Origin of the sequence: Streptomyces sp. (assembly GCF_035645055.1) — a bacterium.
Taxonomy (GTDB): Bacteria; Actinomycetota; Actinomycetes; order Streptomycetales; family Streptomycetaceae; genus Streptomyces.
The window spans coordinates 1-55,841 of sequence record NZ_DASQNH010000044.1 but is presented as its reverse complement, the minus strand read 5'-3'; the positions used below and the strand labels follow the sequence as shown (position 1 = coordinate 55,841).

Sequence of the window (55,841 nt, the reverse complement as noted above, 5' to 3'; positions counted from 1 at the left end):
GTCGGCGACCGCCTTGGGCTGCTCGGCGATCTCCTTGAGCATGAAGTAGTCGTAGCCGCCCTTCTCGGCGGCCGAGGCGTCCCAGTCGACGTGGTAGGAGCGCACGTCGGCGGGGCGGCCGTCGAATCCGGTGACGGTCACGCCGTCCCGGCGCAGCTCGACCACCTGGTCCTGGCCGAGTTCGATCGCGTCGCGGGTGTGCGCGATGAACGCGGCGACGTCCGAGGCGAGGAAGGCCTCGTCCTCGCCGACGCCGACCACGAGCGGCGAGTTGCGGCGCGCGCCGACCACCACGTCCGGCTCGTCGGCGTGCACCGCGACCAGGGTGAACGCGCCCTCCAGACGCCGGCACACCAGCCGCATCGCCTCCGCGAGGTCCGCGCAGGAGGAGAACTCCTCGGCCAGCAGATGCGCCACGACCTCGGTGTCGGTCTCGGAGGTCAGCTCGTGACCGCGCTCGGTCAGCTCGGCGCGCAGGGCGGCGAAGTTCTCGATGATGCCGTTGTGGACGACGGCGACCCGGCCCGCGTTGTCCAGGTGCGGGTGGGCGTTGGCGTCGGTCGGGCCGCCGTGGGTGGCCCAGCGGGTGTGCCCGATGCCGGTGGCGCCGGCCGGCAGCGGCCGCTCCGACAGTTCCTTCTCCAGGTTGACCAGCTTCCCGGCCCGCTTGGCCGCGGCCAGCCCGCCGTCCGCGAGCACGGCGACGCCGGCCGAGTCGTAGCCCCGGTACTCCAGCCGCTTCAGCCCGGCCATCACGACATCGAGCGCCGACTGCGACCCCACGTATCCCACGATTCCGCACATGAGCGGCAGCCTACGGTCGTTCCGCGCTCCGAACCGGCCGCCGCGTGCCCGAAATCGGAAATTCCCACCGCGGTACGAAGGCCCGAACGGACCGTTCTCAGGCCTTCGCCCGGTACGCCCGCATCGCCAGGGGATAGAACACCAGCGCGATCCCCGCCGCCCAGACCAGCGACCACAGCACCGGCCCGGCCACCGGCCCGCCGAGCAGCAGCCCGCGGAACGCGTCGGACAGATGGGTCACCGGATTCACATCGCTCCATGCCTGGAGCCACCCCGGCATGGTGTCCACGACGACGAACGCGCTGCTGGTGAAGGTGATCGGGAAGATGAGCGTGAACGCGAACGCCTGCACCTTCTCCGCGTCCCCGGCGAGCATCCCGATCAGCACCGCGCTCCACGAGACGGCCGCGGCGAACACCACCAGCAGCACCACGCCGAGCAGGAACCCGCCGAACCCCCCGGTGATCCGGAAGCCGAGCAGCAGCCCGAGGCCGATCATCAGCAGCATCGCCCACACGTGCTTGGCGAGGTCCGCGGTGATCCGCCCGATCAGCGGCGCGGAGCGGGTGATCGGCAGACTGCGCAGCCGGTCGAAGACGCCCTTGGTGAGGTCGGTGTTGAGCGCCATCGCCGTGTACATCGTCATGAACAGGGTGTTCTGCACGATGATCCCGGGCAGCGCGTACTTCAGATACGCCTCGGGCGATCCGGCCATCTGGCCGCCCAGCACATAGGTGAAGAGGAACACGAACATGATCGGCGTGATGCTGTAGTCGACCAGTTCGAGCGGGTTGTGCTTCACGGCGACCAGGCTGCGCCACGCCATCGTGAAGGTCTGCCGCAGCCCGGCCAGTGGCGGTACCCGGCCCGAGGCGCTGATCGGGGCGGTGACGGTGCCGGCGGTCATGGCCGCATCACCGCCTTCCGGGGCTCGTTGTCGTCCTCCCGGACGGCCGCGCCGCCGTTGCCCTCGGGCGCCCCGTGCTCGGCGCGGTGACCGGTGAGGGCGAGGAAGACCTCGTCGAGCGAGGAGCGGCGCAGCGCCAGCTCCCCCACCGCGATGCCCTCCCGGTCCAGCGCACGCACCACGGCCGGCATCAGCTCGGGGTCCTTCACCGGGGCGGTGACCGTCTCGCCCTCGATCCGGGCCTGCCCGCCGGCCGCCCCCGCCACCAGCGCGTGCACCCGCCGAAGGTCCCGTCCCAGCACCGGCCGCAGTTGCAGCACCTGCCCGCCGACCTGCGACTTCAGCTGGTCGGGGGTGCCCTCGGCGATCACCCGGCCCTGGTCGATCACCACGATGTCGTCGGCGAGCACATCCGCCTCGTTCAGATACTGCGTGGTCAGCAGGGCCGTCGCCCCGTCCGCGACCAGAGCGCGCAGCATGTCCCACAGCTCGCCGCGGCTGTGCGGGTCGAGGCCGGTGGTCGGCTCGTCGAGGAAGAGGATGCTGGGCCGGCCGACGAGACTGGCCGCGAGGTCCAGGCGGCGGCGCATACCGCCCGAGAAGGTCTTCACGGCCCGCCCGGCCGCGTACGTGAGCCCGAAGCGCTCCAGAAGCTCGGCGGCCCGCGCCTTGGCCGCCCGCCGCGGCAACCCCAGCAGCCGGCCGATGAGCAGCAGGTTCTCCGCGCCGGTCAGGTTCTCGTCGACTGCGGCGTACTGCCCGGTCAACCCGACGAGGGCGCGCACCACCCCGGCCTCCCGGACCACGTCGTGCCCGGCCACCCGGGCCGTGCCGCCGTCCGGGCGCAGCAGCGTCGCGAAGATCCGCACCGCGGTGGTCTTCCCGGCGCCGTTGGGGCCCAGCAGTCCGAGCACCGAACCCTTGCGGGCCGCCAGATCGACACCGGCCAGCGCCTCCGTCTCCCTGAACCGCTTGACCAGGCCTTCCGCCTCTATCGCATACGTCATGGGTCACCCCTCGGGGTCGGTGGACCCGGCCGAGCCCACCTCTCCCACAACTGTGACGCACACCACTGACATTCCCCCGTTCAGCCGCGTTCCTCCCGCTTCGTCCGGTGTCCACGGCCGCGTGACGGATCCCACCCCGCCGCCCGTTCGTCCTCCCGTAACAATGGACTGTGATCTCTCCGGTCTCCCCGCTGCCCCGGAGCGCCCACCGGCCCCGCCCGGAGGCGACTCCCTACCTCGACCTCACCCGCGCCGAGTGGAGCGCGCTGCGCGACAAGACGCCGCTGCCGCTCACCGCCGAGGAGGTCGAGAAGCTGCGCGGCCTCGGCGACGTCATCGATCTCGACGAGGTGCGGGACATCTACCTCCCGCTGTCCCGGCTGCTCAACCTCTACGTCGGCGCCACCGACGGCCTGCGCGGCGCGCTGAACACCTTCCTGGGCGAGCAGGGCTCCCAGTCCGGCACCCCCTTCGTCATAGGGGTCGCCGGTTCGGTCGCCGTCGGCAAGTCCACGGTCGCCCGTCTGCTCCAGGCGCTGCTCTCCCGCTGGCCGGAGCACCCCCGCGTCGAACTGGTCACCACGGACGGCTTCCTGCTGCCCACCGAGGAACTCCAGGCCCGCGGACTGATGTCCCGCAAGGGCTTCCCCGAGTCCTACGACCGCCGCGCCCTGACCCGTTTCGTCGCCGACATCAAGGCCGGGAAGGACGAGGTCACCGCCCCCGTCTACTCCCACCTCATCTACGACATCGTGCCCGGCGAGCGCCTCGTCGTACGCCGCCCCGACATCCTGATCGTGGAGGGCCTGAACGTCCTCCAGCCCGCCCTGCCCGGCAAGGACGGCCGTACCCGGGTCGGCCTCGCCGACTACTTCGACTTCAGCGTGTACGTCGACGCCCGCGCCGAGGACATCGAGCGCTGGTACCTCAACCGGTTCCGCAAGCTGCGCGCGACCGCCTTCCAGAACCCCTCCTCCTACTTCCGCAAGTACACCCAGGTGTCGGAGGAGGAGGCCCTGGACTACGCCCGCACCATGTGGCGCACCATCAACAAGCCGAACCTGGTGGAGAACATCGCCCCCACCCGGGGCCGCGCCACCCTGGTCCTGCGCAAGGGCCCGGACCACACGGTGCAGCGCCTGAGCCTGCGCAAGCTGTAAGGGCCGTCAAGGGCGCCTGCTACAAAGGCGCCATGCTGCATCTCCGCCTGATCACCCCGGCCGAGAAGACCGACGGCGTGGTCCGCCTGATCGAGAACACGGTCGGCACCACCCACCTGGTCGTGATGCAGGGCGCCGCCCGCGACCCGGCCGGTGATGTCGTCATGTGCGACGTGGCCCGCGAGGCGGCGGACGAACTCATGGAGGATCTGCGGGCGTTCGACCTCGACGAGTGCGGCTCGATCGCGGCCGAGAACGTCGACCTCACCCTCTCCAGACGCGCCGAGGAAGCGGAGCGGGCGGCCCCCGGCGAGGGTGCCGACGCGGTCGTGTGGGACCAGCTCGCGGAGGCGACGCACGAGGAGTCGACCCTCTCCGTCACCTATCTCGCGTTCCTCACCCTGGCCACGATGATCGCGGCCTGCGGTGTGGTCCTCGACAACGCGGTCCTGATCGTCGGCGCGATGGCGGTGGGCCCGGAGTTCGGCCCGCTGGCCGGGTTCTGCACGGCCCTCGTGCAGCGGCGGCCCCGGCTGGCCGTGCGCTCCCTGACCGCCGTGCTGGCCGGCTTCGCCGTGGCCATGCTGGTGACGGTCGGCTTCAGCTACTTCATGGACGCCGTCGACCTGTTCACCGCCGAAGCCCTGGACGCCGACCGCCCCAACACCAACTTCATCTACCGCCCCGACTGGTTCTCCTTCGTCGTGGCGGTCCTGGCGGGCTGCGCCGGCACCCTCTCGCTGACCTCGGCGAAGTCCGGCGCCCTGGTCGGCGTCGCCATCTCGGTCACCACGGTCCCGGCCGCCGCCAACGCGGCGGTCGCCTTCAGCTACGACGCCTACCGCCAGGCCTGGGGCTCCACCGAACAGCTCCTGCTGAACCTGCTGGGCATCATCCTGGCCGGCACCCTGACCCTCCTGGCCCAGAAGGCTCTGTGGTCGAAGAAACCCCGCACATCGATCACACGGTGACGGAGAAGGGGCGCGGGGAACCGCGCGACGAGCCACGAACAGCCCGCGGCCCGCATCGCACAGCACCCCACGCCCCGAAGCCGGAGCCGGAGAACTACCCCAGCGCGGACTTCACGGCGTCGGCCAGCCGCCCCGCCACAGACCGAGCCTGCTCGATGTCCGCCGCTTCGACCATCACCCGAACCAGCGGCTCCGTCCCGGAGGGCCGCAGCAGCACCCGTCCGGTGGCCCCCAGCTCCTGCTCCGCCTCGGCGACGGCGGCGGCCAGGTCGGCCGAGGTCGAGACCCGGGACCTGTCCACGTCCGGCACATTGATCAGCACCTGCGGCAACCGCTCCATCACGGACGCCAGGTCCCGCAGCGAGCGCCCGCTCTGCGCGACCCGAGCGGCCAGCAGCAGCCCGGTCAGCGTGCCGTCACCGGTGGTCGCGTGGTCGAGGATGATCACGTGCCCGGACTGCTCGCCGCCGAGGGCGAAGTCGTGCTCCTTCATCTCCTCCAGGACGTACCGGTCACCGACCGCGGTCTGCACCAGCCGGATCCCCTCGCGCTCCAGGGCGAGCTTGAAGCCCAGGTTGGACATGACGGTGGCGACGACGGTGTCGGAGCGCAGCACCGACCGCTCCCGCATGGCCAGCGCCAGCACGGCCAGGATCTGATCGCCGTCGACCTCCGCACCGGTGTGGTCCACGGCCAGGCAGCGGTCCGCGTCCCCGTCGTGCGCGATGCCGAGGTCCGCGCCGTGCTCGACGACGGCGGCCTTGAGCAGCCCGAGGTGCGTCGACCCGCACCCGTCGTTGATGTTCAGCCCGTCCGGCTCGGCGCCGATGGTGATCACCTCGGCACCGGCCCGCGCGAAGGCGTCCGGGGAGACCCGGGCCGCCGCGCCGTGCGCCTCGTCGAGGACGATCTTCAGCCCGTCGAGCCGGTTCGGCAGCACGCTCAGCAGGTGCTCGACGTACTGGTCCGCGCCTTCGTCGTACGAGCGCACCCGGCCGACGCCGGCGCCGGTCGGCCGGTCCCACGGCGCGCCGGTGCGGTGCTCCGCGTAGACGGACTCGATGCGGTCCTCGATGTCGTCGGGGAGTTTGTGGCCGCCACGGGCGAAGAACTTGATCCCGTTGTCGGGCATGGCGTTGTGGCTGGCCGAGAGCATGACGCCCAGGTCGGCACCGAGCGCCCCGGTGAGATACGCCACCGCGGGGGTCGGCAGCACGCCGACGCGCAGCACGTCCACGCCCGCGCTGGCGAGGCCCGCGACCACGGCGGCCTCCAGGAACTCCCCGGACGCGCGCGGGTCACGCCCGACCACCGCGGTCGGCCGATGGCCCTCGAAGGTGCCCGCCTCGGCCAGCACGTGGGCCGCCGCGACGGACAGCCCGAGCGCCAGCTCGGCGGTCAGATCCGCGTTGGCGACACCGCGCACGCCGTCCGTGCCGAAGAGTCGTCCCACTTGTCCTCCTGAGGAAGCTTCTGTTCCGAAAGCCCCGCCGCTTGCGGCCCGGGCGGGGGTGCGAGGCGCGGCCTCCGTGAACCCGGGGCGGCACACACCGCGCCCGGTCATCCGATCACACAGGCCTTTGAGCGTCTTGTGCCGTTATACGCCTGTGGTTGTGATAAACGAACGCCCCGGCGGCACAGTGGCGTGCCGCCGGGGCGTTCGGAGTACGAGCAGGCAGCTGTGATTAGCGCTTGCTGTACTGCGGAGCCTTGCGGGCCTTCTTCAGACCGGCCTTCTTGCGCTCGACCGCACGGTCGTCGCGCTTGAGGAAGCCGGCCTTCTTCAGCGGGCCGCGGTTGTTGTCGACGTCGGCCTCGTTCAGCGCACGGGCGACACCGAGACGGAGCGCACCGGCCTGACCGGAGACACCGCCACCGGCGATACGGGCGATGACGTCGTAACGGCCCTCGAGCTCCAGCACCTTGAAGGGCTCGTTGACTTCCTGCTGGTGCACCTTGTTCGGGAAGTAGTCCTCGAGGGTGCGACCGTTGATCTTCCACTTGCCGGTGCCCGGAACGATCCGGACGCGGGCGATGGCGTTCTTGCGACGGCCCAGGCCGGCGGCCGGCTGCGGGTCGCCGAAGCGGGACGCGAGGGACTCGGAGGTGTACTCGCCCTCGACGGGCACCTCGGACTCGGTGGTGTAGCTGTCGATGTCGACGGTCTCGTCGAGCGGCTGCTCGGCAGTGGTCTCGGCCACGATTCTCCTCAGATTCTGTTCAGTCTTAGGGGGTGGCCGGACTTACTGCGCGACCTGGGTGATCTCGAACGGCTGCGGCTGCTGCGCGCCGTGCGGGTGCTGGTCACCCTTGTAGACCTTCAGCTTCGAGAGCATCTGACGGCCCAGCGTGTTCTTGGGGAGCATGCCCTTGACGGCCTTCTCGATGGCCTTCTCGGGGTTCTTCTCAAGCAGCTCGTCGTAGCGGACGGAGCGCAGACCACCCGGGTAGCCGGAGTGGCGGTACGCCATCTTCTGGGTCCGCTTGTTGCCGGAGAGGTGCACCTTGTCGGCGTTGATGATGATGACGAAGTCACCGGTGTCGACGTGGGGCGCGTAGATCGGCTTGTGCTTGCCACGCAGGATGGAGGCCGCGGTGGAGGCCAGACGACCCAGGACGACGTCCTGAGCGTCGATGACGTGCCACTGGCGCGTCACATCGCCGGGCTTGGGGCTGTACGTACGCACGGTTCGTAGCCTTCGCTTCGAGTGAATGGTCCTAGACAAGGTCACCGAAACGATCACGACAGCCTAGACCGCACCACGGTGACGCAAACCGCGTGCTGGTCGCTGGTCATCGGCCCGGTGGACCGGTGTAAGGGCCCGTCCCGTGAGAATGAGCAAGCCAATACACAACGAACATGCAGGATACCCGCGCCGACCCGGACGGGTCAAAACGCGGAACCACCGGGGTGAGAGCCCGGCATCCGCACCCTTTCAGAGTACGCGAGCCCCGCTGCCGGACTGTTCGCGTCGCGGGCCGACGAAGCGGCCCGGGCCCCGCGGCGGCTTGCGGCGGGCGCAGTGAACGCCGACGGTCGCGGCCAGGACGCAGAGCGTGAGGGCGTCCTTGAAGGCCCGGCGGCGGGGCGGCTCCAGATAGGGCAGGGCCAGCGACGGCAGCTGCGGGGCCAGGGCCAGCCAGAACCAGGGCCGCCGGGCCACCGACCCGGCGTACGGCAGCCCGGCGAGCAGCAGCGGCAGCACGACCAGCAGATAGTGGTCGTACGACGGCCGGGACACCAGGAACGCGGAGAGCATCAGGGCCGCCGCGGTCTCCGGCAGCCGCAGCGGGCCCGGGTCGGCCCGCCGCCACCGGCGGTGCGCGCACAGCACCCCGACCGCGGCCGCCGCCGCGGCGAGCAGCCCGGCCAGGGCCGGCGGCACCCCGAGGCGCGGCAGCACGGCGGCCGGGGAGGCCTCGTAGAGCCGTACGAAGCTGTCGTCGCCCCTCAGCAGGAACGGCAGGGTGCGGGTGAAGAAGGCCGCCGGGTCCGGCATCAGCAGGCCCGCCCCGGCCGAGGCCGCCGCCGGGACCAGGACGGTCGCGGCCAGCGCCCGCCACCGGCGGGCGAACAGGAACAGCAGCGCCATCGGCGCGAGCAGCGGTTTGAGGGCCACCGCCGCGCCGATCGCCACCCCCGCCGCGGTCCACCGCCCGCGCCCCGCGAGCAGCAGGGCCAGCGGCAGGGCGAGGGCCGCGGTGACCGTCCAGTTCGCCAGCTGCACCAGATGCGCGAACGGTGCGAACCCGGCCGCGAGCCCGGCCAGCCCCAGCGCGGCGAACCTGCTGCCCAGCGGCACCCGGTGCAGCCGCAGCGCGGCCGCCCAGGCCCCGGCCAGCAGGACGGTCACCGCCAGCGGCACCAGCAGCCGCAGCCACGACGGGGGCAGCAGGGCCTGTGGGGCCGCCGCGAGGACGGCGCTCGGCAGATAGAGGAAGTGCGGATCGTCGTACGGGGAGCCGCCGGCCAGCCAGGTGCGCGCCGCGCGGACGACGATCGCGTTGTCCATGCCGCCGTCCGGGCTGAGCCGCGCGACCCGCAGCGCCTGCGCGCCGAGCACGATCGCCGGAACGGCCCACAGATGCCAGGAGGCCGGTCGCACCAGCCACCCGGAAATATCGCCCTTCACAGGATTTTTGCCGGAATTCATGCACCGCACGCTAGGGGTTCCGGGGCCACCGGAGGCGGACCAGCGCGCCGTCCGGCCCGTCTAAGATGCGCCCCATGAGCTTTGGGCAGGGGGGACCCCAGTCTCGGTGGGATCCCTGGACACCTCAATCGCAGCAGCAGTCCTGGAACAGCGGCAGCGACCAGACCCCGGACTGGGCCGCGCTCGCGGAGGCCTCGGAGGCCCGCAACAAGCGGCGCCGGCTGCTGTTCGTCGGCGGCGGCGCGCTCGCCACCGTCGCCATCGGCACGGCCGTCGCCATGGCCGTCGTCTCGGCGAACGGTGACAACGGGCAGGCGAGCAACCAGACGTCCCAGCTGCCCGCCACCGCGGACATCCCCGGCACGTCCACCGCCGCGCCGCCGTCCTTCGCCCCGACCAGCGCCCCGCCGCCGCTGGATCCGAAGGACTTCATCTCCGGCAAGGACAAGGACACCGCGCCGCTCAGCCCGCAGATCCTCTTCCCGGGGACGCAGCTGACCATGGGCGACACGGTGTACAAGAAGGGCCCGACCGCCGACACCAAGAGCTGTGCGTCGGCCGCCCGGCAGACGCTCCCCAAGGTGCTCACCGCCAACGACTGCACCAGGATGCTGCGCGTCACCTACACCAAGGGCGGCATCGCGGTCACGGTCGGCGTGGCCGTCTTCGACACCGAGGCGCAGGCCACGAGGACGAAGAACCAGGCCGACGACAAGAGCATCGTGAAGTCCCTCGACGGGGGCGGCGTGACGCCGTTCTGCAACTCCGCCGTCTGCCGCACGACGACCAACTCCTTCGGCCGGTACGCCTACTTCACCATCGCCGGATTCACCGACGGCAGGGACGTCACCACGCAGGACACGGAGGTCTTCGCCACCGGCGACGACCTGGCGGAGTTCACCTTCCGTCAGATCCGCCGCCGCGGCGAGGCCCAGGCCTCCGCCGCCGCGGCCGAGGGATGAGACCCGCCGCGGATCCGTTCCCCCGCCGGGACGTGTGACGCGGTGCGGACGCGCGGACGGCTGGGCCCGCTCGGCGCCGGGGCCGGTCCGGCACTGCTGCTGCCGGCCGGCGCCCGGCTGCCCCGCCGTCATCGGCGGTCACGCCGTCTACTGGGACTACAGCCACATGTCGGGCAGCCATGCTCGCTCCCTCGCGCCCTTCCTGAAGCCGGCCTTCGAAAGGTCCTGGCCGGCTGAACCCGGTGCGGCCCCGCCCCGACGGCGAAGGGGGGACTCCGCGGAGTCCCCCCTTCAGCAGCACCCGCCGCCCGCCGCCACCCCCGGCAGCGACCGCTTGTTGCGCGCCTCCCTGCTCCGCGCCGCCAGCAGCTCGTCGGCCGGATAGCCGACCTCCTCCAGGGTCAGCCCGTGCGGCCGTACGACATGCACGGCCGAGTCCCGTACGCCCGCCGCCAGCACCTTGCCCGGCCAGTCCGGCGGCCGGTGCCCGTCGCCCACGAACAGCAGCGCCCCGATCAGCGAGCGCACCATGTTGTGGCAAAAAGCGTCGGCCCGCACGGTCGCGGTGATGATCCCGTCGTCGCCGCGGACCAGACTCAGCTCCTGGAGCGTACGGATCGTCGTCGCACCCTCCCGCCGCTTGCAGTACGCCGCGAAGTCGTGCTCCCCGAGCAGCCCCCGCGCCGCCTCGTTCATGGCGTCCACGTCGAGCGGCCAGTCGTGCCACAGGACGTGGTTGCGCAGCAGCGGATCCACGCCCCCCGGGTTGTCCGTCACCCGGTACGCATAGCGCCGCCACACCGCCGAGAACCGCGCGTTGAACCCGCTCGGCGCCTCGCGCAGCGCCCACACCCGCACATCCCGCGGCAGCCGCCCCGCGAGCCGCTTCAGCAGCTTCTCGTGGTGCTCGCGCCAGACCGCCTCGGGCAGGTCCACGTGCGCCACCTGTCCGCGCGCGTGCACCCCCGCGTCGGTCCGCCCGGCGACCGTCAGTTCAAAGGTCTCCCGGGACCGGGTCACCGTCCGCAGGGCGTCCTCGATCTCGCCCTGCACGGTCCGCCGTCCCCCGGCCTGCTTGGCCCAGCCGGAGAACTCGGTGCCGTCGTAGGACAGGTCAAGGCGCACCCGCACATATCCGGGCTGTACGTCGTCACTCACCCGTGAATCCTCTCAGGAACGCGCAGCGGGCCCGCCCCCGAGGGCGAGCCCGCTGGACGGCACCTGCTGCTGATCAGCTGCCGCGTGTGGGGTTCAGCACGATCGTCCCGGAGTCGTTCGCAGGATTGCCCTCGTTCGGCATCGTGTACGGGAAGAACGCCCGGCCGGTGGCGTTCTTGATCACCTCGTCGACGCGCAGACCGAAGGTGAACGTCCGGGAGTCGTCCTCCAGGATCGGCGTGCTGACGAAGCAGTGGTAGTCGCCCTCGGAGCCCTCCCAGCCGCGCTGGCAGTTCTCGGGAACCGTGGTGGCCGTCGTCCCCGGCGGCAGGTCCACCGCGAACGAGATCGGCTCTCCGCCGGACCGCAGCAGGGCCAGCCAGGCGGGGCCGTGGTTGGCGAAGCCGATGTCCACCGGCACCGTGTCGCCCTTGCGGGCCCGCAGCCGCTCCCCGGTCAGGTCCAGGTCGAAGGTGTTCTTCGTCGGAATGTCCAGCTCGGCCCAGCGCCCGTAGCCGGCCGGGTCGGCGTCCGGCAGGCGCACCAGCTCCAGCGCCGGCCCGGTGCCCGCCTGGTAGTCGCCCTCGGCCAGGAGCTCCCGCGCCTGCGCGGCGGGCACCGCGCTGAAGCTGTACGACATCGCGTCGTAGAGCGCGAACCCGGCCGTCCGCACCGGGAAGGGCGCGCTCAGCCCGTAGGCCGCGTCACCGGCGAACTCGCTGTCGAAGACACACAGCGCCTCGGACCGCCCGAGCAGGTCCTCCGGGTCCTGCGGGTCGTACCAGCAGTTGCCGAAGGTTCCGGGGAAGGACAGGCCGCGGGTGCCGGACACCCGCAGCACGACGCCGTCACCGCCCAGCCCGCCGACGTTGCGGAAGCCCAGCGGCGCCGGGAAGGTGTCACCGGCCCGGAAGCCCGCGGGCTCGGCCAGCTGCTTGTTCAGCAGCTCGGCGCCGCCGACCAGCACGTCCACCGTGTGCCCGGTGAAGGCGAGCCCCTCGCCCGCGGCCGTGACCTGAATGCTGCCGGTGTCGCCCGCGGCGCTTTCGCCGGTGACGTCGAGGCGGATACCGCCGAGCCGGTTGTAGTCCTGGCCCGCGTAGATCTCGGAGCCCGGGCAGGTGGCGACCAGCCCGTCCACGGAGCAGCCCCGCCACCCGCCGAGGCCGGAGAAGTCCACCGCGGCGACACCGGCCAGGGAGCTGGCGTCCACGGTGACCGTGTAGTCGCCGGTGTGGATCGGATAGGTCACACCGTTCTCGTCCGGCACCGGCTCCCCGGGCGCCCGGAGGCCCAGCTCGATCTGCGGCTCCGTCGACCCGTTCGGGTCCTGGTGCAGCGAGAGGTTCACGCTGTCGGGTCCGGTCACGGACACCGGCAGCGGTTCCTCCTGCGCCCGCGCGGGACTGCCGAGCGCCGTGCCGGCCAGCGCGGCCAGCGCGAAGACGGAGATGCTGCGCCGCACCGCGGCGAGAGAAGGCATGAGACCCCCCGTGATTCGGATGTCGAGCGCGCCGGTTCCGCCGACGCATATGCATGACCTTCGAACCCCCCGGAGGGTTGCCCCTGATCTTGCCCGCGCACGCCGACGGGCCCGCTCCCTGAGGGAACGGGCCCGTCAACACCCCACGGGGCGCGGGGAACTGCGCGACAAGCCACGACGAAGCCGCAGCCGCCGAGATCAGTCACCCGGCAGAACGCTTACGCGTCCTTCGACTCCTCGGCGGGAGCCTCGGCGGCCTCGGTCTCGTCGACCTTGGTCTCCTCGGCCTTGGCCTCCTCGGCCTCCTTGACCGCACGCTTGGTGGCGGCCTCGGCCTCACCGGTAGCCTGCTGCGCCACCGTCAGCGCCTCGACCAGCTCGATGACAGCCATGGGCGCGTTGTCGCCACGGCGGTTGCCGATCTTGGTGATACGGGTGTAGCCACCCGGACGGTTCTCGTAGCGCGGGCCGATCTCGGTGAAGAGCGTGTGGACGATGCTCTTGTCCGTGATGACCTGGAGCACCTGACGGCGGTTGTGAAGGTCACCCTTCTTCGCCTTGGTGATCAGACGCTCCGCGTACGGGCGAAGGCGGCGGGCCTTGGCCTCGGTCGTGGTGATCTTGCCGTGCTCGAAGAGGCTCTTCGCGAGGTTCGCGAGCAGCAGCTTCTCGTGCGCGGCGCTGCCGCCCAGACGGGCACCCTTGGTGGGCTTCGGCATGGTGTTTCTCCTAGGTGTCTGCCCCGGCCGTATCAGGTACCGGAGTCAGTATCCGAGCAGGCGGTTGCCTGTCGGAGATCCGGGAGCCCTTTCGGGCTCCCGGAGGGTCCGCGCCCCGAAAGGGGCGCGGGGGACTGCGCGACCAGCCACAGCGGACCGGCAGCCGAATCAGTACTGCTCGGTCTCCACGAAACCGGCGTCGGCGTCGTCATCGGCACCGAACGCGTCGGCCGCGGCGGTCGGGTCGAACCCGGGCGGGGAGTCCTTGAGGGCGAGACCCATGCCGGCCAGCTTGGCCTTGACCTCGTCGATGGACTTCGCACCGAAGTTGCGGATGTCGAGCAGGTCCGCCTCGGAACGGGCGACCAGCTCACCCACGGAGTGGATGCCCTCACGCTTGAGGCAGTTGTACGACCGAACGGTGAGCTCCAGCTCCTCGATCGGCAGCGCCAGATCGGCGGCGAGCGCGGCGTCCGTCGGGGACGGACCCATGTCGATGCCCTCGGCGTCGATGTTCAGCTCGCGGGCGAGACCGAACAGCTCGACCAGCGTCTTACCGGCGGAGGCCATGGCGTCACGCGGACGCATCGCCTGCTTGGTCTCGACGTCGACGATCAGCTTGTCGAAGTCGGTGCGCTGCTCGACACGCGTGGCCTCGACCTTGTACGTGACCTTGAGCACCGGCGAGTAGATGGAGTCGACCGGGATACGGCCGATCTCCTGGCCGACCTGCTTGTTCTGCACGGCGGAGACGTAACCGCGGCCACGCTCGACCGTCAGCTCCATCTCCAGCTTGCCCTTGCCGTTGAGCGTGGCGAGGACGAGGTCGGGGTTGTGCACCTCGACACCGGCCGGGGGCGCGATGTCGGCGGCGGTGACCAGACCCGGGCCCTGCTTGCGCAGGTACATCACGACCGGCTCGTCGTGCTCCGAGGAGACGACCAGCTGCTTGATGTTGAGGATCAGGTCGGTGACGTCCTCCTTGACGCCCGGCACGGTGGTGAACTCGTGCAGCACGCCGTCGATCCGGATCGAGGTGACGGCGGCACCCGGGATCGAGGACAGGAGGGTACGGCGGAGGGAGTTGCCGAGGGTGTAACCGAAGCCCGGCTCCAGCGGCTCGATCACGAACCGGGAGCGGAACTCGTCGACGACCTCTTCGGTCAACGAGGGACGCTGAGCGATCAGCATGTGTGGATCAGATCCTTCATTCGTGGACGCCCGCTATTTGACGCCCGACGGAAACCGCACCCGTGACAAGTGCGGGTACTGCAAGGGTACGGGCGGCACGGCCCCTTTACGGTGCCGTACCGCCCGAAACCACAGTCTGCTCGAAGCAGCCGAGCGTCAGACGCGGCGGCGCTTCGGCGGACGGCAGCCGTTGTGCGGGGTCGGGGTGACGTCCTGGATGGAGCCGACCTCGAGACCGGTCGCCTGAAGCGAACGGATGGCGGTCTCACGACCGGAACCCGGACCCTTCACGAACACGTCGACCTTGCGCATGCCGTGCTCCTGGGCGCGGCGGGCAGCCGACTCGGCGGCCATCTGCGCGGCGAACGGCGTGGACTTCCGGGAGCCCTTGAAGCCGACGTGGCCGGCGGAGGCCCAGGAGATCACGTTGCCGGACGGGTCCGTGATCGAGACGATCGTGTTGTTGAACGTGCTCTTGATGTGCGCGTGGCCGTGAGCGACGTTCTTCTTTTCCTTGCGGCGCACCTTCTTGGCAGCGCCCTGACGACCCTTGGGGGGCATGTCGTTCTCCTACGGGAGGTGGTCGGTCCTACGACAGCTGGCAAGACCGCTGCGTGGACTACTTCTTGCCCGGCTTCTTCTTGCCGGCGATGGCGCGACGCGGGCCCTTGCGGGTGCGGGCGTTGGTGCTGGTGCGCTGACCGCGGACGGGCAGGCCACGACGGTGGCGGAGACCCTGGTAGGTACCGATCTCGACCTTGCGGCGGATGTCGGCCTGGATCTCGCGACGGAGGTCACCCTCGGTCTTGATGTTGTTGTCGACGTACTCGCGGATCGCGACGAGCTGCTCTTCGGTGAGGTCGCGAACACGGGTGTTCGGGTCCACGCCGGTGGCAGCGAGCGTCTGCTGCGAGAGAGTCCGGCCGATGCCGAACACGTAGGTGAGGGCGATCTCCACGCGCTTTTCGCGCGGGATGTCAACACCGGAAACGCGTGCCATTCAATGGCTCCAGTTGATCTTCGGAGGTCTTCCGCAGAACCGACTCCCAGCCGCCGTACCAGGTACGAACTGGGTCCCCGGCCTCCGAACCGGGGGTGTCAAGCCCGAGGGCTCGGGTCCTGCGTATGAACATATTCAGCTCGCGTCGCGCGAAGTCTCTGCGATAGCGGTGCAGAGGGAAATGATCGTGCGGTCAGCCCTGGCGCTGCTTGTGGCGCGGGTTCTCGCAGATGATCATGACCCGGCCGTGACGGCGGATCACCCTGCACTTGTCGCAGATCTTCTTGACGCTCGGCTTGACCTTCATGGGATGTGAGGCTCTCCGGGTCAGTTGCCGGCGGACCCGCACCCGGAGCGGGCACGGGACGTGGGCAAGATCTACTTGTACCGGTAGACGATCCGGCCACGCGTCAGGTCGTACGGAGACAACTCCACCACGACCCGGTCGTCAGGGAGGATGCGGATGTAGTGCATACGCATCTTGCCGCTGATGTGAGCCAGGACCTGGTGGCCGTTCTGGAGCTCGACCTTGAACATGGCGTTCGGAAGAGACTCGACGACAGTGCCCTCGATCTCGATGGCACCTTGCTTCTTGGCCACGCTTCGCCCTTCGAATCGACTACCTTGATCGACTCAGTGTGAGCGCATGCAGACATGCGGGTACACAAGAGCCGACGAGTCAGTCTACGTCAGCGCACCCGGAAACACGAATCGAGGCAGTCTGCCCCGCGCCAGAGATCATTATGCGAGGTGATCCGGGGGCACTCACGTACGGCGGCCATCGTCAGGCCAGCGGGTCCGGGGCCGTCGTGATGCCGTACTCCGCCAGCTTCGCCCTGCCGCCGTCCGGGGCCGTCAGGACCAGCGGCCCCCGCTCGGTGAGGGCCACCGAGTGCTCCCAGTGGGAGGACCAGGTGCCGTCCGTCGTGATGACGGTCCAGTCGTCCTCCAGAACCTCCGTCTTCGGGGTGCCCAGGGAGACCATCGGCTCGATGGCCAGGCAGAAGCCGGGGACCAGCTTGGGGCCCTTGCCGCGGCGGCGGTCGACGTAGTTCAGCAGGTGCGGGTCCATGTGCATCTCCGAGCCGATGCCGTGGCCGCCGTAGTCCTCGATGATCCCGTACCGGCCGCCGCCCGGCTTCGGCTGGCGGCGGATGTACGTCTCGATGGCCCGCGAGATGTCGACGAGCCGGTTGCCCTGCTTCATGGCCGCGATACCGGCCCACATCGACTCCTCGGTCACCCGGGAGAGCTCGATCAGCTCCGGGGCGTGGCCGGAGCCCACGAAGGCCGTGTAGGCGGCGTCACCGTGCCAGCCGTCGACGATCGCGCCGCAGTCGATGGAGATGATGTCGCCGTCCTTGAGGACGACATCGTCCGAGGGGATGCCGTGGACGACGACGTCGTTCACGGACGTGCAGATGGTCGCCGGGAATCCGCCGTAGCCGAGGAAGTTCGACTTCGCCCCGTGCTCGGCGAGCACCTTGCGCGCCACCTGGTCCAGGTCCTTGGTGGAGGCGCCGGGCACCGCGGCCTCCCGGGTGGCCGCGTGGATGGCTGCGACGACCAGCCCCGCCGCACGCATCTTGGCGATCTGCTCGGGGGTCTTGATCTGCACCATGGGGCCCTGCGCTCTCCGTCACTCACGTCAACCGGTTACCTACACAACAGTACGGCCGTGACACCCCTCGGGGCGCCACGGCCGCTACCGCATCCGACGGCTACTGGCCGTCGCCCTCACGCTTCAGCGCCTCCAGGGCGCGCCCCGTGACCTCGTCCACCGCGCCCAGCGCGGAGATGGTGACGACCAGCCCCTGCGCCTTGTAGTAGTCGATGATCGGCTCGGTCTGCGTGTGGTAGACCTCGAGCCGCTTGCGGACGGTGTCCTCGGAGTCGTCGTCGCGCTGGTACAGCTCGCCGCCGCACACGTCGCAGACGCCCTCGGTCTTCGGCTTGCTGTACGTCACGTGGAACACGTGACTGCCGTCCTTGCGGCAGATCCGCCGGCCGGCGATCCGCTTGACGACCTCGTCCTCGGGTGCCTCCAGGTCGAGCACCGCGTCCAGCTGGATGCTCTCGGTGGTCAGCAGCTCGTCCAGCGCCTCGGCCTGCGAGACGTTGCGCGGGAAGCCGTCCAGGAGGAAGCCGTTCTCGGCGTCCGGCTGCTCCATGCGGTCCTTGGCCATCGCGATCGTGACCTCGTCCGGCACCAGATTGCCGGCGTCCATGTAGGACTTCGCGAGCTTGCCGAGCTCCGTCTGCCGGCTGATGTTGGCGCGGAACAGGTCGCCCGTGGAGATGTGCGGGATCGACAGCTTCTCGGCAAGGCGCGTGGCTTGCGTTCCCTTGCCAGCACCCGGCGGCCCGACGAGGACGATTCGCATCAGCGGAGGAACCCTTCGTAATTGCGCTGCTGGAGCTGGCTCTCAATCTGCTTCACGGTCTCGAGACCGACACCCACGATGATCAGGATGCTGGTCCCGCCGAACGGGAAGTTCTGGTTTGCCCCGAAACCGGCCAACGCCATTGTCGGCACGAGAGCGATCAGACCCAGATACAGCGAACCCGGCCAGGTGATCCGATTGAGCACGTAGGACAGGTACTCAGCGGTCGGTCGGCCAGCCCGGATGCCCGGGATGAAGCCACCATACTTCTTCATGTTGTCCGCGACTTCCTCGGGGTTGAACGAGATGGCCACGTAGAAGAACGCGAAGAAGACAATCAGGAAGAAGTAGATCGTGATGTGAACGGGCGCGGCGGTGTCCGCGAGATTGCCCTGGATCCAGCTCGCCCAGCCCGCCGTGGAGTTGGAGAACTGGACGATCAGCGCCGGGATGTAGAGCAGCGACGACGCGAAGATGACGGGGATCACACCGGCCTGGTTGACCTTCAGCGGGATGTAGGTCGACGTCCCGCCGTAGGACCGGCGGCCGATCATGCGCTTCGCGTACTGGACCGGGATCCGGCGCTGGGCCTGCTCGACGAAAACCACCAGGCCGACCATGAACAGGCCGACGAGGATCACGGTGCCGAATTCGATCCAGCCGTCGGCCAGGCTGCCCTGCTGCTTGATGGCCCACAGCGCGGACGGGAAGGTGGCGGCGATCGAGATGAACATCAGGATCGACATGCCGTTGCCGATGCCGCGGTCGGTGACCAGCTCGCCCAGCCACATGACGACGGCGGTGCCGGCGGTCATGGTGATGACCATGGTGACGGTCACGAAGATGGACTGGTCCGGAACGATCTCCGAGGCGACCGGGCAGCCGTTGAAGAGGGCGCCGCTGCGGGCGGTGGCCACCAGGCCGGTGCCCTGCAGGACGGCGAGCGCCACGGTCAGGTAACGGGTGTACTGCGTGATCTTCGCCGTGCCGGCCTGGCCCTCCTTCTTCAGGGCTTCCAGGCGCGGGATCACCACCGTCAGCAGCTGGAGGATGATGCTCGCGGTGATGTACGGCATGATGCCCAGCGCGAAGATCGTGATCTGCAGCAGTGCGCCGCCACTGAACATGTTGACCAGACCGAAGAGACCCTGGTTGCCCTTGGCCACGTCGATACAGGTCTGGACGTTCCGGTAGTCGACACCCGGGATCGGGATGTGCGTACCGATCCGGTACACCACGATGATGCCGAGCGTGAAGAGCAGCTTCTTGCGCAGGTCGGGCGTCTTGAACGCCCGGGCGAACGCGGTGAGCACGGTGCCTCCTGCGACCCCCGCGCATCTGCGTCAAGGGTGACGGTCTTGAGGTTTCGACGAATACGTAACGGTCAACTGCCGCTCAGAGTGCCCGAGGTACGGCACCCGGTGAAAGTTGGCAGTGCAGGCCACCTTACCGGCGAGACTGCCACCTAGGAACGACCAACCGGGGATACCCCATTTGTGGGGTATCCCCGGTCGGGATCGCTCAAGTCATCGAGACGCCTGAAGAAGTCAGACGAGCTCGGTGACGGTACCGCCGGCGGCGGTGATCTTCTCCTTGGCGGAGCCGGAGACGGCGTCGACCGTCACCTGCAGCGCCACGGAGATCTCGCCCTGGCCGAGCACCTTGACGAGGCTGTTCTTGCGAACGGCACCCTTGGCGACGAGACCCTCGACGGTGACCTCGCCACCCTCCGGGTACAGCGCGGCCAGCTTGTCGAGGTTCACGACCTGGTACTCGGTCTTGAACGGGTTCTTGAAGCCCTTCAGCTTCGGGAGACGCATGTGGAGCGGCATCTGGCCACCCTCGAAGCGCTCCGGAACCTGGTAGCGGGCCTTCGTGCCCTTGGTACCACGACCGGCCGTCTTACCCTTCGACGCCTCACCACGACCCACACGGGTCTTGGCGGTCTTGGCGCCCGGGGCGGGACGGAGGTTGTGGATCTTGAGCGGGTTGTTCTCCGCCATGATCAGTCGACCTCCTCGACCGTCACGAGGTGGCGGACGGTGTGCACCATGCCGCGGAACTCGGGGCGGTCCTCCTTGACGACCACGGTGTTGATCCCCTTGAGACCAAGCGACCGCAGGGTGTCACGGTGGTTCTGCTTGCTGCCGATGTAGGACTTGACCTGCGTGATCTTGAGCTGCGCCATGATTACGCACCCGCCCCGGCACGCGCACGCAGCAGAGCCGCGGGAGCGACGTCCTCGAGCGGCAGACCACGGCGGGCCGCGATCTCCTCGGGACGCTGCAGACCCTTCAGGGCCGCCACGGTCGCGTGCACGATGTTGATGGCGTTGTCGGAGCCGAGCGACTTCGACAGCACGTCGTGGATACCGGCGCACTCGAGCACCGCACGCACCGGACCACCGGCGATAACGCCGGTACCCGGGGACGCGGGCTTGAGCAGCACGACGCCGGCGGCCTTCTCACCCTGGATGGGGTGCGGGATGGTGCCCTGGATCCGGGGGACCTTGAAGAAGTGCTTCTTGGCCTCCTCAACACCCTTGGCGATGGCGGCCGGCACCTCCTTGGCCTTGCCGTATCCGACACCCACGGTGCCGTCACCGTCGCCCACCACGACCAGCGCGGTGAAGCTGAAGCGACGACCACCCTTCACAACCTTGGCGACGCGGTTGATCGCGACGACGCGCTCAACGTACGCGGTCTTCTCGGCGGCAGCAGCGCCGCCGTCACGGCCCTTCCGGTCCCGCCGCTCGCCGCCACCGGCACCGCTTCCGCGGCGCTGGGGTCCAGCCATTGGATTACCTCTCTCTTTCCGCTAGCTACAAGCGGCTCAGAACTTGAGCCCGGCCTCGCGGGCGGCGTCCGCCAGGGCGGCGATGCGCCCGGCGTACTGGTTGCCACCACGGTCGAACACGACGGCCTCGACACCGGCGGCCTTGGCACGCTCGGCGACCAGGGCGCCGACCTTCTTGGCCTGCGAGGACTTGTCCTCGGCACCGCGGATCGACGCGTCCAGCGAGGACGCCGACGCCAGGGTGTGGCCCTTCAGGTCGTCGATCACCTGCGCCACGATGTGGCGGTTGGAGCGAGTCACGACCAGGCGGGGGCGCTCGGCGGTACCCGAGATCCGCTTGCGGATCCGGATGTGACGGCGCTTGATCGCGGCGCGCTTGTAGGCGTCGCCCTTGAGGATCTTCTGCCCGTATGCCATGGCTTACTTACCCGCCTTTCCGACCTTGCGGCGGATGACTTCGCCCTCGTACTTGACGCCCTTGGCCTTGTACGGGTCGGGCTTGCGCAGCTTGCGGATGTTGGCCGCGACCTCGCCGACCTTCTGCTTGTCGATGCCCTCGACCGAGAAACGGGTCGGGGTCTCCACCTTGAAGGTGATGCCCTCGGGGGCCTCGACAACGATCGGGTGGCTGTAACCGAGCGCGAACTCGAGGTTCGAGCCCTTGGCGGTCACGCGGTAACCGACACCGCTGATCTCGAGCTTCTTGACATATCCCTGGGTCACACCGGTGATCATGTTCGCCACCAGCGTGCGGGACAGGCCGTGCAGGGCCTTGCTCTGCCGCTCGTCGTTCGGGCGCAGCACCTGAAGGGTGCCGTCCTCGCCCTTAGCGATGTCGATCGGCGCGGCAACGGTGTGGGTCAGCTCGCCCTTGGGGCCCTTGACCTTGACCGTACGGCCGTCGATGGTGACGTCCACGCCGGCGGGAACCGGGATGGGGAGCTTGCCGATGCGCGACATAGCTGTTTCCTCCGTTCCCTTCCGTTACCAGACGTAGGCGAGGACTTCCCCACCCACGCCCTTCTTCTGTGCCTGCTTGTCGGTCAGCAGACCGTGCGACGTGGAGATGATCGCCACGCCCAGGCCGCCCAGGACCTTCGGCAGGTTGGTGGACTTCGCGTAGACCCGGAGACCGGGCTTCGAGATCCGCTTGATGCCCGCGATGGAGCGCTCACGGTTCGGGCCGAACTTCAGCTCGAGGACGAGGTTCTTGCCGACCTCGGCGTCCTCGACCTTCCAGCCCGTGATGAAGCCCTCCTGCTGGAGGATCTCCGCGATGTGAGACTTGATCTTGGAGTGCGGCATCGACACCGAGTCGTGGTACGCCGAGTTCGCGTTCCGCAGACGCGTCAGCATGTCTGCGATCGGATCAGTCATGGTCATGAATTGGCCTGTGGCCTTTCTCGCCGGGGTTTCCTATATGCGCCATCCCTCTCCCCATACATGGACGGGACGGGTGCGGCGCGGGGACCTACGGCGTAGTAAGCAAATATCTGGCGGACAGCTGTCCGCGGGCGATCCTGGGCGGCAGAGCCCAACCCCACCAGCCTACGGCATGAGGGGTGCTGGGCCCTGCCGACCCAGTTGCTTACCGAGAGGTCCAGGAATCCCGAATTACCGGGATTACCAGGAGCTCTTGGTCACGCCCGGCAGCTCGCCGCGGTGAGCCATCTCACGGAGGCACACGCGGCAGAGGCCGAACTTGCGGTAGACGGAGTGCGGACGACCGCAGCGCTGGCAGCGGGTGTAGCCACGCACACCGAACTTGGGCTTGCGAGCAGCCTTCGCGATGAGAGCCTTCTTCGCCATCTCGCTCACGCCTCCTTGAACGGGAAGCCGAGGTGACGGAGGAGCGCGCGGCCCTCTTCGTCGTTGGTCGCCGTGGTGACCACGGTGATGTCCATACCCCGGACGCGGTCGATCTTGTCCTGGTCGATCTCGTGGAACATGACCTGCTCCGTGAGACCGAAGGTGTAGTTGCCACGGCCGTCGAACTGCTTGGGGGACAGGCCGCGGAAGTCGCGGATGCGCGGCAGCGCGAGCGACAGGGTGCGGTCCAGGAACTCCCACATGCGGTCGCCACGGAGCGTGACGTGGGCACCGATCGGCTGACCCTCGCGCAGCTTGAACTGCGCGATGGACTTGCGGGCCTTGGTGACGGCCGGCTTCTGACCGGTGATGGTGGTCAGGTCGCGGATCGCGCCCTCGATCAGCTTCGAGTCACGGGCGGCGTCGCCGACACCCATGTTGACCACGATCTTGACGAGGCCGGGAACCTGCATGACGTTCTCGTACTTGAACTCGTCACGCAGCTTGCCCGCGATCTCCTCGCGGTACTTCGTCTTCAGACGCGGAGTGGTGGTGGTAGCCATCAGATGTCCTCACCCGTCCGCTTGGCAACGCGGATCTTGTTGCCCTCTTCGTCGAAGCGGTAGCCGACACGCGTGACGACCTTCTTGCCGTCCTGCTCCACGACCAGCTGGACGTTGGAGACGTGGATCGGCGCCTCGGTGGTCACGATGCCGCCGGCCTGGGAGCCCTTGGCGGTCGGGCCGGCCTTCGTGTGCTTCTTGACCCGGTTGACACCCTCGACCAGGACGCGGTCCTCGCGGGGGAAGGCCGCGATGACCTTGCCCTGCTTGCCCTTGTCCTTACCGGTGATGACCTGGACCAGGTCGCCCTTCTTGATCTTCATGCTTACAGCACCTCCGGCGCGAGCGAGATGATCTTCATGAACTTCTTCTCGCGCAGCTCACGGCCCACCGGGCCGAAGATACGGGTGCCGCGAGGGTCGCCGTCGTTCTTCAGAATGACGGCGGCGTTCTCGTCGAAGCGGATGTACGAGCCGTCCGGACGGCGGCGCTCCTTGACGGTGCGAACGATGACCGCCTTGACGACGTCACCCTTCTTCACGTTGCCACCGGGGATCGCGTCCTTGACGGTGGCGACGATGACGTCACCGATGCCCGCGTAGCGGCGACCGGAGCCACCGAGCACACGGATGCAAAGGATCTCCTTCGCACCAGTGTTGTCGGCGACACGCAGTCGCGACTCCTGCTGGATCACGTCTATCTCCTGATCGTCTGCCGGTTCCCGGCAGGGGCCTCAGTACGAGGACCCCTGCCGAGCCTGGCGGAACTGACCTGCGGGATTACCCCCGCAGGAATTACTTGGCCTTCTCGAGGATCTCGACGACGCGCCAGCGCTTCGTCGCGGACAGCGGCCGGGTCTCCATGAGGAGGACGCGGTCGCCGACACCCGCGGCGTTCTGCTCGTCGTGCGCCTTGAGCTTGTTGGTACGGCGGATGACCTTGCCGTACAGCGCGTGCTTGACGCGGTCCTCGACGGCGACGACGACGGTCTTGTCCATCTTGTCGCTGACGACGTAACCCTCACGGGTCTTGCGGAAGCCGCGCGCCTCGGTGTTCTGCTCAGTCACGTTGTTCTCGCTCATGCGTTCTCCACCGTCTCGATGCCCAGCTCGCGCTCGCGCATCAGGGTGTAGATCCGCGCGATGTCCTTACGGACGGCCTTCAGCCGACCGTGGTTCTCGAGCTGACCCGTCGCCGCCTGGAAGCGGAGGTTGAACAGCTCTTCCTTGGCCTCGCGGAGCTTCGCAAGAAGCTCCTCGTTGCCCAGCTCGCGCAGCTCGGACGCCTTGGTACCGGCCGACATCACGCTTCACCTGCCTCGCGCTTGACGATCCGGCACTTCATCGGCAGCTTGTGGGCCGCACGGGTCAGCGCCTCACGGGCGATCTTCTCGTTGGGGTACGACAGCTCGAACATCACGCGTCCGGGCTTGACGTTGGCGACCCACCACTCCGGAGAACCCTTACCGGAACCCATGCGGGTCTCGGCCGGCTTCTTCGTCAGGGGGCGGTCCGGGTAAATGTTGATCCAGACCTTGCCGCCACGCTTGATGTGACGGGTCATGGCGATACGAGCCGCTTCGATCTGGCGGTTCGTGACGTACGCCGGGGTCAGCGCCTGGATGCCGTACTCGCCGAACGCAACCTGCGTCCCACCCTTGGACATACCGTTGCGCTTCGGGTGGTGCTGCTTGCGGTGCTTGACCCTACGGGGGATCAGCATGACGGTCAGGCCTCCGTTCCGGTGCTCTCAGCCGGAGCGGCGGCGGGAGCCTCGGCCTTGGGGGCCTCGGCGCCGGCAGCCTGCTGCGGCTTGCGACCGCGCCGCTCGCCACCGCGGCCACCACGGGCCGGGCGGTCGGAGCCGCCACCGCGAGCCGGGCGGTTACCCGCACGGGCGGCAGCGTTCTCGGCGCGGACCTCGGCGATGTTCTTGACGTCGCCCTTGTAGATCCAGACCTTCACGCCGATGCGGCCGAAGGTCGTCTTGGCCTCGAAGAAGCCGTAGTCCACGTTCGCACGGAGCGTGTGCAGGGGCACACGGCCCTCGCGGTAGAACTCCGAGCGGGACATCTCGGCGCCGCCGAGGCGGCCACCGCACTGGATCTTGATGCCCTTGGCGCCGGCCTTCATGGCGGACTGCATGCTCTTGCGCATGGCCCGACGGAAGGAGACGCGGGAGGACAGCTGCTCGGCGACGGCCTGGGCCACCAGCTGAGCGTCCGTCTCCGGGTTCTTGACCTCGAGGATGTTCAGCTGGACCTGCTTGCCGGTCAGCTTCTCCAGGTCACCGCGGATGCGGTCGGCCTCGGCGCCGCGGCGGCCGATGACGATGCCGGGACGCGCGGTGTGGATGTCGACGCGGACGCGGTCACGGGTGCGCTCGATCTCCACCTTGGAGATGCCGGCGCGCTCCATACCGGACGTCATCATCCGACGGATGGCGACGTCTTCCTTGACGTAGTCCTTGTACAGCTTGTCGGCGTACCAACGCGACTTGAAGTCGGTCGTGACACCGAGCCGGAACCCATGCGGGTTTACCTTCTGGCCCATTACCGGGTTCCTTCCTTGCTGGCGACGACCACGGTGATGTGGCTGGTCCGCTTGCGGATCCGGTAGGCACGGCCCTGGGCGCGCGGACGGAACCGCTTCAGGGTCGGGCCCTCGTCGACGTAGGCCTCAGCGATGTAGAGGCTGTCGACATCGGTGTGGTCGTAGTTGTGCGCGGCGTTGGCAATGGCGCTGTCGAGCACCTTGCCGACCGGCACGGAGGCAGCCTGCGGAGCGAATCGCAGGACCGCCTGAGCCTCCGTGGCGTCCATGCCACGGATCAGGTCCACCACGCGGCGGGCCTTCATGGGCGTGACGCGGATGTACCGCGCCTGGGCCCTGGCTTCCATGGTTGTCCCTTCAGTTACTTACGTGTCTGAATGCGATCCGCTACTAGCGGCGCTTCGACTTCCGGTCTTCCTTGACGTGACCCCGGAAGGTGCGCGTCGGCGAGAACTCGCCGAGCTTGTGGCCGACCATCGACTCGGTGACGAACACCGGGATGTGGGTCTTGCCGTTGTGCACCGCCAGCGTGTGGCCGAGCATGGCCGGCACGATCATGGAGCGCCGGGACCAGGTCTTGATGACGTTCTTGGTGCCGGCTTCGTTCTGGGCGTCCACCTTCTTCATCAGGTGGTCGTCGACGAAGGGCCCCTTCTTCAAGCTACGAGGCATCTCAACCCGTCCTTAGCGCTTCTTGTTCGTCTTGCGGCGGCGGACGATGTACTTGTTCGACGCCTTCTTGGGCGAACGAGTACGGCCTTCCTTCTTGCCCCACGGGGAAACCGGGTGGCGGCCACCGGAGGTACGACCCTCACCACCACCGTGCGGGTGGTCGACCGGGTTCATGACCACACCACGGACGGTCGGGCGAACGCCCAGCCAGCGCTTGCGGCCGGCCTTACCCCAGTTGATGTTGCTCTGCTCGGCGTTGCCGACCTCGCCGACGGTGGCGCGGCAGCGCACGTCGACCAGGCGGATCTCTCCGGACGGCATGCGGAGGTGGGCGTAGGCGCCCTCCTTCGCGAGCAGCTGCACGGAGGCACCGGCGGAACGGGCGAACTTGGCACCGCCACCGGGACGGAGCTCGATCGCGTGGATCGTGGTACCGACCGGGATGTTGCGGAGGGCCAGGTTGTTGCCCGGCTTGATGTCGGCCCCGGGACCGTTCTCGATGCGGTCGCCCTGCTGCAGGCCGCGCGGCGCGAGGATGTAGCGCTTCTCGCCGTCGGCGTAGTGCAGCAGCGCGATACGCGCCGTGCGGTTGGGGTCGTACTCGATGTGCGCGACCTTCGCCGGCACGCCGTCCTTGTCGTGACGACGGAAGTCGATCACGCGGTAGGCGCGCTTGTGGCCACCACCCTGGTGGCGGACGGTCACACGACCGGCGTTGTTACGGCCGCCCTTGCTGTGCAGCGGGCGGACCAGCGACTTCTCCGGCGTGGACCGCGTGACCTCGACGAAGTCGGCGACGCTGGCGCCACGACGGCCAGGAGTCGTCGGCTTGTACTTGCGGATACCCATTTCTCAGTCCTCGTCCGATATCGGACGATCCTGACCTCCGTTAGGAGGTCGGACCGCCGAAGATGTCGATACGGTCGCCCTCGGCGAGGGTCACGATCGCGCGCTTGGTGGCGGCACGCTGGCCGAAGCCCGTGCGGGTCCGCTTGCGCTTGCCCTGGCGGTTGATCGTGTTGACCCCGGTGACCTTGACCGAGAAGACCGACTGCACGGCCTCCTTGATCTGGGTCTTGTTGGCCCGCGGGTCGACGATGAACGTGTACTTGTTCTCGTCGAGGAGCGCGTAGCTCTTCTCGGACACGACCGGCTTGAGCAGGACGTCACGGGGGTCCGTGTACGCCTTGCTCGCCGGGGTGACGACGGTGTTCTTGCCCTCGGCGGCGTGGCGACGCGCCTTGGCGACGCGCGCGGCCTTGGCGGCCTTGGCGGCCTTGGAGGCAATGGCGGGGTGACGGATAGCCATCAGGCCTCGCTCCCTTCGGTGTCAGCAGCCTTCGGGCCGGACACGAAGGACTCGAAGGCGGCCTTGGTGAAGACCACGTCGTCGGAGACGAGAACGTCGTACGTGTTCAGCTGGCCCGGCTCCAGGATGTGGACCTGGGGCAGGTTGCGGGCGGACAGCCACGCGGCCTCGTCGGCCCGGTCGACGACCAGGAGCAGGTTCTTGCGCTCGCTGATCTTGCCGAACAGGCTCTTGGCGGCCTTCGTGGACGGGTTGTCGCCCTCGACCACGCCGGTGACGACGTGGATGCGGTTGTGACGCGCCCGGTCGGTGAGGGCGTGACGCAGAGCGGCAGCCTTCATCTTCTTGGGCGTGCGCTGCGAGTAGTCGCGCGGCACGGGACCGTGCACGACGCCACCACCGGCGAACTGCGGCGCGCGGGTCGAACCCTGACGGGCGCGACCGGTGCCCTTCTGGCGGTACGGCTTCTTGCCACCGCCGCGGACTTCGCCACGCGTCTTGGTCTTGTGGGTGCCCTGGCGGGCAGCGGCCAGCTGTGCGACGACGACCTGGTGGATCAGCGGGACGCTGACCTTCTCAACGCCGAAGATCTCCGCGGGGAGCTCGACGGTACCGGCCTTGTCGCCCGCCGGCGAAAGGATGTCAACAGTGCTCATCGGTTACCTCAGGCCCCCTTGGCCGCGGTGCGGACCAGGACGAGGCCGCCGTTCGGACCGGGAACCGCGCCCTTGATGAGCAGCAGACCCTTCTCCGCGTCAACGGCGTGGACGGTCAGGTTCTGGGTGGTGACCCGCTCGTTGCCCATGCGACCCGCCATGCGGAGGCCCTTGAACACGCGGCCCGGGGTGGCGCAACCGCCGATGGCGCCCGGGGAGCGGTGCTTGCGCTGGGTGCCGTGACCGGCGCCGAGGCCACCGAAGTTGTGGCGCTTCATGACACCGGCGAAGCCCTTGCCCTTGCTCTTGCCGGTGACGTCGACCTTCACGCCGGCCTCGAACACCTCGGCGGTGATCTCCTGGCCGAGGGTGTACTCGGAAGCGTCCGACGTGCGGATCTCCACGAGGTGACGACGCGGGGTGACGTCCGCCTTGGCGAAGTGACCCTTGAGGGGCTTGTTCACCTTGCGCGGGTCGATGTCGCCGAAGGCGATCTGGACGGACTCGTAGCCGTCGACGTCGTTCGTACGGACCTGGGTGACGACATTGGGCCCGGCCTTGACGACGGTGACCGGAACAACACGGTTGTTCTCGTCCCACACCTGCGTCATACCGAGCTTCTCGCCCAGGATGCCCTTGATCTGCTTAGCCATTCTCAGCCCACCAGCCTCAGAGCTTGATCTCGATGTCGACACCGGCCGGGAGGTCGAGTCGCATCAGAGAGTCAACGGTCTTGGGGGTCGGGTCGAGGATGTCGATCAGGCGCTTGTGCGTGCGCATCTCGAAGTGCTCGCGCGAGTCCTTGTACTTGTGCGGCGACTTGATGACGCAGTACACGTTCTTCTCAGTGGGCAGCGGCACCGGGCCCGCGACCGACGCACCAGTGCGCGTCACCGTCTCGACGATCTTCTTCGCCGAAGAGTCGATGACCTCGTGGTCGTAGGCCTTGAGCCGGATGCGGATCTTCTGTCCCGCCATGGCTACTTCGTAGTCCTGTCTCTCTTCCGCTCTGGAACCCGGTGTTCCAGGCACTTTCTCCGACCCACGCGGTCGGGCGTGTCGCGGTCCCGCTGACACAGATGTCCCTTGCTCGAACATCCCTGCGGGAATGCGCACGGCCCTACCGGAACCGCAAGCCGGGGACGAAAGGCCCACCGGGTGCCTGGCCGGTGCCGCACCGACGCTTCCCGGAAGATTCCCGTACGTCCGCCCCTGATCAGGGGCGACGAGTACTGTGGGACTCGCTTCCGGTCCTCCCGGCGGGAGGCGCGCAGCATCAACACTCGACCGAGCAACTCCGACAGTCTGCCATATGGCGCAGGCCGGACGCCAATCGAGCCGAGGAGAATACCCCGAGGGTGACGTAGGTCAAACACCTGGCGCCGCGGGGGTGATCATGCCCAAATGCGGTGAACGCCCCGCCGACGGCGGCTACCGGGACCGCGCGAGGGCCGTGCAGCGGCCGAGGATGTCGGCGACCAGGGCTCGGGTGTGGTCCGCCAGGTAGAAGTGGCCGCCGGGGAACGCGCGCGTGGTGAAGCCGGAGCGGGTCACGCTCCGCCAGGCCTGGACGGCCGCTTCGGGGACGTCCGCGTCCGCGGCTCCGTAGTAGGCGGCGACCGGGCACGGCAGCGGCACGATCCTGGGCTCGTACCCGCGCAGCAGCCGGTAGTCGGCCCGGATGGGCGGCAGGACCAGAGGCCGCAGCTCCGGATGGTCGAAGGCCTGCGCCTGGGTGCCGCCGAGGCCGCGCACCTCGGCCATCAGCGCCTCGTCGTCCTGGTCCGCGAGGACCCGGACGGGGTGGTCGCCGCCCGGCCCCTGGCGGGCGGAGACGCACAGCAGCGCCGGGAGCGCGCCCCGGGCCGCCAGGCGGACCGCGACCTCGTAGGCGACGGACGCGCCCATGCTGTGGCCGAAGAACACCACGGGCCGGTCGAAGAGCGGCGCGCACGCGGGGGTGATCTCTTCGGCGAGCTGCTCCATCGACTCGGCGAAGGGGTCCGCCAGCCGGTCCTCCCGGCCGGGGTAGCGCACCGCGAGCAGCTCCACGTCGCCGGGCAGCTCCCTCGCCCAGGGCGCGAAGCAGCTCGCCGCGCCTCCCGCGTGCGGGAAGCAGACGAGACGCAGCCTCGGCCGGGGGCAGGGCTTCAGGGTCCGCAGCCAGCGGCCGGTCACCTCGGGTGTCTCCTTCACGGGGTCCGCCCGGCGGGGCGGGAGGGGAACATGCGGCGTTCCGCGTCGGTCAGGATGTCGACGGATCCGATGCGGCGCGTGGGGTCGGCGACGACGGCGGCGAGGAAGCGGCCGAACCGTTCGGTCAGGGCCCTGGCGGTGTCCGCCTCGAACAGATCCGTGCGGTACTGCAACCGGCCGTCGATCCCGCCCGCCTCGGTCTCGGCCAGCTGGAACGTGAGGTCGAACTTCACCGACGGCAGGGCCACGGGCAGCGGCGTGGCCCGCACGCCCGGCAGCCGGAGGGTGGCGGCCGAGGTGTTGCGCAGCGAGAGCATCGTCTGGAACAGCGGGTGGTGGGCCGGGCTGCGCGCGGGGCGCGTCGCCTCGACCACCTGGTCGAATCCGACGTCCTGGTGGGCGTAGTCGGCGAGGTCGGCGTCCCGCACGGAGGCGAGCAGGTCGGCGAAGGCCGGGTTGCCCGAGGTGTCGGTGCGCAGCACCAGGCTGTTCACGAAGCACCCGACGGTGTCCTCGTAGGAGGGGTGCGTGCGCCCGGCCACCACGGTCCCGATCGGGACGTCGGTGCCCGCGCCGAGCCGGGAGAGCAGGGCCGCCAGCGCGGCGTGCAGCACCATGAACAGGCTCGCGCCGGCCCCGGCGGCGAGCTTGCGGGCGCCGGTGACGGTCGCGGCGTCCAGGGTGAAGCGGGCCTCGGCGCCCTCGGTGCTCGCGACGGCCGGGCGCGGCCGGTCCAGCGGCAGGTCGACGCAGTCGGGCAGGCCCGCCAGGCGGTCCCGCCAGTAGCGGGTCTGCGCGGTGAGGTCCCTCGCCCGCTCGCGGAGCGCGTACTCGCCGTACGGCGTCACCGGGGGCCAGTCGGGGGCCCGTCCCGCGCTGCGGGCGCCGTAGGCCGTGCTCAGGTCCCGGCCGAGCAGGCCGAGGGACCAGCCGTCCAGCGCGATGTGGTGGGCCACCACCAGCAGCACGCTGTCGTCGGGGCCGGTCTCGAACAGCACGGCCCGCACCGGCGGGCGTTCGGCCAGCTGCCAGCGGGTGGCCAGCTCGGCCCGGACGGCTTCGTCGAGCGCGGCCGGCTCGATCCGGCGCACGGCCAGGCCGGGTACCGCGTCGGTGACCCGCTGGCACGGCTCGCCGCCGGTCTCCGGATAGACGGTGCGCAGTGCCTCGTGCCGTGCCGCCGTGTCGGCGAGTGCCTGGCGGAGGACTTCGCGGTCGACGGGGCCGGTGAGCCGGACGGCCCACGGAACGGTGTAGCTCGGGCCTCCCAGCTGATCGAGGAACCACAGCCTGCGCTGGCCCGGGGAGAGGGGGATCGCGCCCCCCTGGGCGACGGCGCGGGCCGGGACCGCAGCGGCCGGGGCGGGCAGCGCGGCGGCCAGGGCGGACACCGTGGGGTGGTCGAACAGGGTGCGCAGCGACACGTCGGTGCCGAGTGCCGCGCGCAGCCGGGTGATCACCCGGGTCGCGGACAGCGAGTGCCCGCCGAGCGCGAAGAAGTCGTCGTCGGGTCCCACGTCGGGGACGCCGAGGACGTCCTCGAAGACCTGCCGTACGGCCGCCTCGCGTTCGTCCCGGGCGGCGCCTGGGCCGCCCGAGCCGCGGAGGTCGGGGGCGGGCAGCGCCGCCCGGTCGAGTTTGCCGTTGGGGTTGAGCGGCAGCGCGTCGAGGGACACGACGGCGGCGGGCACCAGGTGCCGGGGCAGCACGGCGGCGGCGTGGGCCCGGACCTCGGCGCCGGAGGCCGTGCCCGTCACATAGGCGACCAGCTGTTTGTGGCCCGCCGGGTCCTCCCGGGCCACGACGGCGGCGGCGGTGACGCCGGGGCAGCCGGCCAGCGCGGCCTCCACCTCGCCCGGCTCGACGCGGAAGCCCCGGATCTTCACCTGGTCGTCCAGGCGGCCCAGGTAGTCGAGGTCGCCGTCCGGGGTGCGGCGCACGAGGTCGCCGGTGCGGTACATGCGCTCGCCGGGCTGTCCGAAGGGGTCGGCGGGGAACCGCTGAGCGGTCAGCGCGGGCCGGCCCAGATAACCGTCGGCGATGCCCGCTCCGGCCAGGTACAGCTCCCCCTCGGCGCCCGGCGGGACCGGCCGCAGGGCGGCGTCGAGCACGTAGGCGCGGCGGCCTTCGAGCGGGCGGCCGATCAGGGGCCTGGTGCGGGGGTCGGCCGGGGAGCGCCAGGCCGTCGCGTAGACCGTCGCCTCCGTCGGTCCGTAGAGGTTGAGGATCTCGCATGCGGGCAGCCGCTCGCGCAGTTCGGCGACCAGGGAGGCCGGCAGGGCCTCGCCGGCGAGGACGACCGTCTCGGCGCCGAACGGCGTGGCGGTCTGCTGGAGCAGCCCGGCCAGGGCCGAGGGCACGCCGCTGAGGAGGCTGCCCTTCCAGGGGCGGTCCGCGAGCGCGAGCAGGTTCGGTACGAGTTCCACCGTGCCGCCCGCCGCGAGCGGGGCGAACAGCTCGAACACCGACACGTCGAAGTTGAGCGAGGTGGCCGCCAGGACGTGGCGCAGCCGGCGGGTGCCCAGCTCGGTGACGGCCCAGTGCACGAATTCCGCCATCGCGGCGGCCGGGACGACGACGCCCTTGGGCGTGCCGGTGGAGCCGGAGGTGTAGATGACGTAGGCGGGGGCCTGCGGGGGGACGGGGGTGGCCTCGGTGCCGGCCGGCGGCGGGCCGCCGGTGGAGGGGCGCGCGTCGGCCGCCGTCCCCGTCTCGTCCACGGTCAGTGTGGGCACCGGCGTGTCGAGCCGGGTGGTGCCGTCGGTCAGCAGCAGGACCGGTGCGGCGTCGCGCAGCATGAAGCGGACGCGGTCGCCGGGATAGGCGGGGTCCACGGGCAGGTAGGCGGCGCCGGTCTTCAGTACGGCGAGCAGGGCGACCGGCAGCCGGGTCGTGCGGGCCAGGCTGAGCGCCACGAGGGTGCCCGGCCGGGCGCCGCGGGCGCGCAGCCGGGCCGCGAGGCGCGTGGCCCGCTCGTCCAGCTCGCGGTAGGTCAGCCGGTCGTCGCCGCCGATCACGGCGACGGCGTCGGGTGTCTCCGCGGCGCGGGCGGCGATCATGGCCCGCACCTCGGGCGCCCGGCTCCGTCGCGGGGCCGGGCGGGCGATGGCCGCGCCGCCGGTGTCCAGGGGGGCGGTCCCGATCGGGGCGCCGTGGGCGAGGGCGGCGAGGAAGAGCGGGAAGCGCGCGCCGTGGCCGGCCAGGTCGGACGGCGAATACAGCGCGGGGTTGGCGTCGAGGTCGAGCCGGAGCCGGTCCCGGGCCGCCCGGTCGGTGACGCAGGAGAACGACAGGTCGAAGACGGGCCCGTGCGCGAGACCGTGGACGGTGGCCGGGTGTTCGCCGAAGCACAGGCCGCGGTGGAAGGGCAGGATGTTGACCAGGGGGCCGAAGACGGCGTCGCCGGTGCGCAGGTCGCGGCGCAGCCGCTCGAAGCGGTACCGCTGGCCGCGCAGCGCCCTCCACACACCGCGCGCGACCTCGGCCGTCAGCTCGGGCAGGGTGCGGGCGCCGTCCACCCTCACCCGCAGCGGCACGATGTTCGACGCCGTCCCGGCGAAGGCCTGCGCCGCCGCTCCGGCGCGGCCGGGGGCCGGCATGCCGAGCACCACCTCGGGCGCCCCGGTCATCCGGGAGAGGTAGGCCGCGACACCCGCGATCAGGGCCGGGGAGAAGTGGGCCGCGCTGTCACCGGCGGCCCGGACCAGGCCGTCGGCGGTGTCGGGGGCCAGTGTCAGCGAGTGCCGGTGGAAGGTGCCGGGCACGGGTGCCGGCCGGCCCGCGATCGTCGGCGGCGGCAGGGGCAGGCCGCGCAGGTGCTCCAGCCAGAAGGCCCGGTCGGCGTCCCGGGCCGGTGAGGCCGCGTAGGCGGCGTCCGCGTCGAGCATGGCCCGCTGGCCGGTGAACCGGGCCGGGGGGAGCGCGGGCCGGGCGTACAGGTCGGCCACCCGCCGGGTGACCAGGGCGTGCCCGTAGCCGTCCATCACGATGTGGTGCGCCCGCTGGTACCACAGGACCCGGCGGGGTCCCAGCACGAGCAGCGCCTGGGTGAAGAGCGGGCCGCGGGAGAGATCGACCGGGCGGGCGAGGTCGGCGGCCATCCACGCGTGGGCCGCGGCGTGGGGGTCGTCGTGCTCCCGGAGGTCGGTGACCTGCACGCGCCACGCGGAACCGTCGCGGGTCACCACGGGTCCGTCCGGGCCGTCGGCGAAGGTCACCCGCAGGGTGCCGGTCTCCTGGACCGCCCGGTGTACGGCGGCGGCGAGGGCGGGCACGTCCACGGGCCCGTCGATGTCGACGTACTGGGCGCCCTGGTAACCGGTCCCGGACGGGTCGAGTTGGTGCGCGTACCAGATGCCGAGCTGGGCGTCGGTCAGTGGCTGCGTCATGCTTCCCTACCAGTCGAAGGCGCGGGCGTCGGCCAGATCGACGCCGAGCGCGGACTTGCCGACGTAGTCGAGGCACTCGTCGGGCTTGGCGGGCATCACCGAGCAGAACGGCGCCTCGCGCAGGTACCGGTGCAGGGCCCGGCGCCGGTCGAGCGCGGTGGTGCCGGCCAGCCGCGGGGCGCTCGCCACCAGCTCCGTGAGCAGTTCGGCCACGGCGTACTTCGCCGCGTGCACGGCGGTGTTGGCACGCGGCGTCCCGCGGGCCGCGTCGACCTCGGCGCACGCCGTGTAGGTGAGGGCGCGGGCCGCGGCGAGCCGGGCCGACAGCCTGCCGAGCTCGCGGACGGTGACGGGCGAGGCGGCGCGGGCGGGGCTGTCGCGCACGCACGCGGTGAGCTCGCGCACGAGGGCGACGGCGAGCCCGAGGTAGGCGCCGGTGTAGCCGGACACCATCCAGTGCGGCTCGCGCACCAGTTTGAACAGGGACATGCCCTCCACGCCGAGGAAGAGCCGTTCGCGTCCGAGGCGTACCCCGTCCAGGGTCATGTCGGCCGTGTGGGTGCCGGCCAGGGCCTGGCCGGTCCAGGGGGTGCCGAACGTGACGCCCTCGTCCGTGGCGGACACGACGAAATGGGACACCTCGTTCTCGGCGTCCTCGGCGGCGTCCCGCGCGGCGACGACGTAGTAGTCGGCCACGCCGGCGAGGGACACGAAGGACTTGCGCCCGCCGAGCACATAGGTGCCCTCGGAGCGCCGGTAGGTGGTGCGCACCCCGCGCAGCTTCGCACCGGTGCCCGCCTCGGACGTGGCCGAGGCGAACATGCGGTCGTGCTCGGTGATCTCCCGGAACACCCAGTCGGCGAAGGCCCGCCCGGTGGCGCCGAGGCGTCCGGCGGCGGCCTCGCGCAGCGCACCGATGGACACGTTGTGCATGTTCAGGGCGAGCGCGGTGGCCACGTCCCGTGCGCCGATCACCTCCAGGACCCGGGTGTACTGGGCGAAGGACAGGCCGTCGCCGCCCGCGTCCCGGGGGACGAGCGAGCGCAGCAGCCCGGCGTCCTTGAGCAGCTTCAGACTCGCGGTGCCGTCCCCGGCTCCGGCGTCGACGTCGGCCGCCAGCGGGGCGAGCGTCTCGGCGAGCGCGGTGACCCGGTCGAGGAGCCCGGCGGGCAGGGCGGGTACGCCGGCCATCAGTGGTTCCCCACCGGCAGTCCGAGGCCGCGGGCCACGGAGACGCGCAGCAGGTCGTTGGGGCCCGCGTACACCGATCCGGCGAGGGCGCTGGCCAGGTCCGCGAAGCCGGCCCGGTCGCGGAGGAACGCCCGGACCCCGGCGAGCATGCCGGCGGTCTCGGCGAGGTGCAGATGGTCCTCGGTGACGGAGATCTTGACCATGGCGGCCTCGTTCGCCAGATGCCGCACGGGGGTGCCCCCGTCGAGCCTGCGGGCCATCCCGTAGATCAGCTCACGGGACCGGTGCACCCGCAGTGCCATGTCGGCCACCCGGCCCGCGACCTGGTGGCTCGCCCCCATCGGGCGGTCGAAGTGGCGGCGGTGGGCGGCCCACTGGACCGTCTCCTCCAGCAGCCGGCGCATGGGGCCGAGCGCGTACGACAGCAGCAGCGCCCGTTCGCAGGTGGTCGTGGCGGCCATCACCGTCAGACCGGCGCCCTCGCGCAGCACCAGCCGGTCGGCCGGGACCGTCACGTCGTCGAAGGTGAGCGAGCCCATCGGTACGCCGGGCAGGGCGCTCTTGTCCTCCCGTGCGCCCCTGGTCACACCGGGCTGATCGAGGTCGACCAGGAACGCGGACAGGGCGAACGGGGAGCGGCCCTCGCCGGTGCGGGCGAAGACGAGCCCGCGGTCGGCGACCGGGGCGGCGGTGATGAAGGACTTGCGGCCCGTCAGACGGTAGGAGCCGTCGGGCAGCCGGGTGGCGGTGGTGGTGCCGGACAGCGGGTCGCTGCCGCCGCCCTCCTCCGTCGACGCGTGGCACAGCAGCAGCTCGCCCTCGGCGGTGCCGTCCAGCAGCCCCTGCTGCCCGGGGGCCAGCAGCAGGCGCAACGGCATCTGGATGCCGAACAGCTGGGAGGCGGCGCCGTAGCACAGGCCCGGGTCGACACCGCCGAGACCGAGCCCTTCGAACCGGGCCACGGCCTCGGTGACCCAGCCGTCGCCGCCGTCGCGCAGCACACCCAGCCCGGCGAGTTCCCGCCAGTGGCGGCGGAAGTCGTCCGGGCCGGTGAACGGCGGGAGGCCGGCGGCCAGTTCACGGAACGCGCCGACGGCCGCATCCTGTTCGTACATCTGCACTCCCCCGCCGCTCAGACGGTCTGCGCGCGCAGCGACGAGACGAGGTCCCACAGATGCGCGGGCGTGCGGAAGTTCGCGGCGACCATCTCCTCCTCCGGGATCCTGATGCCGCAGCGCTGCTCGATCTCCACGACGAGGGTGAGGACGCTCATCGAGTCGAGGAGGCCGGTGTCGAGCAACCGCAGATCGCTGGTGACCTCCAGGCCGGGCTCCCGGCCGGCCGCCGGGGAGAGCGGTGACGCGGCGAACTCCTGGATCAGGGCGCACAGGTCGTCGACGGATTCCATCATGCTCCTTCGGTGCTGGCGAGCTCGGCGAGCTCGCGTCGGTCGACCTTTCCGTGCCCGCTCACCGGCAGGCGGTCGGTCAGGACGATGCGGTCGGGCAGCATCCGGCGCGGCAGCACGCCGGCCAGTGCGGTCAGGACCTGCCGCTCGCTCTCGGCGCCGACCACGTACGCCCAGATCTCGCCCTCGTGGGGGCCGCGTTTGGCGACCACGGCGCAGGCCTCCGGGGCGGCGGCCTCGCGCAGGGCGCTCTCCACGTCCCGCAGGTCGATGCGGTGGCCGCGGCGTTTGACCTGGTCGTCGGCGCGGCCGAGCAGCAGCAGCCGGCCGTCGTCGCCGGTCTCGGCGAGGTCTCCGGTGGGGTAGGCGCGGCGGGTGACGCCGTCGGCGAAGCGGACCTCGCGGGTGGGGTCGCGCAGCTCGCCGTCGACCAGGTAGCCGCGCAGCACGGTGGGTCCGGCGACATGCAGTTCGCCGCGCCGGGCGGGTCGGCCGTGCGGGTCCAGGACGACGGTGTGCACGCCCTCGACGGCCCGGCCGATCGGCACCGTGTCGCCGACGGTGCTGCCGGGCGGGAAGTGCGCGGCCGTGCACACGTTGGTCTCGGTGGGGCCGTACAGGTTGTGGCAGGAGGCGCCGGGAAACCCGGCGAGGTACCAGGCGAGCAGGTCGGGCGGCAGCGGTTCCCCGGCGAAGGCGAACAGCCGCAGGTGGGGGGCCGTCCGCCCGGTGAGGAGGCCCGTCCGCCGCAGCAGCCGGTAGAGCGTCGGCACCGCGTACAGCACGGAGATCTCGTGCTCGCGCAGCCAGCCCGCGACATCGGCCGGGAACGCGGTGAGCCGCTCGGGCATGAGGTGCACGGCCGCGCCCGCCAGGGCGGACGAGTACAGGTCGAAGGTGCTGAGGTCGAAGGTGAGGGCGGCCTGCGCGCCCACCCGGTCCTCGGCGCGCAGGCCGAGGGTGCGGGCCGCCCAGTCGGCGAAGTGCAGGACGTTCTCGTGGGACAGCAGCACGCCCTTGGGGGTGCCGGTGCTGCCGGACGTGGAGAAGATGTAACCGCCGTCGAGCGCCAGGTCGCCGGCGGTCTCGGCGGCGACCGGCAGCAGGCTCAGGCCGCCCAGGTCGGTGGGCGGGGCGGTGCGGCCCAGCAGGGCGGCGGCCTCGGCGGCGCGGGCGGGCGCGGCGGAGGCCAGGAAGTGCAGCCCGCTGCCGCGGACGGTGCGCGCCAGCCGGGCGGGCGGGTCCGCGGGGTCGAGCGGGGCGGCGACCGCGCCGGCGCGCAGCACGGCGTAGAGAGCGGTGACCGCGGTGATCCCGCGCGGCGCGTGCACGCCGACCCGGGAACCCGGACCGACCCCGTGCCGCGTCAGCTCCCGCGCGAGCGCGGTCACCCGCTCGTCCAGCTGCCGGTAGGTGAGGGACTCGGTCTCGTCGATCACCGCGAGGCGGTCACCGTGGCGCCCGGCGGCGTCGGCCAGTACCTGGTCCAGCCGGCGGGTGGGCGGATTCGACCGTGGCGGGTTCACCGTGGGACTCCTCGACGTGTACGGCCCGTGGTGGCGTCCGGCCTCGGGTACGCGGGCCGGGCCAGGGCTTCCCGATTCGGGCTCTCACCACCGGATTTCAGGGCTCACCACTGGATGTCCCGCTCACCCTAGGAGCCGGTGCCGCTCCGTCAGAACCCCAGCACCACCCCAGTGTCGGCGGCGGTCGGACAGGGGTGCGCGGGGGCGGCCTAGGGGGGCACCGGAGTCAGGGGTTCTCGGCCGCCGCGGGCGGTGGCTATAGATGGAGTCCCGACTGCGCCGGCCCGCGCATCCCGAAGGTCGGGCGAGTGCCCCGTCGTGGCGAGCGGCCCCTCGGCGCCGCCGCCGGCGGCGCGCACGAACCAGCGTGCCTCGTCGAACGTCCCCTTCGGACAAGGAACCCTTCTTTGCTGACGAACAGAAACAGAGCACGTTATCCGCTCGGCTATCTGCTGCTCGTCGTCGTGCCGGCCGCCGCGGCGGTCGCCCTGCTGGTGACGCTGGCCGAACCCGGGCGCTCCGGGGACCCGGCCGACGCGGTCCATCCGTCCCGGCTGCTGCCCGCGCTGGCCGTCATCCTGGTGGTGGTACGGCTGGTGGGTGCCGCGCTCAGACGGCTGGGCCAGCCGGCGGTGGTCGGCGAGATCGTCGCCGGTCTCATGCTCGGCCCGTCCGTCCTCGGCTTCTTCCTGCCGGACCTGCAGCGAACGCTGTTCCCCGCCTCGATCCTTCCGTCGCTGGACACCCTCGCGCAGCTGGGCGTCGTGCTGTTCATGTTCCTCGTCGGCCTGGAGCTGCCCCTGGACCTGCTGCGCCGCAGCGGCCCGGCGGCAGCGGCGCTCGCGCAGGCCAGCACGGCCGTGCCGTTCCTGTGCGGCGCGGTCCTGGCCGCGGCGTTGCTCGACTCGTACCGGCCTCCCGGCGCCTCCCGGCTGGCGATGGTGATGTTCGTGGGTGTCGCCTTCGCGATCACCGCGTTTCCCGTCCTGGCACGGATCCTCGGCGAGCAGCGCCTGACGCACACTCCGCTCGGCACCCTCGGTCTGGCCACGGCCGGAATCGGCGACGTCATCGCCTGGTGTCTGCTGGCCGCCGTGACGGCGGTCGCCACCAGCGCCTCCGCCGCGCCCACCGTGCTGTCGTGCGCGCTGGTCACGCTCTACGCGGCCGTCATGTTCCTGGTGGTCCGCCCGGCGTTCACCCGGCTCGCGCCGCGGATCGGTGAGGCGGGTCAGCCGCTGGTGGCGGCGGCCGTGCTGACCACCACGCTGGTCTCGGCGTGGCTCACCGACACCATGGGCGCGCACGCCATCTTCGGGGCGTTCATCGCCGGCGTGGTGATGCCCCGCAACTCGGTGGCGATCCAGCGGATCGCGGACCGGGTGGAGGGGCTGACCGGCTGGGTGCTGCTGCCCGTCTTCTTCGCCGTGGTCGGCCTCAAGCTCGACCTGCCGGCGGTGGGCGGCCTGCGGGACTGGGGCGTGCTCGCCCTGATCGTGCTCGTGGCCTCGGCGGCCAAGTTCTGCACGGTGGCCCTCTTCGCCCGCCTGCTGGGCCGCCACCGGCGGGACGCGGCGGCCCTCGGACTGATGATGAACTGCCGCGGCGTCACCGAGCTGATCGTGCTCCAGCTCGGCCTCACCCTCGGCGTCCTGTCCCAGCAGCTGTTCGCGATGCTCACCTGCATGGCGCTGGTGACCACGGCCGCGACCGGCCCGCTGCTGCGCAGGCTGCGGCTGGACCGCGGCCGCTCCGACCCCACCCGCACCACTACGGAGGCTCCGTTGTTGACCAGCCATGAGGGGACGACATGAGCGTCACATCCGACCACGACGTACTCGTCCTGGGTTCCGGCCCCGGCGCCTCGGTCCTGGCCGCGGCGCTGGCCCGGGCCGGCTCGGACGTCCTGATCGTCGGCGAGGACACCCACCCGCGCTACCGGCAGGGCGAGACGTCGACGCCGTTGTTGTCCTGGCTGCTGCGGCTGCTCTCGGCGCGCTACGACGTCCCGGAGTTCGCCCGCCTCGCCGAGTACGCCACGGCCCGCGAGCAGGTGAGCCGGCGGGTCGGTGCGGAACGCTCGATCGGCTTCGCGCACGACGGGCGGGAGCGACGGGTGGCGCTGCCGCGCGCCGCGGCCGGGGCCCTGCTGTACCGGCAGGACGTCGACGCCTACCTCTTCCACACCGCCGCGTTGCGCGGCGCCCGGGTCCGTCAGCAGGTCAAGGTCGTCAAGGCCGAGGTCACCGCGGACCGGGTGCTGGTGACGACGGCGCGCGGGGAGACGTTCTCGGCGCGTTTCCTGGTGGACGCGAGCGGCCGGGACTCGGCCGCCCTGGCGGCGCTCGGCGCGGAGGTGCGCGAGGAGGGCGCGGGGGACGAACCGCGCACCCGGTCGGTCCACACCCATCTGATCGAGACGGGTCTGCCCGCCTCGGACGGCACCACGCACCATCTGTTCGACGGCGGCTGGCTCACGCTGAGCCCGTTCACCAACGGCGGGGTGAATCCGGTCACCGGGGTGCGCTTCACGGTGGACGCCGACCGGTTCGAGCGGGACGAGGATCCCGAGCGGGAGTTCCGGGACCTGCTGGAGCGGGTGCCGCGGCTGCGGCTGCGCCGCGTCGCTCCGGTGCAGCCGTGGCGCTCCACCGGAGCGCAGCACTACGCCAGGGAGCGGCGGGCGGGAGAGCGCTGGTTCGCGCTCGGCGCCGCCGCCGGTTTCACCGACCCGTTCCTCGCCGGTGAGCTGGTCCACGAGCTCCAGGTCGTGAACGCGCTGGCCTGGCGGCTGATCGACGCGCTCGCCGCCGACGACCTGGGTGCCGCCCGTTTCACCGAGGTGCTCGCGCTCGACGAGCGCCTGCGCACGGCCCACGGCCGGCTCGTCGCCGACTTCCTCGCCGCATCGGCCGACCCGGCGCGGCTGGACGCGTTCGTGGAGCGCTGGGAGCTGGCGAGCTTCTATGCGACGCTGCGGCTGCGGGAGGCGGTCGTGGCCCTGCCCGGCTCGCAGGGCCCCGCCCGGGCCTACGAGGGCCTCGTGCCCGACGACGATCTGGAGACGCTGCGGCAGGTGACCCCGCCGGCGTTCCGGTCGGGTGTGACCGCGCTGCGCGAACCGGGCCGCGGCCTCACCGCCGTGGGCCGGCTGCGCGCCGCCGCCCGGACCAGCCCCTCCCCCGACATCCGGCGGCTGCTGCTGGCCGCCACCCCCGACCTTGTGCGAGGCCGCCTGTGAACGCCACGACCGATCACGACGTCATCGTGCTGGGAGCCGGGATCGCCGGTTCCATGCTCGGCGCGATCCTCGCCCGCCACGGCGCGTCGGTGCTGCTCGTGGACGCGGGCTCGCACCCGAAGTTCGCGGTCGGCGAGTCGACGATCCCCGAGACCCTCGTGACGCTCAGGATGATCGCCGAGCGGTACGACGTCCCCGAGATCGCGACGCTGACGAACACCAAGTTCCTCATGGAGCGGATCAACAGCTCGTTCGGGGTGAAGGACCACTTCGGGTTCCTGCTCCATCGCGAGGGCGAGGAGCCCGACTGGCGTGAGGCGGTCCAGCTGAGCACTCCGGGCGGGGTGTACAAGACCAGCCACCTGTTCCGGCAGGACACCGACACCTACCTTTTCCACGCCGCGGTCCGCCACGGCTGTGTGCCCAAGCTGGACTACCTGGTGTCCGACGTGGAGATCGAGGACGACCGGGTCGCCGTGGTGGGAGCCGACGGGCGCCGGATCACGGCCCGCTACCTGGTGGACGCGAGCGGTTTCCGCTCACCGCTCGCCGCGAAGCTGGGCCTGCGCGAGGAGCCGTCCCGGCTCAAGCACCACTCGCGGTCGCTGTTCGGGCACATGATCAATGTGCGGCAGGACGAGGTACTGGGCCACACCGGCGACCAGTGCCCGCCGACGCGCTGGTACGACGGCACGATGCACCACACCTTCGACCGCGGCTGGTTCTGGGTCATCCCCTTCGACAACAATCCCGCCTCCCGCAACCCGCTGGTCAGCGTGGGCGTCACGCTGGACGAGCGGACGTACCCGAAGAACCGGGAGCTGACTCCCGAGCAGGAGTTCTTCGAGCTGGCCTCCCGGTTCCCGGCCGTGAAGCGGCAGTTCGAGAACGCGGTCTCGGTGCGCGAGTGGGTGTCCACGGAGCGGCTCCAGTACTCCGCGACCCGCTCGGTGGGAGCCCGGTGGTGCCTGATGTCGCACGCGGCCGGCTTCATCGACCCGCTGTTCTCGCGCGGCATCTCCAACACCGCGAACGTGGTGAACGTCCTGGCGCACCGGCTGCTGGGCGCGCTGCGCGAGGACGACTTCACCCTGGAGCGGTTCGAGTACGTCGAGCGCGTGGAGCAGGGGCTGCTCGACTACAACGACGCGCTGGTCAACGCCTCGTTCATCTCCTTCGGCCACTATCCGCTGTGGAGCGCGGTGTTCCGGGTGTGGACGCTCGGCACGGTGTTCAGCTCGAACCGGTTGCAGGCCGCGATGATGCGGTTCCGGCGCACCGGTGACCCGGAGCATCTGCGGGCGCTGGAGGACCAGACCTATCCGGGTCTGTGGTGGCCCGACGCCCGCTACCGGGCGCTGCTGGACGCGGTCGTCGAGCAGACCTCGCGCTACGAGCGGGGCGAGGTGTCCGGCGACGAGGCGGCCCGGCACCTGTTCGGCCTGCTGTCCTCGGCCGACTTCGTCCCCAAGCCGTTCGGTTTCGCCGACATCGAGCACCGCTTCCTGCGGCCGACACCGGGGCGGATGGTCTCGATGCTGAAGTGGGCCGTCACCGAGGCACCGGATGACGTGCGCGACCTGTACCTGGGCCCGGTGAAGGAGTCCCTGAAGGGGCTCATGGCCGGGCGGCGGCCGGCGTAGGGGCGGGCGATGACCACCGTGGACAGGCATCCCGGGCACGTGGACGCCGCCGAGTACCGCACGCTGATGGGCGCCTTCCCGACCGGTGTCGTGGTCGTCACCACGACCGGCGAGGACGGCACACCGTACGGCCTGACCTGCTCCTCCCTGTCGAGCGTCACCGTGCGGCCGCCGACGCTCCAGGTGTCGTTGACGTCCACCAGCCAAGTGCTGGCGGCGATCCTGGAGAACCGCCGGTTCGCCGTGAACCTGCTGCACGCCCGCGCCCGGGAGGCGGCGTCGGTGTTCGCCTCGCCCACCGACCGGTTCGCCGCGGTGCCCTGGCGGCCGACCCCCCGGCTGGGCCTGCCGTGGCTGCACCGGGACGCGTTCGCCGTGGCGGAGTGCCGGCTGGCCCGGACCCTGGAGATCGGCGACCACACCCTGCTGTTCGGCGAGGTCAGCACCGTCGACCACGCCGACGACGTGCCGCTCCTGTACGGCAGGCGGCAGTACTCGGCCTGGCCCGGCGACTAGGGCCGGGGGAAATACGGAAGGTGGGGGTGCCGGCGAAGAGGACTTCGCCGGCACCCCCGTCTTCGTCGTCGGTCCCGACTGCCGCTCAGCGGCGGGACGCGACGAACGCGGCCAGGCGGTCCAGGGCCTCGTCGATCTCGGCCGGCGAGACGGCACTGCACGACAGGCGCAGCCGCCGGTCGGCGTCCGGATGGTCGTAGAAGTGGCGCATCGGCACCCACAGCACCCCGTACTCCTCGGCGGAGTGCTCCAGCGCCGCGTCGTCCGCGGTGAACGGCACGTCCACCACGACGAAGAAGCCGCCGCCCGGGGTGTTCCAGCGCACGCCGCTGTCCGCGGGGAAGCGGGCCGCCAGGCCGTCGAGCAGGAGGTGGAGGTTGCGCTGGTACAGCGCGCGTTCCGCGGTGTTGGCGGCGACCAGGCTGCACCCGTGGGTCACCAGGTGGCCTCCGACGACGGCCTGCGCGACCGGGGAGGTGTTCACGGTGAGCATGCCCTTGATCTTGGCCAGCTCGTCCGCGAACAGGCCGTGGCCGCCGTCGGCGCCCGCGACCGGGGTGTCGGCCACGACGTAGCCGACGCGGGCGCCGGGCAGGCAGGTCTTGGCGAACGAACCGAAGTAGACCACCCGGTGGCCGGTGTCGAGCGCCTTCAGGGTCGGCAGGTGCTCCCCGCCGTGGAAGAGCCCGTACGGGTTGTCCTCCAGGAGCAGCAGGTCGAGCGCCGCCGCCGCGTCCAGCAGGGCGTGCCGGGTGGCGAGATCCAGGCTCAGCCCGGAAGGGTTGGCGAAGTCAGGCATGACGTAGCAGGCGCGCGGGCGCCGTCCCTCGGCCCGCAGCCGGGAGACCTCGTGGGCGAGTGCGTCGAGGTCGACACCGCGCGGGCCGCCGGGTACGGGCACCACGGGCAGGTCGACCAGGGCGGCCGCCCCGGTCAGGCCCACGTAGGTCGGGGCGACGGCGAGCAGCACGTCCCGGTCGTCGGCGCGCAGCGCGCGCAGGGTGAGCACCATCGCCTCCTGGCAGCCGACGGTGACCACCACGGACTCCGGGTCGATGTCGATGCCCTCGTCGAGACGGAGCATCCGGGCGATCAGGTCGTGGATGATGCCCTTGGTCCGGCCGTACTGGAACAGCGTCCTGCGCACCTGTTCGGGGGTGAGCCCGCGTTCGGCGGCCAGGTGCCGCCGGTAGGCGGCGAGATGGCGTTCCGGGGCGTCCGCCTCGAAGAGGCCCTCGTGGGGCCGGCCGGCGGCGAGCGAGATGGCGTCGGGGTAGCGGTGCGACACCTCGTTGAGGAAGTTCATCGACTCCAGGACCGGCCGGCTCAGGGCCGGGTGGAGTTCGCCGGCCCGCAGCACGGCGGAGCGGGCCGGCGCGACCGTGGTCCCACTCATCGGCTCTGCCCGGCCAGGGCCGCTTCCTCCACCGCCTCGTAGAGCGCCCGGATGTTGCCGCTGCCGAAGTTGCGGGCGCCGAACCGCTCGATGACCTCGTAGAACAGCGTGCCGCGCGGGTGCGTGGAGCGGGTGAAGATCTGGTACAGCTGGCCGTCGTGGTCCTCGTCGACCAGGATGTCCAGGTCCCGGAGTTCGGCCACCGGATGCCGGGCCGGCGTGAGCCGCTCGGTGAGCCGGTCGTAGTAGGTGTCCGGGGTGTCCAGGAAGCCGACGCCGCGTTCGGCGAGGACGGCGACGGACCGGACGACGTTGCGGGTGGAGAACGCCACGTGCTGGACGCCGGCCCCGCCGTTGTCCCGCAGGAATCGGTCGATCTGCCCGCAGTCGCCGCTCGTGTCCGGCTCGATCAGGGTCAGGGTGACGTCCCCGGAGGGGCTCTGCACGACCTTGGAGTCCATCGCCTGGGTGCCCACCTCGATGCGCTCCGCGAAGGTCATCCGGAAGCCGAGGGTGCGCTCGTAGCGCTCCACGGCGGGGGCGAGGTCGCCGGGTTCCAGGCAGACGGCGAAGTGGTCGACCCGCTCCAGGCAGGTGGACGAGGGCGGCTGCGGCGTGAGCGGTCCGAAGCCGGGCAGCCATGTCCCGTCGGTGCCGGCGGGCGGCTGCACCAGGGTGTGCGCCACGTCCCCGAACGCCGCGACGGCCGCGAGCGTCGCCCCGTCCTCGGTGGCCGGGTCCCGCAGGGACCGGGCGCCGGCCGCCACCGCCGTCCGGTGCGTGACGGCCGCGTCGGCGGTGCGCAGCGCGATGTCCGCCACGCCGGATCCGTGCCGCTCGGTGAACGCGCGGGTGTGCGGGCCGTCGGTGACCAGGACGGCGATGTCGCGCACGCCGAGGGCGATCGTGCGGCCACCGCCGGGCAGCACCCGGGAACCCCACGGCCGGAGGCCGAACCGGTCCTCCAGCTCGGCCGCGGCCTCGTCGGCGTCGGGGGCGTAGTACTCCAGGTGGTTGAGCGTGACGTCCGTGGCGTGCTGCGGCACGCCGCTCGGTGACTGCATCAGAGTCCTTCCTAGGGGACGTGAGGGAGGTAGAGGACGCGAGGAGAAGGGCGTCACCGGGGCTGTTCGGCCACCAGCACGGAGAAGTCGGAGTCCGGCACGGCGCGCACGGCGGAGAGGGTGTAACCCGCCTTGGTGAGCAGCGCCTCGAACTCCGCGGCGGTGCGCTCGCGGCCGCCGGTGAGCACCATCATTCCGATGTCGCTCCACATGCTCGGATGCCAGGAGCCGTCCTCGGGCACCAGCATTTCGACGATCATCAGCCGGCCGCCCGGTTCCAGCGCCGCCCGCGAGGAGGACAGGATCGACACGCACTGTTCGTCCGTCCAGTCGTGCAGCACGCTGCACAGCAGGTGGGTGTCGGCGCCCCGGGGCACGCCCTCGAAGAAATCACCGGCCCGCAGCTCGCAGTCGCGGCCGTCGAAGGTGCCGGCCTCGCGGACCGCGGCCACCACCGCGGGCCGGTCGAACAGCACGCCCCGCAGCCGTGGTGCGCTGCGCAGGATCGCGTCGAGCTGGTAGCCGTCGCCGCCGCCGATGTCCATCACCGTGTGGGACTCGCTCCAGTCGGTGCCGGTGGCGAACCGCGGGTACAGCCGCGCGGCCCGCTCCCGCATCCGCTGGAGGAACGCCCGGTCGGAGGCGCTGTCGGCGTCCTTGTGGGCGAAGAAGCCGCCGTGCCGGCCGTCGAACACCGATCTGCCGGTGCGGAACGTGTCGATGCCGTGCAGCCAGGCACGCTGGCTCTCCACGTTGAGCAGCGACGTGCGGACGCTGCCCGGGACACCGGCGCGCAGCCGGTGCCCGGCCGGCGTGAGCCGGAAGATGTGTCCGCCTTCCTCGGTCAGCACGCCGACCGACGCCAGCGCGCGCAGCAGCCGGTACAGCGCGTCCGGCTCGGCGCCGACGGCCTCGGCGATCTCGTCGGCGCCGAGCGCGCCGTCGCCGAGGACGTCGGCGACGGCGAGCTCCACGGCGATGCGCAGGACGTGCGGGAGCAGCGCCACACAGCTGTCGTCGACCAGGCCGAGGTAGTCGTCGAGCAGTGCGGCGGGCCGCGGCGCCGGCTCAGGCACTCGCGTCCTCCATCGCGCGGACCAGGCTGCGCGGGCGCAGGTCGGTCCAGTGGGCCTCGATGTAGTCGAGGCATGCCTGGCGCGAGTCCTTCCCGTGCGCGACGGTCCAGCCGGCGGGCACGTCGGCGAAGGCCGGCCACAGCGAGTGCTGGCCCTCCTCGTTGACCAGCACCAGGTAGTCGGCGTCGTTGTCCTCGAACGGATTGGTCATCGCTGGGTTCCCTTTCCTGTGGGGTTCTCGGTGGGGGCGGCGGGGCCCGGCCCGCCGTGCGCGCGGGCACGGCGGGTCAGATCGCGCAGCCGGTCGGAGACGCAACGGCCGATGGTGGCCAGTGCGCCGGGGTCGGTGAGCATCAGGCCGTGGTCGCTGGCGACCTGGTGGTGGCGGATGGCGCCGTTGACGTACGGCTGCCAGTCCCCGGCGGTCGGCCAGTCCGCGCCGCGTCCGCCGGTCGCGGTGACGAACAGCAGGTCGCCGTCGAACACCTCCGGGGAGAAGGCCTGCTGCGCCTCGAAGTTGCGGCGGAACACCTCCACCGCGCGGGCCAGCCGGTGCTCGTCCAGGGTGGCGAGCGCGCTGCCGCCGCGTTCCAGTACGGCCCGCGCGGCGGACACGGTCAGCGGCTCGGCGCGGTCCCAGGCGTGGCCGGCGTAGTGCAGCAGGCCGGTGAGCACGGCCTGGGTGTCCGGGGTGTAGTCCCGTGCTCCGTCGAACCGCGGGTAGGCGTCGAGGATCGCCAGCAGGGCGACCTCCTCGCCCCGGGCCTGCAACCGGGTGGCGAGCCGGTGGGCGAGCACGCCGCCGAAGGACCATCCGAGGAGGTGGACCGGGCCGTGCGGCTGCACCCGGCGGATCTGTTCGGCGTAGTCGTCCGCCATGTCCTCCAGCGTGGCGCCGGACAGCGGCGCGCCGTCCAGGCCGCGGGACTGCAGCGCGTACACCGGCTGGTCGCGGCCGAGGTGGCGCAGCAGCCCGCTGTAGCACCAGCCGAGTCCGGCGGCCGGATGGACGCAGAACAGGGGGGCGCGCCGGCCCGTCGGCCGCAGCGGCAGCAGGACGTCGAGACCGCTGCCGGTTTCCTCGCCCAGGCGCTCGGCGAAGGAGGCGACGGTGGGCGCGGTGAACAGCGTGCGGATGCCGGTCTCGACGCCGAGCACCTCCCGCACCCGGCCGATCAGCCGGGCCGCGAGCAGCGAGTGGCCGCCCAGGTCGAAGAAGTCGTCGTGGACGCCGATCCGGTCCAGGCCGAGAATGTCGGCGAAGAGCCCGCACAGCACCTCCTCGCGGGGGGTGCGCGGGGCGCCGGCCGGATCGGTGACGGGCGGTGCCGGGGCGGGCAGCGCCCGCCGGTCCAGCTTGCCGTTCGGGGTGAGCGGGAACCGGTCGAGCACGACGACGTGCGACGGGACCATGACGTCCGGCAGGTGGACGGCGGCGTGCTTGCGCAAGGCCGCCGGATCGGCGTCCTCACCGGGCGCGGGCACGACGTAGCCGACGAGCCGGTCCGCACGCAGCACGACCTCCGCGTGGCGCACGGCGGGGTGGCGTTCCAGCACGGCGGCGACCTCGCCCGGCTCGATCCGCTGCCCGCGCAGCTTCACCTGGTCGTCGACGCGGCCGGCGTACTCCAGTGCGCCGTCGTGACGCAGCCGGGCCAGGTCGCCGGTGCGGAACAGGCGGGCGCCGGGCGGGCCGTAGGGGTCGGCGACGAACCGCTCGGCCGTGCGGGCGGGCTGCGCGAGGTAGCCGCGGGCCAGCTGGCGGCCGCCCAGGTACAGCTCGCCGGTGACGCCGACGGGCACCGGCTGGAGGGCGCTGTCCAGGACGTAGGCGCGGGTGTTCCACACCGGCCGCCCGATGGGCACGGTGTCGCCGCCGTCGCACCGCCAGGCGGTGACGTCGACGGACGCCTCGGTGGGCCCGTACAGGTTGTGCAGGCGCGCGCCCTCCAGCGTGGCCAGGCAGCGGGCGGCGAGTTCGGCGGGCAGGGCCTCGCCGCTGCAGATCACCCGGGTGAGGCTGGTGCACGCGGCCGAGGCCGGTTCGTCGAGGAACGTGCGCAGCATCGACGGCACGAAGTGGACGGTGGTGACCCGCTCCTCGGCGATCAGCCGGGCGAGGTAGCCGGGGTCGCGGTGGCCGTCGGGGCGCGCCACCACCAGGGTGGCGCCGTTCAGCAGCGGCCACAGGAACTCCCAGACGGAGACGTCGAATCCGGCCGGGGTCTTCTGCAGCACCCGGTCGTCCGGTGTCAGGCGGTAGGCGTCCTGCATCCAGGCGAGCCGGTTGGCGATGCCCTCGTGCGGGACGACGACCCCCTTGGGCCGGCCCGTCGACCCGGAGGTGTACAGCACGTAGGCCGGGTGTCCGGGGAGCGGTGCGCGGTCGCCGGGGCCGTCGCCGGCCCGTGGACCGGGCGGGCCGCAGGAGTCACCGCGCAGGGCGATCCGGGGGAAGGTCCCGGGCAGTTCGGTGGTGTCGTCGAGGGTGACGATGACGTCGGGGGCGGCCTCCTCGGTCATGAGCCGCAGCCGCTCCGTGGGCAGGCCGAGGTCCAGGGGCAGGTAGGCGCCGCCGGCCTTGAGCACCGCGAGGACGGCGACGACGAGTTCCACGGACCGGGGCAGCGCGAGCCCCACCAGCCGCTCGGGGCCGACGCCGTGTGCCCTCAGCCGGCGGGCCAGCCGGTCGACGCGGGCGTCGAGAGCGCCGTACGTCACCCGCTCGCCCTCGAAGACCACCGCCGTACGGTCGGCGAAGCGGGCCGCGGTCTCCTCGAACTGCCGGGGCAGGGTCCGCTCGGGGACCGGGTGGCCGGTCTCGTTCCACTGGTGGACGACGCGCTGCTCCTCGACGGGGTCCAGCAGCCTGACGGAGGTGACGGGCGCGTCCGCGGCGGTGGCGAACCGGGTGAGCACCTGTCCGAGCCGGGCCACCAGGTCGCGGGCGTGCTCGGGCGGGAAGAGGTCGGTGCGGTGGGTGACGCGCAACCGGAGCCGTTCCCCGGGGACGACCACGAGGGTGAGCGGGTAGTGGGTGGCGTCCTGGACCTGCATCCCCGTGGCGAGCATGCCGTCGGCGCCGGCCTTCAGGCCGTCGTGGTCGACCGGGTAGCTCTCGAAGACGACCATCGTGTCGAACAGCCGGTCCAGGCCGGACCAGCGGGTCACCTCGGCGAGGGAGCGGTGCTGGTGGCCGGTGAGCGCCGCCTGCTCCCGCTGGACGCGGGTCAGCAGCGCGGAGAGCGGCTCGGCGGGGCTGAACCGGATACGGACCGGCAGGGCGTTGATGAACAGCCCGACCATCTGGTCCGCGCCGGGCACCTCGGGCGGCCGGCCGGAGACGATCGCGCCGAAGACGACGTCGTCCTGGCCGGTGGCGTGCCGCAGCAGCGTGCCCCAGGCGCACTGCACGACGGTGTTGAGCGTCGTGCCGTTGCGCCGGGCGAGGTGGGCGAGGTCGGTGGTGACGTCGGTGGGCAGCAGGCATTCGGCGGCCTCCGGGAGCGCCGCCGCGCGGGCCGGGTCGGGCGGTGCCATGAACGTGCCGGCGGTGAGTCCGTCCAGCGCCGTGCGCCAGGCGTGTTCGGCGGCCGCCGGGTCCTGGCCGGCCAGCCAGGCCAGGTAGTTCCGGTAGGGCGGCGCGGGCGGCAGCTGCCGCCCGGCGTAGAGGGCGAACAGCTCGCGCACCGCGATCGCCAGCGACCAGCCGTCCAGCAGGATGTGGTGGTGCGTCAGCACGAACCGGTGCTCCCGCTCGCCGGTGCGCACCAGCGTGCAGCGCAGCAGCGGCCCCTGCGCGGGATCGAACGGGCGCACCCGGTCCGCGGCGAGCAGCCGGGCGTACGCGTCCTCGCCCGCCCCGCGCAGGTCCGTCTCGGTCCACGGCACGGTGACCGCACGCGGCACCACCTGGACCGGCAGGCCGGACTTGCCGAAGCGGAAGGAGCCGCGCAGGTTCGGGTGGCGGCGCAGCAGGGCCTCGACCGCGCCGCGCAGCCGGCCGGGGTCGGCTCCCTGGCTGAGGGTGAGGGTCAGCTGGACGTTGTACACGTCCGTGCCGGCCGGGTCGAAAAGGGCGTGGAAGAGCAGCCCTTCCTGGAGCGGTGCGAGCGGGAGGACGTCCTCGACGCGTGATCCGGTATGCGCTTGGCGCATGTCAGTCGCCCTCCTCGTCGGCGTGGAAGGGGTGGGGCCGGGGGCCGGCGGGGCCGCCGGGATCGGCCAGGTGGTAGGTGTCCGCGAGGGCGCCCGGTTCGCCCTCGAACAGGTCGAGGTCGTCCTCGAACAGGTCCAGATCGTCCTCGAACAGGTCGAGGTCGTCCTGGCTGAGCTGGACCAGGCCGACGTCGGATGGTGTCGGGGCGAAGCGGACGGGCGACGCGGCGCGGGCGGTGAGCCGGTCCAGGACGGCGAACCAGGTGTCCACCAGGTCGGCCGCGGCCTTCTCCGGCAGCAGCGCACCGGCGAAGGCCAGGCCCACCACGAGCTGGTCGTCGCGCACCATCGCGGTGATCTCCAGGCCGTGCGCCACGGGCAGCGCGGGGTCGGCCGCGCCGCCGAAGGCGCCGGGCTCGGGCGCGACGGCCCAGTCGGCCGCCGAGTCGCCGCCACCGCCGAACCGGCCCAGGTAGTTGAACGCGGCCTCGGGCGTCACCGCGCCGGCCAGCGCCCGCCGCCCCCGCGGGGACAGATGGCGCAGCGGGCCGAACCCGGTGCCCTTCTCCGGGACCGCGCGCAGCTGGTCCTTGACCCGGCCGAAGGCGCGGCCGAGGGCCAGGTCGTCGTGCGGTTCGGCGGCCCAGGACGCCGGGCCGGTGTCCAGCCGGACGGGGTACACACTGGTGAACCAGCCCACGGTCCGGGTCAGGTCGACGCCGGGGTCCGTCTCGTCCCGTCCGTGGCCCTCCAGGTCCAGCAGCACCTCGGGGTGCGCGGTCCCGGTCCGCCGGGCCCGCCAGTCGGCGAGCGCCAGGGCGAGCGCGCCGAGCAGCACCTCGCCGGTGGTGGCGTGCAGCGCCGCCGGTACGTCCGTGAGCAGCGGGGCGGTGCGCTCGGCGGACAGCCGCGCACTGTGGTGGCGTACGGATGCCTCCGTGTCGCGTGCCGGGTTCACGGGGCCGTCCAGCAGCAGGGGTGCCGGTGCCGTCATACGGGTCCAGAAGGACAGTTCGTCCTCCCGGGCCCGGGCCCGTTCCGGCAGCAGGTGGGCCCACTGCCGCAGCGGGGTTCCGGTCTCCGGCACCTCGCCGGTGCGCCAGGCGGTGTCCAGGTCGGACAGCAGGATCTGCCAGGACACGGCGTCCACGACCAGGTGGTGCAGGACGAGGACGAGCCGGCCGGTGCGCCCGGGCCGGTCGAGCCACACCGCCTGCGCCATCACGCCTTCCCGGGGGGCCAGCCGGTCGCGGGCCGCCTCGGTCAGGGCGGGCAGGTCGGCGAGGTCGCCGGAGGCCTGCCGCAGCAGGTCGGCGGCCCGGACCGCGCCGGCCGGGCGGATCGTGGTGGTCCAGGACCGCCCGTCGTCGGCCAGGACCGTCCGGAGCGCCGCGTGCCGGTCCAGCAGCTGCTGGAGCAGCCGCTCCAGGGTGTCGCGGTCCAGGCCGCGCGGGGTGCGGATCCACAGGGACTGGCTGAACCGGTCGACGGGGCCCCCGCGTCCGGCGAGCCAGTGCGCCATCGGTGTCAGCGGCAGGTCGCCGTGGTCCGCCATGGTCGCGGCCGCCGTCCGGGTGCCGCCCGCCACCGCGGCGAGGGCGGCCACGGTCCGGTGGTCGAACACGTCGCGCACGGTGAGCTGGACGCCCTCGGCGCGGGCCCGGCTGACCAGGCGGATCGAGGTGATGCTGTCGCCGCCCAGGTCGAAGAAGCCGTCGTCGACGCCGACCTCGGGCACGCCGAGCACCTCGGCGAAGACCCGGCACAGCACGGCCTCGGTCTCGCCGGACGGCTCCCGCGCGGTGGTGGCGGAGATCTGTGGTTCGGGCAGGGCCGCGTGGTCGAGCTTGCCGTTCACGGTCAGCGGCAGCCGGTCCAGGAGGACCACGGCGGACGGCACCATGTAGTCGGGCAGGGCCGTGGCCAGCGCGCGCCGCAGGGCGCCGCCGTCCGCCCCGGCCCCTGCCGGTACGGCGTACCCGACCAGGCGGCCCGAGTCCCGCTGGACGACGACGGCGTGGGCGACCTCGGGCAGCGCGCCCAGCGCCGCTTCGACCTCCCCGAGTTCGATGCGGTGGCCGCGGACCTTGACCTGGTTGTCGGCGCGGCCGAGGAACTCCAGCCCCTCGGCGCCCCAGCGGGCCAGGTCGCCGGTGCGGTACATCCGGCTGCCGGGCGGGCCGTAGGGGTCGGCCACGAACCGGGACGCGGTCAGGCCGGGCCGGTCGTGGTAGCCGCGCGCCAGGCCGGCGCCGGCCACGTACATCTCACCGGCCACCCCCGGCGGGACCGGGCGCAGCGCGCTGTCGAGGACCCGGACGGTGAGGTCGGCCAGCGGAGTGCCGATCGGGCTGCCGAGCCGCGCGCGGACGTCGGCGGGGCCCAGGGCCCGCGCGGTCACGTGCACGGTCGTCTCGGTGATGCCGTACATGTTGATCAGCTGCGGGGCGTCGGCGGGGCGGGCGGCGTACCAGGCGTCCAGGCGCCGGGTGTCGAGCGCCTCGCCGCCGAACACGACCGCCCGCACGGGCAGTTCGCCCTCGGTGGGCACGGCGGAGAGCAGGTGGAACGCCGACGGCGTCTGGCTGAGCACCGTGACCCGTTCCCGCTCCAGGAGGCGCAGGAAGTCCTCCGGGGAGCGGCTCACCTCGAACGGCACGACGACCAGGCGTCCGCCGTGCAGCAGCGCGCCCCACAGCTCCCACACCGAGAAGTCGAAGGCGTACGAGTGGAACAGCGTCCACACGTCGTCCGCGGTGGGCCGCAGGTGCCGTTCGGTGGCCGCGAACAGGCGCAGCACGTTCCGGTGGGTCACCACCACGCCCTTGGGACGGCCCGTGGAGCCCGAGGTGTAGATGAGGTAGGCGGCGTTGTCCTGGTGCGTCCCGGGGTCGGGCAGCGGGGCTCCGGGGTGGGCCGCGGCGTCGGCGACCGTCACCGCGGGCAGGCCGGCGGGCAGCGCGTGCGCGCACTCGGGGGCGGTGACGGCGACCGCCGGCCGGGTGTCCTCGGTGACGAGGGCGATCCGCCGGGCGGGGTGCGCGGGGTCCAGCGGGACGTAGGCGGCACCCGTCTTGAGCACGGCGACCACCGCGACGACCAGGTCCGTCGAGCGTGGCAGCAGCAGGGCCACCCGGCGCTCCGGTCCGGCCCCGTGCTCGCGCAGCAGATGCGCCAGCCGGTTGGAGCGCGCGTCCAGCTCCCGGTAGCTGAGCCGCTCGGTGCCGCAGGTCACCGCGATGGCGTCCGGGGTGCGGGCGGCCTGCTGCGCGAACCGGGCCGCGAGCGTGCCGCCCGCGGTCAGCGTCCGCGGCACGGGCATCAGCTCGGCCCGCTCCTGGTCGTCGAGCAGGTCGAGGTCGCCCAGGGGGCGCCGCGGATCGGCCACGGCGGCGTCCAGCAGCCGTACGAAGCGCCGGGCGATCGCCTCGGCCGTGGCGGCGTCGAACAGGTCCGTGCGGTACTCGACGGCACCGGCGAGTCCGGCGGGTTCGCCCTCGGCGTCCCGCGCCTCCTGCACGTGCACGGTCAGGTCGAAGCGGGCGACCTCCACCGGCACCTCGGCCGCGGCGATCTCCAGGCCGGGCATCCGCAGCTGCGCGCCCGGCGTGTTCTGGAGGGCGAGCATCACCTGGAAGAGGGGCTGGCGGGCGAGTGACCGCTCCGGGTTGAGGACCTCGACCAGCCGCTCGAACGGCACGTCCTGGTGGGCGTAGGCGGCCAGGTCCGTCTCGCGCACCCGCTCCAGCAGCGTCGCGAAGTCCGGGTCCCCGGAGGTGTC

At 71.5% G+C, this 55,841-nt stretch carries 58 protein-coding genes (1 of these 58 running past the window's edge); 7 read left to right on the top strand and 51 right to left on the bottom strand.

Going from position 1 to position 55,841, the window contains the following annotated elements; all coding sequences use genetic code 11:
* The 3 genes from glmS to VE614_RS14790 all read right to left on the bottom strand — a co-directional run.
* Positions 1–804 carry the start of a glutamine--fructose-6-phosphate transaminase (isomerizing) gene (gene glmS, locus VE614_RS14800; RefSeq protein ID WP_324936631.1) on the bottom strand. Its footprint begins 1,044 nt before the window's first position, so 804 of the gene's 1,848 nt are visible here — the first part of the coding sequence; its start codon is at positions 802–804; its stop codon lies off the left edge, out of view.
* 97 nt (positions 805–901) lie between these two features.
* Positions 902–1,711 (bottom strand): ABC transporter permease, encoded by an 810-nt coding sequence (locus VE614_RS14795; RefSeq protein ID WP_324936629.1) that lies wholly within the window; start codon positions 1,709–1,711, stop codon positions 902–904.
* Entirely contained in the window at positions 1,708–2,718 is a 1,011-nt protein-coding gene (locus tag VE614_RS14790; protein ID WP_324936627.1) for an ATP-binding cassette domain-containing protein, read from the bottom strand. Before VE614_RS14790 ends, VE614_RS14795 begins: the two co-directional genes overlap by 4 nt.
* Before the next feature lie 170 nt (positions 2,719–2,888).
* On the opposite strand from VE614_RS14790, the gene coaA reads away from it, so the two are divergent.
* Together coaA and VE614_RS14780 are read left to right on the top strand one after the other, a co-directional pair.
* On the top strand, positions 2,889–3,878 hold the full coding sequence (gene coaA, locus VE614_RS14785) for a type I pantothenate kinase (protein ID WP_324936625.1): 990 nt from the start codon (positions 2,889–2,891) through the stop codon (positions 3,876–3,878).
* 32 nt (positions 3,879–3,910) lie between these two features.
* The gene (locus VE614_RS14780) at positions 3,911–4,849 is read left to right on the top strand and encodes a DUF389 domain-containing protein (RefSeq protein ID WP_324936623.1); all 939 of its coding nucleotides are present in this window, start codon (positions 3,911–3,913) and stop codon (positions 4,847–4,849) included.
* 94 nt (positions 4,850–4,943) lie between these two features.
* Here the strand turns inward: VE614_RS14780 and glmM are convergent, their stop codons facing one another.
* From glmM to VE614_RS14760, 4 genes are all read right to left on the bottom strand, one after another.
* Entirely contained in the window at positions 4,944–6,302 is a 1,359-nt protein-coding gene (glmM, locus tag VE614_RS14775) for a phosphoglucosamine mutase (RefSeq protein ID WP_324936621.1), read from the bottom strand.
* A 232-nt stretch (positions 6,303–6,534) separates the two neighbouring features.
* A complete protein-coding gene (gene rpsI, locus VE614_RS14770) occupies positions 6,535–7,050 on the bottom strand; it encodes a 30S ribosomal protein S9 (protein WP_324936619.1) in 516 nt (171 codons plus the stop codon).
* Between the two features lie 42 nt (positions 7,051–7,092).
* On the bottom strand, positions 7,093–7,536 hold the full coding sequence (gene rplM / locus VE614_RS14765; RefSeq protein WP_189229129.1) for a 50S ribosomal protein L13: 444 nt from the start codon (positions 7,534–7,536) through the stop codon (positions 7,093–7,095).
* A gap of 249 nt (positions 7,537–7,785) precedes the next feature.
* Positions 7,786–9,003, bottom strand: a complete 1,218-nt coding sequence (locus VE614_RS14760; RefSeq protein WP_324936614.1) for a glycosyltransferase 87 family protein — start codon at positions 9,001–9,003, stop codon at positions 7,786–7,788.
* Positions 9,004–9,077: 74 nt separating this feature from the next.
* Here VE614_RS14760 and VE614_RS14755 point away from each other — a divergent pair, with 74 nt between their 5' ends.
* The gene (locus VE614_RS14755) at positions 9,078–9,965 is read left to right on the top strand and encodes a hypothetical protein (protein WP_324936612.1); all 888 of its coding nucleotides are present in this window, start codon (positions 9,078–9,080) and stop codon (positions 9,963–9,965) included.
* 291 nt (positions 9,966–10,256) lie between these two features.
* Here the strand turns inward: VE614_RS14755 and truA are convergent, their stop codons facing one another.
* The 38 genes from truA to VE614_RS14565 all read right to left on the bottom strand — a co-directional run bounded on the left by truA (position 10,257) and on the right by VE614_RS14565 (position 38,966).
* A complete protein-coding gene (gene truA, locus VE614_RS14750; protein WP_324936609.1) occupies positions 10,257–11,123 on the bottom strand; it encodes a tRNA pseudouridine(38-40) synthase TruA in 867 nt (288 codons plus the stop codon).
* A gap of 73 nt (positions 11,124–11,196) precedes the next feature.
* Entirely contained in the window at positions 11,197–12,606 is a 1,410-nt protein-coding gene (locus VE614_RS14745) for a hypothetical protein (RefSeq protein ID WP_324936607.1), read from the bottom strand.
* 218 nt (positions 12,607–12,824) lie between these two features.
* Complete coding sequence (gene rplQ, locus VE614_RS14740; RefSeq protein ID WP_324936605.1) at positions 12,825–13,325, bottom strand: 50S ribosomal protein L17; 501 nt, start codon at positions 13,323–13,325, stop codon at positions 12,825–12,827.
* A 168-nt stretch (positions 13,326–13,493) separates the two neighbouring features.
* Positions 13,494–14,516, bottom strand: a complete 1,023-nt coding sequence (locus VE614_RS14735) for a DNA-directed RNA polymerase subunit alpha (protein WP_003966937.1) — start codon at positions 14,514–14,516, stop codon at positions 13,494–13,496.
* Between the two features lie 156 nt (positions 14,517–14,672).
* Positions 14,673–15,077: a 30S ribosomal protein S11 gene (gene rpsK, locus VE614_RS14730; protein WP_003956432.1), complete on the bottom strand. Its 405-nt coding sequence runs from the start codon at positions 15,075–15,077 to the stop codon at positions 14,673–14,675.
* A 58-nt stretch (positions 15,078–15,135) separates the two neighbouring features.
* The gene (gene rpsM / locus VE614_RS14725; RefSeq protein ID WP_006130767.1) at positions 15,136–15,516 is read right to left on the bottom strand and encodes a 30S ribosomal protein S13; all 381 of its coding nucleotides are present in this window, start codon (positions 15,514–15,516) and stop codon (positions 15,136–15,138) included.
* A 193-nt stretch (positions 15,517–15,709) separates the two neighbouring features.
* Positions 15,710–15,823, bottom strand: coding sequence for a 50S ribosomal protein L36 (gene rpmJ / locus VE614_RS14720; protein ID WP_004984509.1), 114 nt, complete (start codon positions 15,821–15,823; stop codon positions 15,710–15,712).
* Between the two features lie 71 nt (positions 15,824–15,894).
* Positions 15,895–16,116, bottom strand: a complete 222-nt coding sequence (gene infA, locus VE614_RS14715) for a translation initiation factor IF-1 (RefSeq protein WP_003948620.1) — start codon at positions 16,114–16,116, stop codon at positions 15,895–15,897.
* 184 nt (positions 16,117–16,300) lie between these two features.
* A complete protein-coding gene (gene map / locus VE614_RS14710) occupies positions 16,301–17,137 on the bottom strand; it encodes a type I methionyl aminopeptidase (protein ID WP_324936601.1) in 837 nt (278 codons plus the stop codon).
* A 100-nt stretch (positions 17,138–17,237) separates the two neighbouring features.
* Positions 17,238–17,900 (bottom strand): adenylate kinase, encoded by a 663-nt coding sequence (locus tag VE614_RS14705; protein WP_324936599.1) that lies wholly within the window; start codon positions 17,898–17,900, stop codon positions 17,238–17,240.
* On the bottom strand, positions 17,900–19,213 hold the full coding sequence (secY, locus tag VE614_RS14700; protein ID WP_324936597.1) for a preprotein translocase subunit SecY: 1,314 nt from the start codon (positions 19,211–19,213) through the stop codon (positions 17,900–17,902). Before secY ends, VE614_RS14705 begins: the two co-directional genes overlap by 1 nt.
* Before the next feature lie 234 nt (positions 19,214–19,447).
* Positions 19,448–19,903 (bottom strand): 50S ribosomal protein L15, encoded by a 456-nt coding sequence (gene rplO, locus VE614_RS14695; RefSeq protein ID WP_067018996.1) that lies wholly within the window; start codon positions 19,901–19,903, stop codon positions 19,448–19,450.
* Positions 19,904–19,905: 2 nt separating this feature from the next.
* On the bottom strand, positions 19,906–20,088 hold the full coding sequence (gene rpmD / locus VE614_RS14690) for a 50S ribosomal protein L30 (RefSeq protein WP_003998814.1): 183 nt from the start codon (positions 20,086–20,088) through the stop codon (positions 19,906–19,908).
* A gap of 2 nt (positions 20,089–20,090) precedes the next feature.
* Positions 20,091–20,696: a 30S ribosomal protein S5 gene (rpsE, locus tag VE614_RS14685; protein WP_324936594.1), complete on the bottom strand. Its 606-nt coding sequence runs from the start codon at positions 20,694–20,696 to the stop codon at positions 20,091–20,093.
* A 36-nt stretch (positions 20,697–20,732) separates the two neighbouring features.
* Positions 20,733–21,113 (bottom strand): 50S ribosomal protein L18, encoded by a 381-nt coding sequence (rplR, locus tag VE614_RS14680; protein ID WP_043503333.1) that lies wholly within the window; start codon positions 21,111–21,113, stop codon positions 20,733–20,735.
* A 3-nt stretch (positions 21,114–21,116) separates the two neighbouring features.
* Positions 21,117–21,656: a 50S ribosomal protein L6 gene (gene rplF / locus VE614_RS14675; RefSeq protein WP_043503332.1), complete on the bottom strand. Its 540-nt coding sequence runs from the start codon at positions 21,654–21,656 to the stop codon at positions 21,117–21,119.
* Positions 21,657–21,680: 24 nt separating this feature from the next.
* Entirely contained in the window at positions 21,681–22,079 is a 399-nt protein-coding gene (gene rpsH, locus VE614_RS14670) for a 30S ribosomal protein S8 (protein ID WP_043503329.1), read from the bottom strand.
* Positions 22,080–22,319: 240 nt separating this feature from the next.
* Positions 22,320–22,505, bottom strand: a complete 186-nt coding sequence (locus VE614_RS14665) for a type Z 30S ribosomal protein S14 (protein ID WP_003948630.1) — start codon at positions 22,503–22,505, stop codon at positions 22,320–22,322.
* A 5-nt stretch (positions 22,506–22,510) separates the two neighbouring features.
* Entirely contained in the window at positions 22,511–23,068 is a 558-nt protein-coding gene (gene rplE, locus VE614_RS14660) for a 50S ribosomal protein L5 (protein WP_014674377.1), read from the bottom strand.
* On the bottom strand, positions 23,068–23,391 hold the full coding sequence (gene rplX, locus VE614_RS14655; RefSeq protein ID WP_324936590.1) for a 50S ribosomal protein L24: 324 nt from the start codon (positions 23,389–23,391) through the stop codon (positions 23,068–23,070). The genes rplE and rplX overlap by 1 nt, the downstream gene beginning before the upstream one ends.
* Positions 23,392–23,393: 2 nt before the next feature.
* On the bottom strand, positions 23,394–23,762 hold the full coding sequence (rplN, locus tag VE614_RS14650) for a 50S ribosomal protein L14 (protein WP_003998823.1): 369 nt from the start codon (positions 23,760–23,762) through the stop codon (positions 23,394–23,396).
* A 100-nt stretch (positions 23,763–23,862) separates the two neighbouring features.
* Positions 23,863–24,150 (bottom strand): 30S ribosomal protein S17, encoded by a 288-nt coding sequence (rpsQ, locus tag VE614_RS14645; RefSeq protein WP_028420769.1) that lies wholly within the window; start codon positions 24,148–24,150, stop codon positions 23,863–23,865.
* On the bottom strand, positions 24,147–24,371 hold the full coding sequence (gene rpmC, locus VE614_RS14640) for a 50S ribosomal protein L29 (protein ID WP_007494763.1): 225 nt from the start codon (positions 24,369–24,371) through the stop codon (positions 24,147–24,149). Before rpmC ends, rpsQ begins: the two co-directional genes overlap by 4 nt.
* Positions 24,371–24,790 (bottom strand): 50S ribosomal protein L16, encoded by a 420-nt coding sequence (rplP, locus tag VE614_RS14635; protein WP_029380975.1) that lies wholly within the window; start codon positions 24,788–24,790, stop codon positions 24,371–24,373. Before rplP ends, rpmC begins: the two co-directional genes overlap by 1 nt.
* Before the next feature lie 5 nt (positions 24,791–24,795).
* Positions 24,796–25,620, bottom strand: coding sequence for a 30S ribosomal protein S3 (rpsC, locus tag VE614_RS14630; RefSeq protein ID WP_030930513.1), 825 nt, complete (start codon positions 25,618–25,620; stop codon positions 24,796–24,798).
* On the bottom strand, positions 25,620–25,967 hold the full coding sequence (gene rplV / locus VE614_RS14625) for a 50S ribosomal protein L22 (protein WP_043503326.1): 348 nt from the start codon (positions 25,965–25,967) through the stop codon (positions 25,620–25,622). The genes rpsC and rplV overlap by 1 nt, the downstream gene beginning before the upstream one ends.
* A gap of 43 nt (positions 25,968–26,010) precedes the next feature.
* Entirely contained in the window at positions 26,011–26,292 is a 282-nt protein-coding gene (gene rpsS, locus VE614_RS14620) for a 30S ribosomal protein S19 (RefSeq protein ID WP_030233885.1), read from the bottom strand.
* A 12-nt stretch (positions 26,293–26,304) separates the two neighbouring features.
* Positions 26,305–27,141 carry a 50S ribosomal protein L2 gene (gene rplB, locus VE614_RS14615; RefSeq protein ID WP_043503324.1) on the bottom strand — a complete coding sequence of 279 codons (837 nt, stop codon included), beginning with the start codon at positions 27,139–27,141 and terminating at the stop codon, positions 26,305–26,307.
* Positions 27,142–27,181: 40 nt separating this feature from the next.
* On the bottom strand, positions 27,182–27,601 hold the full coding sequence (rplW, locus tag VE614_RS14610) for a 50S ribosomal protein L23 (protein ID WP_086167807.1): 420 nt from the start codon (positions 27,599–27,601) through the stop codon (positions 27,182–27,184).
* Complete coding sequence (gene rplD, locus VE614_RS14605) at positions 27,601–28,257, bottom strand: 50S ribosomal protein L4 (RefSeq protein WP_324936584.1); 657 nt, start codon at positions 28,255–28,257, stop codon at positions 27,601–27,603. The genes rplW and rplD overlap by 1 nt, the downstream gene beginning before the upstream one ends.
* A gap of 8 nt (positions 28,258–28,265) precedes the next feature.
* Complete coding sequence (rplC, locus tag VE614_RS14600) at positions 28,266–28,910, bottom strand: 50S ribosomal protein L3 (RefSeq protein ID WP_324936582.1); 645 nt, start codon at positions 28,908–28,910, stop codon at positions 28,266–28,268.
* Positions 28,911–28,926: 16 nt separating this feature from the next.
* Positions 28,927–29,235, bottom strand: coding sequence for a 30S ribosomal protein S10 (gene rpsJ, locus VE614_RS14595; protein ID WP_003948644.1), 309 nt, complete (start codon positions 29,233–29,235; stop codon positions 28,927–28,929).
* Between the two features lie 453 nt (positions 29,236–29,688).
* Positions 29,689–30,453 (bottom strand): thioesterase II family protein, encoded by a 765-nt coding sequence (locus VE614_RS14590; protein ID WP_324936580.1) that lies wholly within the window; start codon positions 30,451–30,453, stop codon positions 29,689–29,691.
* Positions 30,450–34,841: an amino acid adenylation domain-containing protein gene (locus VE614_RS14585; protein ID WP_324936578.1), complete on the bottom strand. Its 4,392-nt coding sequence runs from the start codon at positions 34,839–34,841 to the stop codon at positions 30,450–30,452. Before VE614_RS14585 ends, VE614_RS14590 begins: the two co-directional genes overlap by 4 nt.
* A 6-nt stretch (positions 34,842–34,847) precedes the next feature.
* Entirely contained in the window at positions 34,848–36,032 is a 1,185-nt protein-coding gene (locus tag VE614_RS14580) for an acyl-CoA dehydrogenase family protein (protein ID WP_324936576.1), read from the bottom strand.
* Positions 36,032–37,147, bottom strand: coding sequence for an acyl-CoA dehydrogenase (locus tag VE614_RS14575; RefSeq protein WP_324936574.1), 1,116 nt, complete (start codon positions 37,145–37,147; stop codon positions 36,032–36,034). Before VE614_RS14575 ends, VE614_RS14580 begins: the two co-directional genes overlap by 1 nt.
* Before the next feature lie 17 nt (positions 37,148–37,164).
* Positions 37,165–37,440, bottom strand: a complete 276-nt coding sequence (locus VE614_RS14570) for an acyl carrier protein (protein WP_324936572.1) — start codon at positions 37,438–37,440, stop codon at positions 37,165–37,167.
* A complete protein-coding gene (locus VE614_RS14565; protein WP_324936570.1) occupies positions 37,440–38,966 on the bottom strand; it encodes an amino acid adenylation domain-containing protein in 1,527 nt (508 codons plus the stop codon). Before VE614_RS14565 ends, VE614_RS14570 begins: the two co-directional genes overlap by 1 nt.
* Before the next feature lie 407 nt (positions 38,967–39,373).
* On the opposite strand from VE614_RS14565, the gene VE614_RS14560 reads away from it, so the two are divergent.
* The 4 genes from VE614_RS14560 to VE614_RS14545 are packed head-to-tail and all read left to right on the top strand — an operon-like array spanning position 39,374 to position 44,366.
* Positions 39,374–40,780 (top strand): cation:proton antiporter, encoded by a 1,407-nt coding sequence (locus VE614_RS14560; protein ID WP_324936568.1) that lies wholly within the window; start codon positions 39,374–39,376, stop codon positions 40,778–40,780.
* A complete protein-coding gene (locus tag VE614_RS14555) occupies positions 40,777–42,207 on the top strand; it encodes an NAD(P)/FAD-dependent oxidoreductase (RefSeq protein WP_324936566.1) in 1,431 nt (476 codons plus the stop codon). Before VE614_RS14560 ends, VE614_RS14555 begins: the two co-directional genes overlap by 4 nt.
* Positions 42,204–43,850: an NAD(P)/FAD-dependent oxidoreductase gene (locus VE614_RS14550; protein WP_324936564.1), complete on the top strand. Its 1,647-nt coding sequence runs from the start codon at positions 42,204–42,206 to the stop codon at positions 43,848–43,850. The genes VE614_RS14555 and VE614_RS14550 overlap by 4 nt, the downstream gene beginning before the upstream one ends.
* Positions 43,851–43,859: 9 nt before the next feature.
* Complete coding sequence (locus VE614_RS14545) at positions 43,860–44,366, top strand: flavin reductase family protein (RefSeq protein WP_324936562.1); 507 nt, start codon at positions 43,860–43,862, stop codon at positions 44,364–44,366.
* 85 nt (positions 44,367–44,451) lie between these two features.
* On the opposite strand, the gene VE614_RS14540 is transcribed toward VE614_RS14545, so the two are convergent.
* The 6 genes from VE614_RS14540 to VE614_RS14515 form a co-directional block, all read right to left on the bottom strand.
* Positions 44,452–45,762, bottom strand: a complete 1,311-nt coding sequence (locus tag VE614_RS14540; protein WP_324936560.1) for a PLP-dependent aminotransferase family protein — start codon at positions 45,760–45,762, stop codon at positions 44,452–44,454.
* Positions 45,759–46,826, bottom strand: a complete 1,068-nt coding sequence (hppD, locus tag VE614_RS14535) for a 4-hydroxyphenylpyruvate dioxygenase (RefSeq protein WP_324936558.1) — start codon at positions 46,824–46,826, stop codon at positions 45,759–45,761. Before hppD ends, VE614_RS14540 begins: the two co-directional genes overlap by 4 nt.
* A 53-nt stretch (positions 46,827–46,879) precedes the next feature.
* Positions 46,880–47,902, bottom strand: a complete 1,023-nt coding sequence (locus VE614_RS14530) for a methyltransferase (protein WP_324936555.1) — start codon at positions 47,900–47,902, stop codon at positions 46,880–46,882.
* On the bottom strand, positions 47,895–48,113 hold the full coding sequence (locus VE614_RS14525; protein ID WP_324936554.1) for an MbtH family protein: 219 nt from the start codon (positions 48,111–48,113) through the stop codon (positions 47,895–47,897). Before VE614_RS14525 ends, VE614_RS14530 begins: the two co-directional genes overlap by 8 nt.
* Positions 48,110–52,060, bottom strand: a complete 3,951-nt coding sequence (locus VE614_RS14520; RefSeq protein ID WP_324936552.1) for an amino acid adenylation domain-containing protein — start codon at positions 52,058–52,060, stop codon at positions 48,110–48,112. Before VE614_RS14520 ends, VE614_RS14525 begins: the two co-directional genes overlap by 4 nt.
* Position 52,061: 1 nt before the next feature.
* On the bottom strand, positions 52,062–55,841 hold a 3,780-nt coding region (locus VE614_RS14515; RefSeq protein ID WP_324936550.1), incomplete at its 5' end, for an amino acid adenylation domain-containing protein.

Coding starts and splice junctions, on each gene's coding strand:
- VE614_RS14540 (WP_324936560.1), bottom strand. CDS start 45,762: ATGAGTGGGACCACGGTCGCGCCGGCCCGCTCCGCCGTGCTGCGGGCC.
- VE614_RS14795 (WP_324936629.1), bottom strand. CDS start 1,711: ATGACCGCCGGCACCGTCACCGCCCCGATCAGCGCCTCGGGCCGGGTA.
- VE614_RS14525 (WP_324936554.1), bottom strand. CDS start 48,113: ATGACCAATCCGTTCGAGGACAACGACGCCGACTACCTGGTGCTGGTC.
- rplP (WP_029380975.1), bottom strand. CDS start 24,790: ATGCTGATCCCCCGTAGGGTCAAGCACCGCAAGCAGCACCACCCGAAG.
- VE614_RS14585 (WP_324936578.1), bottom strand. CDS start 34,841: ATGACGCAGCCACTGACCGACGCCCAGCTCGGCATCTGGTACGCGCAC.
- rplV (WP_043503326.1), bottom strand. CDS start 25,967: ATGGAAGCCAGGGCCCAGGCGCGGTACATCCGCGTCACGCCCATGAAG.
- VE614_RS14545 (WP_324936562.1), top strand. CDS start 43,860: ATGACCACCGTGGACAGGCATCCCGGGCACGTGGACGCCGCCGAGTAC.
- VE614_RS14780 (WP_324936623.1), top strand. CDS start 3,911: ATGCTGCATCTCCGCCTGATCACCCCGGCCGAGAAGACCGACGGCGTG.
- rpsE (WP_324936594.1), bottom strand. CDS start 20,696: ATGGCTGGACCCCAGCGCCGCGGAAGCGGTGCCGGTGGCGGCGAGCGG.
- VE614_RS14580 (WP_324936576.1), bottom strand. CDS start 36,032: ATGGCCGGCGTACCCGCCCTGCCCGCCGGGCTCCTCGACCGGGTCACC.
- VE614_RS14665 (WP_003948630.1), bottom strand. CDS start 22,505: ATGGCGAAGAAGGCTCTCATCGCGAAGGCTGCTCGCAAGCCCAAGTTC.
- rplF (WP_043503332.1), bottom strand. CDS start 21,656: ATGTCGCGCATCGGCAAGCTCCCCATCCCGGTTCCCGCCGGCGTGGAC.
- rpmD (WP_003998814.1), bottom strand. CDS start 20,088: ATGGCGCAGCTCAAGATCACGCAGGTCAAGTCCTACATCGGCAGCAAG.
- rplO (WP_067018996.1), bottom strand. CDS start 19,903: ATGGCGGAGAACAACCCGCTCAAGATCCACAACCTCCGTCCCGCCCCG.
- rpmJ (WP_004984509.1), bottom strand. CDS start 15,823: ATGAAGGTCAAGCCGAGCGTCAAGAAGATCTGCGACAAGTGCAGGGTG.
- VE614_RS14755 (WP_324936612.1), top strand. CDS start 9,078: ATGAGCTTTGGGCAGGGGGGACCCCAGTCTCGGTGGGATCCCTGGACA.
- rpsH (WP_043503329.1), bottom strand. CDS start 22,079: ATGACCATGACTGATCCGATCGCAGACATGCTGACGCGTCTGCGGAAC.
- rpsM (WP_006130767.1), bottom strand. CDS start 15,516: ATGGCACGCGTTTCCGGTGTTGACATCCCGCGCGAAAAGCGCGTGGAG.
- VE614_RS14705 (WP_324936599.1), bottom strand. CDS start 17,900: ATGCGAATCGTCCTCGTCGGGCCGCCGGGTGCTGGCAAGGGAACGCAA.
- rplX (WP_324936590.1), bottom strand. CDS start 23,391: ATGAAGATCAAGAAGGGCGACCTGGTCCAGGTCATCACCGGTAAGGAC.
- rplQ (WP_324936605.1), bottom strand. CDS start 13,325: ATGCCGAAGCCCACCAAGGGTGCCCGTCTGGGCGGCAGCGCCGCGCAC.
- rplR (WP_043503333.1), bottom strand. CDS start 21,113: ATGGCATACGGGCAGAAGATCCTCAAGGGCGACGCCTACAAGCGCGCC.
- rplW (WP_086167807.1), bottom strand. CDS start 27,601: ATGGCTATCCGTCACCCCGCCATTGCCTCCAAGGCCGCCAAGGCCGCC.
- rpsQ (WP_028420769.1), bottom strand. CDS start 24,150: ATGAGCGAGAACAACGTGACTGAGCAGAACACCGAGGCGCGCGGCTTC.
- VE614_RS14520 (WP_324936552.1), bottom strand. CDS start 52,060: ATGCGCCAAGCGCATACCGGATCACGCGTCGAGGACGTCCTCCCGCTC.
- rplE (WP_014674377.1), bottom strand. CDS start 23,068: ATGGCTACCACCACCACTCCGCGTCTGAAGACGAAGTACCGCGAGGAG.
- rplC (WP_324936582.1), bottom strand. CDS start 28,910: ATGGCTAAGCAGATCAAGGGCATCCTGGGCGAGAAGCTCGGTATGACG.
- VE614_RS14735 (WP_003966937.1), bottom strand. CDS start 14,516: ATGCTGATCGCTCAGCGTCCCTCGTTGACCGAAGAGGTCGTCGACGAG.
- VE614_RS14555 (WP_324936566.1), top strand. CDS start 40,777: ATGAGCGTCACATCCGACCACGACGTACTCGTCCTGGGTTCCGGCCCC.
- rpsS (WP_030233885.1), bottom strand. CDS start 26,292: ATGCCTCGTAGCTTGAAGAAGGGGCCCTTCGTCGACGACCACCTGATG.
- rplD (WP_324936584.1), bottom strand. CDS start 28,257: ATGAGCACTGTTGACATCCTTTCGCCGGCGGGCGACAAGGCCGGTACC.
- VE614_RS14790 (WP_324936627.1), bottom strand. CDS start 2,718: ATGACGTATGCGATAGAGGCGGAAGGCCTGGTCAAGCGGTTCAGGGAG.
- VE614_RS14745 (WP_324936607.1), bottom strand. CDS start 12,606: ATGCCTTCTCTCGCCGCGGTGCGGCGCAGCATCTCCGTCTTCGCGCTG.
- map (WP_324936601.1), bottom strand. CDS start 17,137: ATGGTGCAGATCAAGACCCCCGAGCAGATCGCCAAGATGCGTGCGGCG.
- rpmC (WP_007494763.1), bottom strand. CDS start 24,371: ATGTCGGCCGGTACCAAGGCGTCCGAGCTGCGCGAGCTGGGCAACGAG.
- hppD (WP_324936558.1), bottom strand. CDS start 46,826: ATGCAGTCACCGAGCGGCGTGCCGCAGCACGCCACGGACGTCACGCTC.
- rpsK (WP_003956432.1), bottom strand. CDS start 15,077: ATGCCCCCCAAGGGTCGTCAGGGCGCTGCCAAGAAGGTGCGCCGCAAG.
- VE614_RS14570 (WP_324936572.1), bottom strand. CDS start 37,440: ATGGAATCCGTCGACGACCTGTGCGCCCTGATCCAGGAGTTCGCCGCG.
- VE614_RS14575 (WP_324936574.1), bottom strand. CDS start 37,147: ATGTACGAACAGGATGCGGCCGTCGGCGCGTTCCGTGAACTGGCCGCC.
- rplB (WP_043503324.1), bottom strand. CDS start 27,141: ATGGGTATCCGCAAGTACAAGCCGACGACTCCTGGCCGTCGTGGCGCC.
- rpsJ (WP_003948644.1), bottom strand. CDS start 29,235: ATGGCGGGACAGAAGATCCGCATCCGGCTCAAGGCCTACGACCACGAG.
- VE614_RS14760 (WP_324936614.1), bottom strand. CDS start 9,003: ATGAATTCCGGCAAAAATCCTGTGAAGGGCGATATTTCCGGGTGGCTG.
- rpsC (WP_030930513.1), bottom strand. CDS start 25,620: ATGGGCCAGAAGGTAAACCCGCATGGGTTCCGGCTCGGTGTCACGACC.